The organism is Treponema primitia (genome assembly GCF_046533075.1).
Classification (GTDB): domain Bacteria; phylum Spirochaetota; class Spirochaetia; order Treponematales; family Breznakiellaceae; genus Termitinema; species Termitinema primitia_B.
The window spans coordinates 1-57,671 of sequence record NZ_JAJQRB010000019.1; the positions used below are offsets into that span (position 1 = coordinate 1).

Annotated in this window: 53 protein-coding genes and 1 other annotated feature (1 of these 54 running past the window's edge); of the genes, 26 read left to right on the plus strand and 27 right to left on the minus strand. The window is 50.0% G+C overall.

The window, feature by feature from the left end; all coding sequences use genetic code 11:
- Positions 1-78: 78 nt before the first annotated feature.
- A complete protein-coding gene (locus LQZ19_RS03500; protein WP_411046263.1) occupies positions 79-906 on the plus strand; it encodes an RpnC/YadD family protein in 828 nt (275 codons plus the stop codon).
- Between the two features lie 87 nt (positions 907-993).
- On the opposite strand, the gene tsaD is transcribed toward LQZ19_RS03500, so the two are convergent.
- The 8 genes from tsaD to LQZ19_RS03540 all read right to left on the minus strand — a co-directional run bounded on the left by tsaD (position 994) and on the right by LQZ19_RS03540 (position 10,436).
- Positions 994-2,031 carry a tRNA (adenosine(37)-N6)-threonylcarbamoyltransferase complex transferase subunit TsaD gene (tsaD, locus tag LQZ19_RS03505; RefSeq protein ID WP_411046264.1) on the minus strand — a complete coding sequence of 346 codons (1,038 nt, stop codon included), beginning with the start codon at positions 2,029-2,031 and terminating at the stop codon, positions 994-996.
- Between the two features lie 16 nt (positions 2,032-2,047).
- Entirely contained in the window at positions 2,048-2,872 is an 825-nt protein-coding gene (locus tag LQZ19_RS03510; protein ID WP_411046265.1) for a sigma-70 family RNA polymerase sigma factor, read from the minus strand.
- Between the two features lie 184 nt (positions 2,873-3,056).
- Complete coding sequence (locus LQZ19_RS03515; protein WP_411046266.1) at positions 3,057-4,400, minus strand: sigma-54-dependent transcriptional regulator; 1,344 nt, start codon at positions 4,398-4,400, stop codon at positions 3,057-3,059.
- Positions 4,397-5,719 (minus strand): ATP-binding protein, encoded by a 1,323-nt coding sequence (locus tag LQZ19_RS03520; protein ID WP_411046267.1) that lies wholly within the window; start codon positions 5,717-5,719, stop codon positions 4,397-4,399. Before LQZ19_RS03520 ends, LQZ19_RS03515 begins: the two co-directional genes overlap by 4 nt.
- Before the next feature lies 1 nt (position 5,720).
- Positions 5,721-7,058: a TolC family protein gene (locus LQZ19_RS03525; RefSeq protein ID WP_411046268.1), complete on the minus strand. Its 1,338-nt coding sequence runs from the start codon at positions 7,056-7,058 to the stop codon at positions 5,721-5,723.
- Between the two features lie 11 nt (positions 7,059-7,069).
- Positions 7,070-8,290, minus strand: a complete 1,221-nt coding sequence (locus tag LQZ19_RS03530; RefSeq protein WP_411046269.1) for an ABC transporter permease — start codon at positions 8,288-8,290, stop codon at positions 7,070-7,072.
- Positions 8,287-9,087 (minus strand): ABC transporter ATP-binding protein, encoded by an 801-nt coding sequence (locus LQZ19_RS03535; protein WP_411046270.1) that lies wholly within the window; start codon positions 9,085-9,087, stop codon positions 8,287-8,289. The genes LQZ19_RS03530 and LQZ19_RS03535 overlap by 4 nt, the downstream gene beginning before the upstream one ends.
- Entirely contained in the window at positions 9,084-10,436 is a 1,353-nt protein-coding gene (locus LQZ19_RS03540) for an efflux RND transporter periplasmic adaptor subunit (RefSeq protein WP_411046271.1), read from the minus strand. Before LQZ19_RS03540 ends, LQZ19_RS03535 begins: the two co-directional genes overlap by 4 nt.
- 184 nt (positions 10,437-10,620) lie before the next feature.
- Between LQZ19_RS03540 and LQZ19_RS03545 the strand changes: the two genes are divergently transcribed.
- From LQZ19_RS03545 to LQZ19_RS03555, 3 genes are read left to right on the plus strand one after another with little or no spacing between them, the layout of a single operon-like run.
- The gene (locus tag LQZ19_RS03545) at positions 10,621-11,169 is read left to right on the plus strand and encodes a helix-turn-helix domain-containing protein (protein ID WP_411046272.1); all 549 of its coding nucleotides are present in this window, start codon (positions 10,621-10,623) and stop codon (positions 11,167-11,169) included.
- Position 11,170: 1 nt separating this feature from the next.
- The gene (locus LQZ19_RS03550; protein ID WP_411046273.1) at positions 11,171-12,853 is read left to right on the plus strand and encodes an AMP-binding protein; all 1,683 of its coding nucleotides are present in this window, start codon (positions 11,171-11,173) and stop codon (positions 12,851-12,853) included.
- On the plus strand, positions 12,850-13,644 hold the full coding sequence (locus LQZ19_RS03555; protein WP_411046275.1) for a PHP-associated domain-containing protein: 795 nt from the start codon (positions 12,850-12,852) through the stop codon (positions 13,642-13,644). Before LQZ19_RS03550 ends, LQZ19_RS03555 begins: the two co-directional genes overlap by 4 nt.
- Positions 13,645-13,651: 7 nt before the next feature.
- Here LQZ19_RS03555 and proC read toward each other — a convergent pair whose 3' ends face one another.
- From proC to LQZ19_RS03615, 12 genes are all read right to left on the minus strand, one after another.
- On the minus strand, positions 13,652-14,530 hold the full coding sequence (proC, locus tag LQZ19_RS03560; protein ID WP_411046276.1) for a pyrroline-5-carboxylate reductase: 879 nt from the start codon (positions 14,528-14,530) through the stop codon (positions 13,652-13,654).
- A 66-nt stretch (positions 14,531-14,596) separates the two neighbouring features.
- On the minus strand, positions 14,597-14,809 hold the full coding sequence (locus LQZ19_RS03565; protein WP_411046277.1) for a SlyX family protein: 213 nt from the start codon (positions 14,807-14,809) through the stop codon (positions 14,597-14,599).
- A 226-nt stretch (positions 14,810-15,035) separates the two neighbouring features.
- A complete protein-coding gene (locus LQZ19_RS03570) occupies positions 15,036-15,863 on the minus strand; it encodes a hypothetical protein (RefSeq protein WP_411046278.1) in 828 nt (275 codons plus the stop codon).
- On the minus strand, positions 15,863-16,792 hold the full coding sequence (locus LQZ19_RS03575; protein WP_411046279.1) for a DUF488 family protein, N3 subclade: 930 nt from the start codon (positions 16,790-16,792) through the stop codon (positions 15,863-15,865). Before LQZ19_RS03575 ends, LQZ19_RS03570 begins: the two co-directional genes overlap by 1 nt.
- A 51-nt stretch (positions 16,793-16,843) precedes the next feature.
- The gene (locus LQZ19_RS03580; protein ID WP_411046378.1) at positions 16,844-17,383 is read right to left on the minus strand and encodes an ATP-binding protein; all 540 of its coding nucleotides are present in this window, start codon (positions 17,381-17,383) and stop codon (positions 16,844-16,846) included.
- A gap of 46 nt (positions 17,384-17,429) precedes the next feature.
- Entirely contained in the window at positions 17,430-18,218 is a 789-nt protein-coding gene (gene proB / locus LQZ19_RS03585) for a glutamate 5-kinase (protein ID WP_411046280.1), read from the minus strand.
- Positions 18,219-18,234: 16 nt separating this feature from the next.
- Positions 18,235-19,494 (minus strand): glutamate-5-semialdehyde dehydrogenase, encoded by a 1,260-nt coding sequence (locus LQZ19_RS03590; RefSeq protein WP_411046281.1) that lies wholly within the window; start codon positions 19,492-19,494, stop codon positions 18,235-18,237.
- 28 nt (positions 19,495-19,522) lie between these two features.
- Complete coding sequence (locus LQZ19_RS03595; protein WP_411046282.1) at positions 19,523-20,662, minus strand: acyltransferase family protein; 1,140 nt, start codon at positions 20,660-20,662, stop codon at positions 19,523-19,525.
- 145 nt (positions 20,663-20,807) lie between these two features.
- Complete coding sequence (locus tag LQZ19_RS03600) at positions 20,808-21,656, minus strand: HRDC domain-containing protein (RefSeq protein WP_411046283.1); 849 nt, start codon at positions 21,654-21,656, stop codon at positions 20,808-20,810.
- Between the two features lie 2 nt (positions 21,657-21,658).
- Positions 21,659-22,666, minus strand: coding sequence for a P1 family peptidase (locus tag LQZ19_RS03605; protein ID WP_411046284.1), 1,008 nt, complete (start codon positions 22,664-22,666; stop codon positions 21,659-21,661).
- 10 nt (positions 22,667-22,676) lie between these two features.
- A complete protein-coding gene (locus tag LQZ19_RS03610) occupies positions 22,677-23,222 on the minus strand; it encodes a flavoprotein (RefSeq protein WP_411046285.1) in 546 nt (181 codons plus the stop codon).
- The gene (locus tag LQZ19_RS03615) at positions 23,219-23,971 is read right to left on the minus strand and encodes a phosphopantothenoylcysteine decarboxylase domain-containing protein (RefSeq protein WP_411046379.1); all 753 of its coding nucleotides are present in this window, start codon (positions 23,969-23,971) and stop codon (positions 23,219-23,221) included. Before LQZ19_RS03615 ends, LQZ19_RS03610 begins: the two co-directional genes overlap by 4 nt.
- A gap of 71 nt (positions 23,972-24,042) precedes the next feature.
- On the opposite strand from LQZ19_RS03615, the gene LQZ19_RS03620 reads away from it, so the two are divergent.
- Positions 24,043-25,122 (plus strand): polysaccharide deacetylase family protein, encoded by a 1,080-nt coding sequence (locus LQZ19_RS03620; protein ID WP_411046286.1) that lies wholly within the window; start codon positions 24,043-24,045, stop codon positions 25,120-25,122.
- Here LQZ19_RS03620 and LQZ19_RS03625 read toward each other — a convergent pair.
- Together LQZ19_RS03625 and LQZ19_RS03630 are read right to left on the minus strand one after the other, a co-directional pair.
- On the minus strand, positions 25,109-26,137 hold the full coding sequence (locus tag LQZ19_RS03625; RefSeq protein ID WP_411046287.1) for a hypothetical protein: 1,029 nt from the start codon (positions 26,135-26,137) through the stop codon (positions 25,109-25,111). The genes LQZ19_RS03620 and LQZ19_RS03625 overlap by 14 nt on opposite strands.
- Positions 26,138-26,207: 70 nt before the next feature.
- Entirely contained in the window at positions 26,208-26,948 is a 741-nt protein-coding gene (locus LQZ19_RS03630; protein WP_411046288.1) for a hypothetical protein, read from the minus strand.
- A gap of 83 nt (positions 26,949-27,031) precedes the next feature.
- Positions 27,032-27,277 (plus strand) — a binding site (T-box leader).
- Positions 27,278-27,300: 23 nt separating this feature from the next.
- Between LQZ19_RS03630 and thrS the strand changes: the two genes are divergently transcribed.
- The 3 genes from thrS (at position 27,301) to LQZ19_RS03645 (ending at position 30,489) form a co-directional block, all read left to right on the plus strand.
- Positions 27,301-29,088, plus strand: coding sequence for a threonine--tRNA ligase (gene thrS, locus LQZ19_RS03635; protein WP_411046289.1), 1,788 nt, complete (start codon positions 27,301-27,303; stop codon positions 29,086-29,088).
- Between the two features lie 13 nt (positions 29,089-29,101).
- The gene (locus LQZ19_RS03640) at positions 29,102-29,635 is read left to right on the plus strand and encodes a nitroreductase family protein (protein WP_411046290.1); all 534 of its coding nucleotides are present in this window, start codon (positions 29,102-29,104) and stop codon (positions 29,633-29,635) included.
- An 86-nt stretch (positions 29,636-29,721) separates the two neighbouring features.
- Entirely contained in the window at positions 29,722-30,489 is a 768-nt protein-coding gene (locus LQZ19_RS03645; RefSeq protein WP_411046291.1) for an SDR family oxidoreductase, read from the plus strand.
- Positions 30,490-30,566: 77 nt separating this feature from the next.
- Here the strand turns inward: LQZ19_RS03645 and LQZ19_RS03650 are convergent, their stop codons facing one another.
- On the minus strand, positions 30,567-31,595 hold the full coding sequence (locus LQZ19_RS03650; protein ID WP_411046292.1) for a LacI family DNA-binding transcriptional regulator: 1,029 nt from the start codon (positions 31,593-31,595) through the stop codon (positions 30,567-30,569).
- A 144-nt stretch (positions 31,596-31,739) separates the two neighbouring features.
- On the opposite strand from LQZ19_RS03650, the gene LQZ19_RS03655 reads away from it, so the two are divergent.
- The 10 genes from LQZ19_RS03655 (at position 31,740) to LQZ19_RS03700 (ending at position 40,875) form a co-directional block, all read left to right on the plus strand.
- Entirely contained in the window at positions 31,740-33,281 is a 1,542-nt protein-coding gene (locus tag LQZ19_RS03655) for a sugar ABC transporter ATP-binding protein (RefSeq protein WP_411046293.1), read from the plus strand.
- A gap of 15 nt (positions 33,282-33,296) precedes the next feature.
- A complete protein-coding gene (locus LQZ19_RS03660; protein ID WP_411046294.1) occupies positions 33,297-34,280 on the plus strand; it encodes an ABC transporter permease in 984 nt (327 codons plus the stop codon).
- Between the two features lie 61 nt (positions 34,281-34,341).
- On the plus strand, positions 34,342-35,304 hold the full coding sequence (locus LQZ19_RS03665) for a sugar ABC transporter substrate-binding protein (protein ID WP_411046295.1): 963 nt from the start codon (positions 34,342-34,344) through the stop codon (positions 35,302-35,304).
- Positions 35,305-35,394: 90 nt separating this feature from the next.
- Positions 35,395-36,162: a GolD/DthD family dehydrogenase gene (locus tag LQZ19_RS03670; protein WP_411046296.1), complete on the plus strand. Its 768-nt coding sequence runs from the start codon at positions 35,395-35,397 to the stop codon at positions 36,160-36,162.
- 26 nt (positions 36,163-36,188) lie between these two features.
- Positions 36,189-37,184, plus strand: coding sequence for a dihydroxyacetone kinase subunit DhaK (locus LQZ19_RS03675; RefSeq protein WP_411046297.1), 996 nt, complete (start codon positions 36,189-36,191; stop codon positions 37,182-37,184).
- Between the two features lie 12 nt (positions 37,185-37,196).
- On the plus strand, positions 37,197-37,847 hold the full coding sequence (dhaL, locus tag LQZ19_RS03680) for a dihydroxyacetone kinase subunit DhaL (RefSeq protein ID WP_411046298.1): 651 nt from the start codon (positions 37,197-37,199) through the stop codon (positions 37,845-37,847).
- Complete coding sequence (gene rpiB / locus LQZ19_RS03685) at positions 37,847-38,305, plus strand: ribose 5-phosphate isomerase B (RefSeq protein WP_411046299.1); 459 nt, start codon at positions 37,847-37,849, stop codon at positions 38,303-38,305. Before dhaL ends, rpiB begins: the two co-directional genes overlap by 1 nt.
- A gap of 260 nt (positions 38,306-38,565) precedes the next feature.
- Positions 38,566-39,360 carry a DeoR family transcriptional regulator gene (locus tag LQZ19_RS03690; RefSeq protein WP_411046300.1) on the plus strand — a complete coding sequence of 265 codons (795 nt, stop codon included), beginning with the start codon at positions 38,566-38,568 and terminating at the stop codon, positions 39,358-39,360.
- A gap of 147 nt (positions 39,361-39,507) precedes the next feature.
- On the plus strand, positions 39,508-40,263 hold the full coding sequence (locus LQZ19_RS03695; RefSeq protein ID WP_411046301.1) for a DeoR/GlpR family DNA-binding transcription regulator: 756 nt from the start codon (positions 39,508-39,510) through the stop codon (positions 40,261-40,263).
- 51 nt (positions 40,264-40,314) lie between these two features.
- The gene (locus LQZ19_RS03700; protein WP_411046302.1) at positions 40,315-40,875 is read left to right on the plus strand and encodes a manganese efflux pump MntP; all 561 of its coding nucleotides are present in this window, start codon (positions 40,315-40,317) and stop codon (positions 40,873-40,875) included.
- A gap of 12 nt (positions 40,876-40,887) precedes the next feature.
- Here LQZ19_RS03700 and LQZ19_RS03705 read toward each other — a convergent pair whose 3' ends face one another.
- The gene (locus LQZ19_RS03705) at positions 40,888-41,766 is read right to left on the minus strand and encodes a DUF2156 domain-containing protein (protein ID WP_411046303.1); all 879 of its coding nucleotides are present in this window, start codon (positions 41,764-41,766) and stop codon (positions 40,888-40,890) included.
- A gap of 130 nt (positions 41,767-41,896) precedes the next feature.
- Between LQZ19_RS03705 and LQZ19_RS03710 the strand changes: the two genes are divergently transcribed.
- The 4 genes from LQZ19_RS03710 to LQZ19_RS03725 all read left to right on the plus strand — a co-directional run bounded on the left by LQZ19_RS03710 (position 41,897) and on the right by LQZ19_RS03725 (position 46,588).
- Positions 41,897-43,132 (plus strand): S1C family serine protease, encoded by a 1,236-nt coding sequence (locus LQZ19_RS03710; protein ID WP_411046304.1) that lies wholly within the window; start codon positions 41,897-41,899, stop codon positions 43,130-43,132.
- Positions 43,133-43,136: 4 nt separating this feature from the next.
- Entirely contained in the window at positions 43,137-44,075 is a 939-nt protein-coding gene (locus tag LQZ19_RS03715) for a cation diffusion facilitator family transporter (protein ID WP_411046305.1), read from the plus strand.
- A gap of 66 nt (positions 44,076-44,141) precedes the next feature.
- Positions 44,142-46,025: a hypothetical protein gene (locus LQZ19_RS03720; RefSeq protein WP_411046306.1), complete on the plus strand. Its 1,884-nt coding sequence runs from the start codon at positions 44,142-44,144 to the stop codon at positions 46,023-46,025.
- Positions 46,026-46,162: 137 nt separating this feature from the next.
- Complete coding sequence (locus LQZ19_RS03725) at positions 46,163-46,588, plus strand: single-stranded DNA-binding protein (protein ID WP_411046307.1); 426 nt, start codon at positions 46,163-46,165, stop codon at positions 46,586-46,588.
- 40 nt (positions 46,589-46,628) lie between these two features.
- Here the strand turns inward: LQZ19_RS03725 and LQZ19_RS03730 are convergent, their stop codons facing one another.
- From LQZ19_RS03730 to LQZ19_RS03740, 3 genes are read right to left on the minus strand one after another with little or no spacing between them, the layout of a single operon-like run.
- Positions 46,629-48,767, minus strand: coding sequence for a peptidase U32 family protein (locus tag LQZ19_RS03730; RefSeq protein ID WP_411046308.1), 2,139 nt, complete (start codon positions 48,765-48,767; stop codon positions 46,629-46,631).
- Positions 48,768-48,790: 23 nt separating this feature from the next.
- The gene (locus tag LQZ19_RS03735; RefSeq protein WP_411046309.1) at positions 48,791-50,701 is read right to left on the minus strand and encodes a VWA domain-containing protein; all 1,911 of its coding nucleotides are present in this window, start codon (positions 50,699-50,701) and stop codon (positions 48,791-48,793) included.
- A 51-nt stretch (positions 50,702-50,752) separates the two neighbouring features.
- On the minus strand, positions 50,753-51,583 hold the full coding sequence (locus LQZ19_RS03740; protein ID WP_411046310.1) for a formylglycine-generating enzyme family protein: 831 nt from the start codon (positions 51,581-51,583) through the stop codon (positions 50,753-50,755).
- A 116-nt stretch (positions 51,584-51,699) separates the two neighbouring features.
- On the opposite strand from LQZ19_RS03740, the gene metH reads away from it, so the two are divergent.
- The 4 genes from metH to LQZ19_RS03760 form a co-directional block, all read left to right on the plus strand.
- Positions 51,700-55,362, plus strand: coding sequence for a methionine synthase (gene metH / locus LQZ19_RS03745; RefSeq protein WP_411046311.1), 3,663 nt, complete (start codon positions 51,700-51,702; stop codon positions 55,360-55,362).
- Between the two features lie 93 nt (positions 55,363-55,455).
- Positions 55,456-56,682, plus strand: coding sequence for an MFS transporter (locus LQZ19_RS03750; RefSeq protein WP_411046312.1), 1,227 nt, complete (start codon positions 55,456-55,458; stop codon positions 56,680-56,682).
- A gap of 332 nt (positions 56,683-57,014) precedes the next feature.
- Positions 57,015-57,569, plus strand: a complete 555-nt coding sequence (locus tag LQZ19_RS03755; RefSeq protein ID WP_411046313.1) for a hypothetical protein — start codon at positions 57,015-57,017, stop codon at positions 57,567-57,569.
- A gap of 2 nt (positions 57,570-57,571) precedes the next feature.
- Positions 57,572-57,671 carry the 5' portion of an STAS-like domain-containing protein gene (locus tag LQZ19_RS03760; RefSeq protein ID WP_411046314.1) on the plus strand. The gene runs 173 nt beyond the window's last position, so the window shows 100 of its 273 coding nt (coding positions 1-100); its start codon is at positions 57,572-57,574; its stop codon lies beyond the right edge, outside the window.

The window sequence follows — 57,671 nt, forward strand, 5'->3', positions numbered from 1 at the left end:
AAGTATTTCTCCTCCCCATCCCGTAACAGGGGTAAATCGGGACAGATCAGTCCCCGCTATTTTGAGGAGGAAAACTGATTGATCGTAAATTCGAAGTACAAGGACAGCGTTTTTACCAAACTTTTTAACGATGAGGATAGGCTCCGGGAACTATATGCCGCCCTGGAAGGTATTGAGTATGATCCAACCATACCGATAACCATCAACACCCTGGAGGATGTACTCTACATGGACCGGATCAACGACCTATCCTTTACCGTGGGGGATAGACTGGTATTCGTAGTAGAACACCAGTCTACCCTCAATAAGAACATGCCCCTGCGGTTTTTGTCGTATATCCCCCGGGTTTATGAGAAAATAATCGCGCGCCGGGCTATATATAAAAGTGCCCTGGTGAAGATACCCAAGCCCGAATTCGTCGTTCTCTATAACGGGCCGGAAAAAATGCCGGAAAAGTGGGAACTGCGGCTTTCGGACGCCTTTATGGGGTTGGAAGATGGTGAAAAAATCTCCCTTGACCTGATTGTCACGGTGTATAATATTAATTATGGGCAGAACACGGAACTGTTCCGGAGAAGTGAAAACCTTGCCGGGTACGCGCAGTTTGTTGCGAAGGTGCGGGAAAATGAGGCGGCTATGCCCTTGGAACAGGCGGTAACTGAGGCGGTCCGGTATTGCATAAAGAACCGGATACTGGCGCGTTTTTTAGAGAAATATGGATCGGAGGTGAGAAATATGGTATTTGGTGAATGGGACTGGGACGAGGCAAAGGAAGCTTGGCAGGAGGAGGCCCGGGAGGAGGCCCGGGAGGAAGATCAAAAACAAGTCCTGGAGCTCATAGATCAGGGCTATACTCTGGAACAGCTCAAGGAAAAGCTGACCAAAAATCTCCAGAAGGGGAGGTAAGAAACATGGTTTTTGGGGAATGGGACGAGGCACTGGAAGCCGGGATAGATAGCTAAAACTACCAAAATTGTGGGTCAAGCTTACGTATTAAGGATACTTCTTCTTAAACCCCTGTACCCGCGCCGAAGCAACCACACTGAGTGGTGAACGATCCCCCCGGGCGAGATATTGATACCCGATGCCGGCAATCATGGCCCCGTTGTCCCCGCAGAATTCCAGGGGCGGGAACACGCAGCGGAGATCCGCCCTTTCGGCGAGGCGGGAACGGAGGTACGAGTTGGCCGCCACTCCGCCGCCCGCAACGATGGTGTTGAGCTCCGTATCTTCAGCGGCACGGAAAAGAGCGCGCAGCAGTATCTCTACCGCAGTTTTCTGGAATGAGGCGGCAATATCCGCAGGTCCTGCGGCGGTGTCCCGGGGATTGCGGAATTGTTCCAACTGGTTGATCACCGCAGTCTTAAGCCCCGAGTAGGACAAATCGTAGGGGTGATCCCCCTTGTGGAGGCTGGGCATGGGGAAGCGGAAAGCGGTGGGGTCCCCGTCTTTTGCCAGCTTGTCGATATAGGCCCCGCCGGGGTAGCCGAAGCCGTAGTACTTGGATACCTTGTCGAAGGCCTCCCCCACTGCGTCGTCAATGGTGGTTCCCAGGACGGTGATATCGTCAAAATTGTCCACCCGGCAAATGATACTGTGGCCTCCGGAAACCAGGAGCCCCAGGAAGGGGTACTCCGGAGGGGATACCGGTGATACATTGCCCGAAGAGAGCCGGGGGGCGTAGAGATGGGCCAGCATGTGGTTTACGGCGATAAAAGGCTGTTTCCCGGCCCAGGCAAAGGCCTTAGCAAAACTGAGACCCACTAAAAGAGATCCCAGAAGTCCCGGGTGGGCTGTGGCGGCAACGCCGTCAATTTCAGCAGGGGTCAGGCCGGCCTTTTCCAGGGCTTCCCTGACCACCCCGTAGATCCACTCGGTGTGCATACGGCTCGCCAATTCGGGCACCACCCCATCGTATTTTGCGTGAAGGGGTATTTGGGTTGCCACCACATTGGAGAGGACCCGCTTTCCGTCTTCCACTACTGCTGCGGCACACTCATCGCAGGAAGACTCAATTCCAAGGATCTTCATTATCAATACTTTACTATCACATTGCCTCTACGTACAGGCACTTTCGGAATTCGTCTGCGGAACCCTGCATTTTTTTCAAAGCCTTGATTTCAATCTGACGGACCGTCTCCGCAGAGAGCCCCATTTTATCCCCGATTTTTTTAAGGGTATGCTCGTTGCCGTTAAATTGGTAACGGTACATGAGGATACGCTTTTCCCGATCCTTCAGGCGATCCAGGAAGTGGATTGCCACGGCGTGGGAGGATTTTTTGAAAAAGTCCCGTTCGGGGCTGTAGGTATAATCTTCATGGAGATCCGCCATAGAAATTGATTCATCCTTTCCGGTATCCATATCCAGGGAGATAAAACCATTGGTTATCTGCAGGATAAAATTGACTTCCTTCTCGGATACTCCGATATCGGCGGCGATCTCCTTATTACTTGGTTTATGCATCAGGGTCTGGCTGAGGGTATGGTAGGATCGCTGTATCATTCGGAGTGTCTGTTCTTTCCGGAGGGGCAGACGGATGTCCCGGCGCTTGGTGGATAAGGAACGGACAATGTATTGACGGATCCACCAACTGGCGTAGGTTGAAAAACGAACCCGTTTCCGGTAATCGTATTTTTCAGCGGCATGCATCAGACCAAGGTTCCCCTCCTGAATAATATCCATAAAGGGCATATCCGCCGTCATATAGGAGTGGGCAATCTTAATAACCAGCCGCAAATTTGCCTCAATTAAAGACTTGCGGGCCGTTGCATCCCCCTGCTGTATCCGTTCGGATAATGCCAGCTCTTCCTCAAAGTTTAAAAGGGGAATTTTTTTGATCTGGTCATAGTAATTCTGTAGATTCTTATCCATAAGATGTCCTCCGCATGTAATATACTAGCAATTTTCATGCCAAGTTATCTTATATGTCAGGACGATTTTTTTAATTCTTTTTATAGTAAAGAAATAATTTTTTAAAAGATAATGAAAAAAATAAATAATTTAGACAATCGTATGAATTATCATATCTTTTTCATTATTAGGTGTATAAAAAATACTACAGTTCAAGCTTATATGCTTTTATTTTATTGATGATAGTCTTCCGGCTGACCCCCAGTTCCGCCGCTGCCTTGGTTCGGTTACCCTGGGTCCTGGTCAGGGCTTTCCGTATAGCTTCCCGTTCAATGTTCTCCAGGGAGGGAACGCCCGGTACAGATTCACCTTCCGGGCCCGGTATTCCCCCCGTATTCAAGCGGTGCAGCTCAATATCCTTGGGCGTTAGATGGCCATTTTCCCGATAAATCAGGGCTCTTTCCAGGATATTTTCCAGTTCCCGGACATTGCCCGGGAAGGGGTATTCCAGGAGTTTTTCCGCCGCCGCCGGGGTAAGGACCGGAAGGGAACGGCCCATACGGAAGCTGATTTTTTTCAAGAGATATTCCGCCAGCAGGGGAATATCCTCCCGGCGTTGGCGCAGGGGCGGAATGGTCATGCGGAATACGTTGAGCCGGTAATAAAGGTCCTCCCGAAAACTGCCTTCCCGAACCAGGGTTTCTATATCCCGGTTGGTGGCGGAGACGATCCGGGCGTTGACGGGGATGTCGTCATTTCCCCCCAGGCGGCGTATCTTCCGTTCCTGGAGTACCCGCAGCAGTTTTACCTGGAGGGTCATGGGCATTTCGCCAATCTCGTCCAGGAAGAGGGTACCCCGGCCGGCAAGTTCAAAGAGGCCCTGCTTGCGGGCGAGCGCCCCGGTATAGGACCCCTTTTCGTGGCCGAAAAGTTCGCTCTCCATAAGCCCCTCGTGGATGCCCCCGATGTTCACCGCTGCGAAGGGTTCCGCCGCATATTTACCCCGGCGGTGGATTTCCCGGGCAACAATCTCCTTTCCGGTACCGCTTTCTCCGGTTATCAGTACCGTAACGTCGGAACCGGCGATGCGATCGATCTGATCGGAAAGTTCCCGCATCACCTCCGTATCGCCGATGAGGAGGTTTCCCCCGCCAGTCATCCGCTTCTCCGCCTCAAGGCTGTTCTCCCGGCGTTTGTCCTCCACCAGATGACGGAGTTTGATCACCAGTTCTGCGGGGTCAAAGGGCTTTACCAGATAGTCCTTGGCCCCGGCTTTCAGGGCCGCCACTGCGTCGGCGATTTGCCCGTGGGCGGATATCATGATCACCGGGGATATGATTCCCCGGTTGTTGATCCAGGCGAGCACATCCTGGCCGCTCATACCGGGCAGCCTGAGGTCCAGGATAACCGCATCGAAGGCCTCCCGCTCAAGAGAACGGATTGCCGATTCTCCGGTTTCCGCAGCCGCCGAATCGATCTGCTCCAGGCCCAAATATTTTTTCAGGGACTCCCGGATATTTCGTTCATCATCAACTATTAACACTCTCATACATACTCCCCCAGGGTGATAAAGACCGCAGTCCCTCCCCCGTCCCGATTTTCAATGCTGATGGCGCCTCCGGCTGCTTCCACAAAGCGTTTGCTGATGGAAAGGCCTATGCCGGTCCCGGTACTTTTACTGGTAAAGAAGGGATCGAAGACCCGTTTCAGATCTCCTTCCGCAATGCCTCTGCCCCGATCATAGATGCTGATAACAATGATACTGCGCGGTTGATTTCGCTGCAAGTCGCTGTCCATGCTGTTTCCGCTATGCCGTAGTATCACTGCGCCAATGGCGTTTTCCGCACTGCCGCTTTCCAGGGCATTGCGGATAAGGTTTTCAATGACCGACCGGGCCCGTTCGGTGTCCATAAGGACCAGGGCATCCTGGGCCGAATCTTCTTCAACAATATTTCTGCCGCAGAGCCGCAGGGATGTTTCGGAAAGCACATTCGAGATATTCAGCGGTACGGGCTGTCCCGCCGCATCCCGGAGATAATCGTTTATCCGGTAACTCAGGGCGGAAAGGCGGTCTACCTCTTCGTTGATGATCCCCAACTCCTCCCGGCCTTTTTCGGGGAAGAGTTTCCCCAGGATGCCGGTTTGGAGCCGTATGGAGAGGAGGGGGTTTTTAATTTCGTGGGCCAGGGTACTGGCGGCGGTTCCCAGGACCACCAGATTTTTTTGGCCCTCTATCCGCTCCCGGTATTCCCGGTTCCGCAGGTATAGTCCCCGCACAAAAAATACCAGCGCCAGAAGGGCAAGCTCACAGAGCGGAAAGGCAATGGCGGTCAGGGTCTGGCTGCGCCAGTAGGCGGTATGGGATATATCGATGTAGATGTACTTGCCCCTGGCGAAGGTGGTGAAGAAACCCGGCGTTTTGTCTTCGCGGTTTTTGTTTTCCTGGTTATGCCGCTGTGGAGGAGGGGACATCATCCCCTCTGTGCTGAGAATGAATTTAATTCTGTTTCCCCGTCTATCAGGAATAGTGTACCGGCCGTTCTTGGCGGCTTTGTAATCTTTCAGGATATCCTCATCAAAAACCTGGGGAACCGAGCCCCATTGGTAGGACGGGGTGAGGTCCTCTCCGTAAATCCCAAACCCGATGATCCGTTCCCGCAGAAGCCCCGAAGATTCAATGGCGGACCCGAAGTTGTCATAGTTTCTCAGGCTGGTAAAGAGGAGGCTGAAGAGCCGTTCGTTGTCATTGTCCCGAATCAGCCGCGCCCGGTCCCGCAGGCCCAGGATGATAAAAACCGTGAGGGCCGAAAAGAGGGCCCAGCTCAGTATCGCTGTGAATAAGGATGATGTCCGCGGGGAAATTTTCATATCACAATCCCTTCTGCTTTTGTAAGAGCAGGTTTATTACTTCATCCAGGGAATCAAATGCCCCCAGGCTCCGCAGCTTTGAAAGGCCGCTGAGAAAACTATATTCCGCGGTGATGCGCTGGGTATGGCTGTCTCCGGCCAGGGCTGCGGCGTCGGAAAGGGCAAAAACCGAGGCCTGGGAAAGTTTGTATAGTTCAAGGTTATATTCGTAGTTCCGTTGGGCGTATTCATCGGCACGGCGTGCGGATTGTACCGTAAGGGTACTGGCGATAAGGTCCAGCAGAGCGGTTTGGATATCCATGGCCAGGGTATTTTCGGCGTCACGGTAGTTCAGGGCGGCTTCGGTTTGGGCGATACGTTTTTTTTCCACCGCAGTACCTATTACCCAATAATCCAGGGGTATGCTCCCGTTGATACTGATGCTGCCGCCGGAATTGGACAGTCCCCCCGGGGTGGAATAATTTACCCCCGTGGAGATTCCCGCGCTAAGGCTTGGGAGATAATCCTTTTTTGCAAGCCCCACGTTCCGTTCCGCTATTTGCAGCTGAAGGCCTGTTTTTAAAAGGCCGGGGTTATTTCTCTTTACTGCATTTGAAAAATCGTCTGCCAGTAATACTATTTTTTCCTCAGCAAGCGTTGAAAGGAAGCGGATTGTGTCCTCATAAACGTTGAAATCAATACCTGCCAGCTCCGGTATTTCCCAAAGGCCGGTAATGTTTTTCAGATTCGCCCTATTGACGGTCAAATCCCTAAGGGCGCGGTTCCGGGCGGTTTCTTTCTGGCCCTGATCCGCCAGGGCTTTGAGGTAATCTCCCTGGCTTATCATGCCGCTTTCAAGGCGCAGCTCCGCCATGGAAAGGGCTAAAGCCGCAGTTTCCATGGATGCCGCCGCAGTTTCCAGAGCCGCCGCCGCTTTTAGTGTTTCGTAATACATACTATCCGCCGTATCCAGGACGGTAAAGTAGGCCGCCAAAGCTTCCTGCCTGGTAAGTTCCGTATTGATAGCGTTTATAGCCTTTAGGTAGATACTCTTTCCCCCGTCAAACAGCTTTTGTGATACACTGAAACTCGCCCCGGTTCTCATACTGTCCCGGAGGCTTGTTTCCCCCCAGACTTGTCCCGAGGCCGATGCCCCCAGGGATAAGGATGGCAGATTGGAATAGACACGGGTTTTTTCGTCCAGCCGTGCGCTTTCCACCGCCAGCTGAAACTTCGCCAGGCTCGGCGAATTGGCCAACGCCAAAGCGCGTACGTCTTCAATATCTATTTGTTCAGCAGTAATACTGTTATTAATGGTAAAAGCGAGTAGTAATATTGTTAATGTAAATCTATATTTCATCCATATTCCTTTTATTCATACCGCAGCGCATCTATTGGATAGAGCCCCGCAGCCTTCCTTGCCGGGTAGTACCCGAAGGAAACCCCGACCAGTGCGGCAAAGAGGGCCGCAGCGGCAACGATTACCGGATTAATAGCCGTGGAAATTCCCAGGGCTTCCAGGATACGGCAGACCAGGAAGGCCAGGGCTATACCGATAAATCCCCCCAGGAGGCTCAGGATGATGGACTCAGAGAGGAACTGGAAGAGCACATCCCGTTTCCGGGCGCCCACGGCCATCCTGATACCGATTTCCCGGGTACGTTCGGTGACCGATACCAGCATGATGTTCATGATTCCGATGCCCCCCACCAGGAGGGACACCCCGGCTATGGCCGCCAGGAGAGTGGTGAGGCTCCGGGATGTTTCGGAAGCCATGTCGATAAGATCTGCGCTATTCATGATCTCAAAGTCCGTCGTGGTCCCCTCGCTAAGCTTGTGAGCCTCCCGGAGTATCAGTTCCGCTTCCCCCTGCGCGGCCTCCATATATCCTTTGCTGACCACGCTCATAGCAATACTGTTGATATTCTGAGAATTGCTCAGCCGGTACAATGCAGTATCCAGGGGTACCATGATCACATCATCCTGATCGTTGCCAAAGGCCCCGGCGCCCTTTTTCGCCAGTATGCCGGTGACGGTAAAATGATTGGTCCCGATCCGTATCTGCTGCCCCAGGGCTTCAGCGCTGTTGCCAAAAAGACTGTTCACCGTGGTAAGCCCCAGCACCGCTATCCTGTTTCGCTGCTGCAGATCCTCATCGCCGAAAAAGCCGCCCTGGGCAATATCCCAGCTCCGTATGGTGAGGTACCCCGGCTCCACCCCCATCACCTGTACCGAAGCGCTTCCCTGGGGGCCGATGACCGTATAGTTCCGCTGGCTCAGTCCGGAAATCGCCGTGCTGTAGGAAGCCTCCGCTGCAAGCTTAGCCGCGTCGGATTTGGTCAGCCGGCTAGGTCTGGTCGCCGTATTGGTCTGTCCGGGCCGCATCATCATCCGCCGGGGCATGATCTGGATCAGGTTGGTCCCCATGGAGGCGATCCGGTTCTCAATATCCTTCTGGGCGCCCTCCCCTATGGCTACCATGATGATCACCGACCCAACACCGATGATGATCCCCAGGGAGGTAAGGAGGCTCCTCATGCGGTTACGGAAAATATTTCTAAAGCAGGAATACAAAAGCTGTGTAATATTCATGATACCTCCCCGGCAAGGAGGCTATGCTCTTTTTTCCACCGGGCAAGGTCCTCCGGGGCGCTGCGCCTTTCGCGTATCGGTACATCAGAGACCAGCTCCCCATCCCTCAGGGTGATGATCCGTTTGGTATAGGCTGCAAGTTCCGGTTCGTGGGTTACCATGACTATTGTTTTCCCCTGATCATTGAGGCTCTGGAAGAGGCTCATGATCTCCAAGGTCATCTCCGTATCCAGGTTCCCCGTGGGCTCGTCCGCCAGGATGAAGGCGGGGTCGTTCACCATGGCCCGGGCTATGGCTACCCGCTGCTGCTGCCCGCCGGAAAGCTGGGAGGGCATATGGTTAAGCCGTTCCCCCAGTCCCACCTCCCGTAGTACTTCTGCGGCTCGTTCTTTCCGCTGATAGGCCCGCCTGAAACGCAGGTCCCTGTCCGGCCCGTTCTTGCGGTTGTAGAAAAGGGGGAGTTCTACATTTTCCAAAGCCGTGGTTCGGGGCAGAAGATTAAAGGCCTGGAACACAAAACCTATCTTTCTATTGCGTATCAGAGCGAAGGAATCTTCGCCCTTGGCGGAGGCTCCGGCTGCGGAGGTCTCTATGCCGTCCAGGGCGTAGCTCCCTTCGCTGGGCTTGTCCAGGCAGCCCAGGATATTCATCAGGGTGGATTTTCCCGATCCCGATGGTCCCATGACGGAAACAAACTCCCCCGCCTGGGCGGAAAAGTCTATCCCCCGGAGCGCCCGGACGGTTATTTCTTCAAGCCGGTAGATCCGTTTGATCCCCCGCATCTCGATTACCGTCATGGCTGCACCCTTTCCCGCAGTATGATTTGGCGGCCTTCTATGTCATTGTTTCCGGATCGGATCTCCGTAAAGGATCCGTTGCTGATACCGGTTTGTACCAGGATGCAGTCCGGCTTACCGGTTTCATCAATGAACCATAGCGGTTTAGGCGGGGACATGGTTTCCCGGCCCGGAAACCCGCTGCTCCCCCGCTGTCCGCCTGCAGGATTCGCTGCTGCCGCAGTATTTCTGTTCTGTCTCATACCGGGTCCCTGGGGCATCACCATGCCGCTTAGGCCGCTGTTCTGCGCCGGTCTTTGCGCGGCGGCTTGCGCGGCCGCCCCCGCTGCCCGCATCTTCTCCCGGGCTTCCAGAGCCGCCGCCTGCTGAGCCGCATCCATACCGCCAAGCCCCGCCTGGAAGACACGGTCGGCTATTTCATCGGCGTTCATGCCGCTGGGCCGGTACCGCAGGGCTGCGTTAGGAATCAGGAGGGTGTTTTCTTTCCGTTCTTCGATAAACTCCACCGAGCAGGTCATCCCCGGCAGGAGTGATCCTTCCGAATTGTCTACGTTTATAATTACCGTGTAGGACACCACGTTATCCTGAATGGTAGGCATGAGGTGCATGGCCTCCACAATCCCCGAGAAGTTCCGGCCCGGCAGGCTTTCCAGGGTAAACCGGACCCCCTGGCCCTTGTGTATGGCGGGGATATCCAGTTCCCCCACTCCGGCTTCAATCTGCATCTCCTCAAGGTTTTCCGCCAGGGTAAACAGGCTGGTAGAATTACTGCTGGACCCCTCCACCACGGTCTGCCCCTCGCTGATATTCCGCTCCAAAACAATCCCGTCGATGGGGGAGGTGATAAGGGCGTACTGGTTGATTTCGGTTTCAATCACCCGAAGGGATGATTCGGAGGCGGAAAGTTCCGCCGCCTGAATATCCAGGGTGGTCTTGCCGGTCCGGAGCTCGTATTCGGAGATGAGGTTCTTCTCCGCCAGCTTCTGTTGGTTCTGGTAGTTGATCTGCTGCAGCTCGTAATTCGCCCGGGCCTTAATCACCGACGCGGCCTGCTGTTCCCGCTGGAGCCTGAGCATATCCGTATTAAGTTCCGCCAGGATATCACCCTTATGGATGATATCGTTGTAATCCACGTGTATCTTTTCCACTTTGCCGCTCATCCGGGCCAACACATTCACCGTTGATACGGGCTTGAGGGACCCGGTAGAAGATACGGTCTTTTCCAGGGTCCCCCGGCTGATGGTGGTGTACTCGTAGGTACTGGTTCCGCCTGACTTTGGAGAACATGCCCCGGCGCTAAGTATGAGGACCGCGACGATGGGGTATGACAAAAAGTTGATGATTTTCATACAGCACTAATCTCCATAACGATATATTAGCAATAACCATGCCAAGCATGAAAATAGGGAAATAAGGATAGGATACCTCTTATAAGTGTATAAAATTTACCCAGTCTTTTCCAGTGATGCGTAAAAAATACACACTAGATATTCGGTAGAAAAAAAGTTTCCGACATTGTATAATTATATTATTATGCAGGATCATCTTGCCCAGATACCGAGTCGAATTAAGGAACTACGGGAAATAATGGAAATCAGCGCCATTGATATGGCGACGGATATCGATATTCCCTTTGAAACCTATTCCCGGTACGAATCAGGGGAACTGGACATCCCCATCAGTGTTCTCTACAAAATATCTCATCGGCTTGGGACGGATACCACGGTACTCCTTACCGGGGAAGACCCCAGGATGGATACCGCCAGTGTTTGCAGGGGGGGTAAGGGGGTAGAGGTTGAGCGGTACCCGGGTTATGAGTATTCAAGCCTGGCCTATAACTTCAAAAACCGGACCATGGAACCCCTTCTGGTATACCTTGACCCCAACAAGGCGGCTGCGGCGCCGGTGACCCATTCCGGCCAGGAGTTCAACTTTGTGGTTGAGGGAGTGGTGAAGGTTACGGTGAATAAACGGGAGTATATCCTTGAAGCCGGGGACAGTATCTACTTCAGTGCCCTGCTTCCCCATGCCCAGAGCGCAGTAAAGGCGCCGTCAAAATTTATTACTATTATACAGGAATAATATGAACGAAATACTGTCTAAATATTGCCCCCGGATAGACTTTGACAGCTACGAAGATTTCTACCGGAATTATAAGTGCATTGTCCCGGAAAATTTTAACTTTGCCTACGATGTGCTCGATGAGTGGGCGCGGATCAAGCCGGACAAGCTCGCCCTGGTCTGGACCAACGACGAAGCGGAAATGAAGACCTACACCTTTGGTGATATGAAACGCCTGAGTGACAAGGCCGCCAACGTCCTCCTTTCCCTGGGCATCAAGAAGGGTGATGTGGTGATGCTCATCCTAAAGCAGCGCCCCGAGGTCTGGGTGATGATAAACGCCCTGATGAAGATCGGAGCGATCTGTATCCCCGGTACCTACCAGCTTACCCGGAAGGACATTGAATACCGCTGTAATATCGCTGAGGTTAAACTCCTGGTCAGCGTGGATGATCCGGAGCTTGTCGGCAATATTCGCAGCGCCCTTCCCCAATGTACACAGCTTAAGAAGATCGCCTTTGTGGGGAAGCAGATACCTGAGGGCTTTATCGACATGGGGGCGGAGATTGAAAAGGCCTCGTCTGTCTTTGTTCGGCCCACGGGATCCGCGGGGACAGAGACCAAAGACCACATGCTGATATACTTTTCCTCCGGTACCACGGGGATGCCCAAGATGGTGCTCCACAACCACACCCTCCCTCTGGGACACATCGTTACTGCCAAATACTGGCAGTGCGTAGAAGATAACGGGATCCACATGACCCAAACCGATTCAGGCTGGGCCAAATTTGCCTGGGGCAAGATATACGGACAGTGGATCTGCGGGGCGGCCATCGGCGCCTACGATACGGAGAAGTTTACCCCCCAGGGTATACTCGATGCCCTGGATCGTCTCCATCCGACTACCTTTTGCGCCCCGGCTACGATCTTCCGGTTTCTCATCAAGGAGGATCTTTCGGGATACGATTTCAGCTATATCAAACACGCCTCCGTGGCGGGGGAACCCCTGAGTCCCGAGGTATACCACAAGATTAAACAACTTACGGGGCTTGAGATACGGGAGGGCTTTGGCCAGTCGGAAACTTCGGTAATGGCCGCTACCTTCAAATGGCTGCCGATAAAACCCGGTTCCATGGGGAAACCTTCGCCCCTCTTCGGCCTCAACCTGTTGGATGAAAACGATCAGCCCTGTGACGACGGTATTGTAGGCAATATCAGTATTACTAACGGAGGTGATAATCCACCGCCGGGATTATTTACCGGTTACTGGAAGGATGAGGAAATTACCCGCAACTGCTGGTATGATGGTACCTACCATACCGGCGATATGGCCTGGCATGACGGCGACGGCTACTACTGGTTTGTAGGCAGGAACGATGATGTGATCAAATGTTCCGGTTACCGCATCGGCCCCTTTGAGGTGGAAAGCGCCCTTATGGAACATCCCTCGGTGCTTGAGTGCGCGGTTACCGCCGCTCCGGACCTTAACCGCGGCCAGGTGGTTAAAGCCACCATCGTATTAGCCCGGGGTTTTACCCCGTCGGAAGAGCTGAAACATGAACTGCAGAACCATGTAAAGCGTGTTACCGCCCCCTACAAATATCCCCGGATCGTGGAATTTGTAGAGGAGCTGCCTAAAACTGTGAGCGGCAAGATCCAACGGAACATGATACGGAAAAGAGACGCATCGGAATCTCCGCAATGAAGTACCTATACGAAACACATCTGCACACGGTTCAGTCCAGTAGCTGTGGTGAGTCCGAAGGCCATTCCTATATCCGTAAATATAAGGAAATGGGATTTGCCGGTATCATCGTGACGGATCATTTTTATAACGGAAACAGCGCAGTCAGCCGGCATCTTTCCTGGCGGGAGTGGGTCAACGGTTTCTGCCGTGGTTATGAGGATGCCCGGCGGGAGGGGGAAAAGCAGGGATTTGATGTGTTTTTCGGCTGGGAGGAGACCTTTGATGCCGATGACTATCTTATCTACGGCCTGGATAAGGAATGGCTCCTGGCCCATCCCGAGGCGGCCCACTGGACCCGGCTGGAACAATTCAACGAAGTACACCGTTACGGCGGCTGCGTTGTTCAGGCTCACCCATTTAGGCACCAATACTATATCAGTACGATTCATCTTTCCACCGGATGCGTTGACGCCGTAGAGGCGGGGAACGCCTGTAATACCTCGGCCTCCCATGATGCTCTGGCTTTGCGCTACGCCGAAAAGCTGGGCCTCCCGGTTACTGCGGGATCGGATATTCACAATGTTGCTCAGGTTGCAACCGGCCGTATCTTTGGGACGTATCTGGATAAAAAAATGGAAACCATTCAGGATTATGTAAAGGCCATAAGGGAGAATACCCTTGCGGGCATAAAAATATCCCCGGGGCGCTGCGACTTTCACGGCAATGAAACAGTTTCGCTGCCCGTGGATATACGCGACGCCGGAGACCGGAGTACCGGCGGGGACCTGTGGGAATTTCTGAAACAGTAATACTGTCTTAGCCTAGTTTTTTTGACCGGTTGTACGCTGCATCCACAGCATTTATCACGGTTCCCCGGAAAGCGCCGTTCTCCAAAGCGGCCACCCCCGCTATGGTGGTTCCTCCGGGGGAGGTGACCATGTCTTTAAGTTCCCCGGGGTGCTTCCCGGTTTCCTTCACCATCGCTGCGGCGCCTAAGACTGTCTGGGTGGCATAACGCAGGGCCTTGTCCCGGGGCAGCCCCGCCTGAACTCCGCCGTCCGCCAGGGCTTCGATGAAGAGGTACACAAAGGCCGGCCCGGAACCGGAAAGGCCGGTAACCGCATCCATATAATTCTCGTCCAGGCGATCAACTATCCCCGCCGCGCTCAGGATCTTCTCCAACATCGCCAGGGTTTCTTCCGGAACTTCGGAGGAGGCGGACATGGCAATAACCCCCTGGGAAATCAAAGCCGGGGTATTCGGCATGATCCGCACCACCGGTACGGGTTTGGTCAGAGTCGGGTTAACTTCGGACCAATCGGGGCCGATGAGTTTAGCCACGCTGCCCACATCCAGGAGGATCTGGATCTTCTTGATGGTCCAGCCCGCAGCCATGGAGACCAGGATTGCCGGGGATTTGCTTTCCACGCGCATGCGCAGGGCCGGGGCAATTTCTTCCAATACCGTTCCCAGTACCTGGGGTTTTACGGCGAGGAAAACGAAATCCGCCTCTTTAACCGCATCATAGTTGGAGGAATATACCTTGGCGCCCAGCTCCTTAGCCAGGACCTCGGCCTTTGCTGTATCGGCATCGGAAAAGCCGATATTTCCCGCCGGGATTATATTGGCGGCCCCCTTCATCAGGGCCCGTCCCATATTTCCGCTGCCTATGCAGGCAATGTTTTTTGTGTTCATGGCGCTATTCCTTACGCTTTAAGATGAGGATAGTATACACCCGACGAGGGGGGTTAGAGAAGGGTTTTAATAATGGGGCGGCCTCTGGTTCGGCATTTCCTCCAGGTTCCGTGAGATAAGCAGGAGCCGTTCTTTCATTGCAGTGTTTTCGGTGATAAGCCGGTCCAGGGTAGCGTTCCGGCCGACGACCTCATCCTGGAGGCGGGTTAGGAAATCTTCCAGATAGGCGAGTCGTGTTTCAATTTTTTCCAGCCGGGGGGCTAGGTCTTGAGGGTCCATTGGTTTCTCCTTCGTACACTTAACTCTTTTTTCAGCTTTATAACCAACTCATCACTTTTGCGAAATGATTTATGGAGCATGGTGAGCAGTTCCCCGCTGGAATATTGTTGCTTTTCTTTCGGAATATGCGGATTTTTGATATCCAGATTAAAGCCATTTTCCTCAGTTTGAATTATTTGAGGTTTTCGAATAGTTGCCCGATCTTCGGGTATAATCAGGCTGGCACTCAAAATAAAGCCCTCTGTTTGTCAATTGGCGGATGAAATATCCCTACTATGATAAACGGATTGGGCGCCATCCAATGAAATTCCAGGGTTGTTCCAAGAAAAAAGTATAAATCTGTTTTTATAAATTCGTTATAATATTTACTTTTGACCTTTTCCAATGCTTGCATTTCATTACCATTAGTGCTTTCCAAACAGTGAAGATAAAGCATCCCGATTTCCCAATCTTCTATCATCAATGTTGATTCTTTACCTGTATCATCTAGAAAAACGTAAGAAAATTTGTAAGGTATTTTCTGTACTACTTCAAATTGTTTTACTATTTCATCCTCAGTCTCAAAAAGAGATAATTGCTTCTTTTTATAAGCAAGCTGTTCAATCTTTTCTTTGGGCCAGTCCCTATCTGTTCCTTCATGAATAATTTTAATAATTCGACTTGGTTTAAAAATTCCGAAAGATACATTTTTTTCTTTTGCCAATGCAATCAATTTAGATAAATTGGTAAATATTTTTTTATTCTTGAATATTATCTGTTTTCGTTCTTCCCAGGGAGTTTTCTTTGTATTGAATAGAGGAATAGCCTGTATTGTGTCCCGGTTGACCACTCTATAACTTTCCAACCTTTTATCTTTTTCGTTTTTTTCAACGTCAGCTTCTATCCATTGGTATTTACTGTATTTTTGGTCATTGCTTAGTTTCCTAAAGGGAAGCGGATATAGACGTATCCATGAGCCATCTTCAAGTATACCTGCAGTACAAACCAATTCATCATATTTACTTGATATTGTGGGATATGTTTTTACCGTTATATAAATCCGCTTTCGTTCCACTATAAATCCTTGGTGGTAATAGTATAGTCTTTCGATATTTGCTCGCTTATAATATGGCGATGGCAATGTTGGGGATCATGCTCAAAGCAGGTAAGGGCAATACGTTTTTTTGAAATTAATAATTGATATACTTTTTCAAGATATGTCTGTTTTGTTGTTAGTGATTTTTCATAATTGTTAAATAAATTAGTATAATCATCCTCGGTTTCCAGGGATTGCCTCTTTTCAGAAACAATACCGAGTTCAGGGATATGGACGTATTCTATATTGATATTTTTCAGATAGTACTGCAGATTAGTCTTTGAAAATCCGAATTTTCGACTAAGGGGGTTATTGCGTACATCACATAATATACGGATATCGTTCTTGATTAGGGTATTGAGATACTTTTCAATAGATATACCTTCATAGCCGATGGTAAATAATATTTGCTCATTCTTTTTTAAACTTTTTCTGATTGCATCAATGCGGATCAGCCCCGGTCTGTCCATAATTCCATGGGCAATTTTACTATTAATGGCATAATAAGGATATTGATCGTAGACAAATTTAACTAAAGCAGAGCCCCGCTCTTGGGGAAGTACATAATTGTCATTAAAGGGTAATTCTGATTCATTTCTGGAATCAGGGAAACCAAATTTAATATTATTCTTGTCCTTTTTTATCCAACCGTTCCGTTCAAGGGTGTTTAAGTCTTCCGCAGCTTGCAGGGAATAACAGCCATAAAAATAGGGTATAAATTCATAAAAATCACTTTTTTGTTTTTCAGAATAGAGGAATAATAATTTCTGCAAATCCATAAGCGTGAGGGGTTCTTTGATGGACTTAATAAATGAGAGGAGAAAACGTTGTCGTTTATAAACCGGGTTTGCCGGGATATTTGACCGAGGAGGAAGATTAGGGTCTCTGTCCGAATAGTTATTAGTCATTCAAATCCTTTACCAAACAATATACTATACAATTATTAAGTATGTCAACTTTCATTCCCCGCCCTTTGCCACATACTTCTGGTTGGGGCTATTGGGTTTATCAGGAATAGTAGGCAGCAGCAAGCCTTGCCTCAGCAAAGGCTGCAATATCTCCAGCCGGAAATGTTCCCGGTCTTTCAATTGTAAATGAACCTGCATTTCTTCCCTACTCCGTGGAACCGCACAAAAATCAAGGAGTTTCTGCAACTTGTCGTCATCAGCTTGCGGGGTAGCTTGCGGGGTAGCTTGCGGGGTAGCTTGCGGGGTAGCCGGGAACCGGTTAAATATTGCACGGACAAAATTGAGACTACCCGGCGGCTGATCTCCTCCAATAAATTCATATTTTAGCGGAGGCAAACCGGCTTCGGCAAGCATCTTTTGCATCCGCAAAATACCGGTCCCCATTTTTTCGATATATTCGAGCCGTTGCATTAAGTTGGCAATGTTTGGGTTACGCAAAACGCTCTCTTTGCCAAAGTTCTCAATTTTTAGTCCCCTGGGTAGACCACCGGGATTAACAATTTCTACCCGGTCATCAAAAATTTCCACCATCACGTTGGCGCCTTTTTCAAAATAATCGCGATGGATCACCACCCTGTTACGCCAAAAACGCCGTCCCGCTCTGGGTTCCCGCTGCCAGAGCTTCCAGCACCCTAGGCCTGCCGCCGTTGGCGATAATCGTTGAGATGCCGTAGGGGATTACCCGTTTGGCCGCTTCCAGCTTTGTAACAATGCCTCCGGTACCAAAACTGTTGGTGTTACCGATGGTGATGTTTTTTTTCACCGCTTCGATGTCCCGGACTTCGCAGATCAGTTCTGCGTCGGGGTGTTCCTTAGGATTTTTGTTGTAGAGTCCGTCGATGTCGCTGAAAAGGACGAGCAGGTCTGCACTCCACAGTATTGCGGACTGGGCCGCCAGGGTATCGTTATCGCCTATTTTTATTTCTTCCACCGACACCGTATCGTTCTCGTTGATGATGGGGATGATCCCCTCGTCCACCAGGGTAAAGAGGGTGTTCCGCATATTGAGGGTCCGGATAGAATCGTTGAAATCATCTCCCGTCAGGAGGATTTGGGCGATGTGGATGCCGTACTTTTCAAAGGCCCGTTTCCAGGCTCCCATAAGTTCCACTTGTCCAACGGCGCAGAGGGCCTGCCGGTAGTGGAGGTCCCGCTTCCTGGCCCATTTGTCCATGGTTGAAAGTCCTGCTACCTGGGCGCCGGAGGAAACAATGACGATCTGCTTCCCCGTTTTGATAAACGCCGCAGCTTGGTCGGCGAATTCCTCAAGAAAGACGGGGTTGATCCGCCCGTCTTTATCCGCCAGGGTATTGGAACCGAATTTGAAAACTATCTTTCGCGCATCCGCGATTAACTTGGGGATCATACCTATCCTTGTTTAATTATGGCCGTATCTGACCTGTTCCGTGTATACGATACTTTATCGTGGTCAGCGCTTCAAGCCCCATTGGACCCCGTGCGTGGAACTTCTGGGTACTGATCCCCAGCTCCGCCCCGAAGCCGAACTGGCCGCCGTCGGTAAACCTGGTGGAGGCGTTGGTGTATACACAGGCGGCGTCTACCCGGCGTTCAAATTCTTCCGCAGCCCGGTGGTCGTTGGTGAGGATCGCCTCGGAATGTTTTGTTCCGTACCGGTTGATGTGGGTCACCGCTTCCTCCAGGGTATCCACAGTTTTTATCGCCAGGATGTAATCGAGGAATTCCGTTTCCCAGTCTTCTTCCGCCGCATCCTTCAGGAGCAGCGATTGGGGCGGGGCGCCTACAGCTGCCTTAGCAAAGTTATCGCAGCGGAGTTCCACCTTACCCGCAAGCCGTTTCGCCAAGAGGGGCAAAAGAACCGCGGCAATATCACGGTGAACCAGGACGGTTTCCACGGCGTTGCAGGCTCCGGGCTTCTGGAGCTTGGCATTCTCGATAATATCCACCGCATTGATGATGTCGGCGCTGCTGTCAACATAGATGTGGCAGTTTCCTTCCCCGGTCTCGATCACCGGAATCTTGGCGTTTTCCACTACGCGGCGGATCAGGTCCTTCCCGCCCCGGGGTAGAACTACGTCGATCTTTCCCCGGGCGCTCAGAATTTCGTCCACCTCGTCCCGGCTGCCGGATTCCGCCAGGGCAAGCGCATCGCTTATGCCCCCGCCGGCGTTAAGTCCTTCCTTGATGGCCTTAACCAGGGATCGGTTTGATTCCAGCGCTGCCGAGGAGCCCCGGAGCAGGATGCCGCACCCGGCCTTGTAGGCCAGGCTGAAAGCATCGGCGGTAACATTGGGCCGGGACTCGTAGATGATCGCCGCAACCCCCAGGGGGACCGTGGTCCGCTCTACCTGCAGGCCGTTGGGCAGAACCCATCCTGCCTGTACCTTTCCTATGGGGTCCTCCTGGCGGACCACCGTGTCTATTCCCTCTATAATATCGTTGATGCGTTTATCGTTTAGGAGCAGCCGGTCCACCAGGGCTTCCTTCATACCCCCGGCCCGGGCTTTTTCTACATCCGCGGCATTGGCCTTGAGGATAGCTCCCCGGCCCTTCTCAATGGCGTCCATAACCGCCTTCAGGGCGGCGTCCTTTTGGCCGCGGTTCTGCAGGGCCAATTCGGCCTGGGCCTTCTTAAGAGAACTAAAAATGTTGTCCAGTGCCATGGTATAACTCCTTCCGGGGTACCCGTTTTTATTTTAATAATATTCTGACGGGTTTAATTTTATGGATTGCTATTGAAAATATGAGACATATAATAAATGTCATAGATGCCGCAGCAAGAGATTTGATCAATGGCCCTATGGTCCATTTTTTCAATAGGAGGGATATTGTTATTAAAAAAGGTGCATGAAAAACATATATGCTAAACGCTTTTTCTGCAAGCAATTTGGTAAATTCATTATCCGCATATATATATTTTTTGAAGAATGATATAATTCCTATTGAAAACCCGATGGCAACAAAAGACTCCCATATCGCATAAGCAAAACTTTGCCAATATAATCCGCCATAAATAAGCATTTCTCCCTTTAGAGCTCCGCCCAGTATCATAATTATTAACCACAGTGGTATTCCGAGAAATAATACAATTTTAAACCATTTAATATTCTTTTCGTCGGAAATATACTCAAATAGATTTTTCTCCCCGGTGATTATCCCAAGGATAAACAACATTATATATGATGAAAAGAATGAAAATTGTAAGTTCAGTATTTTAGATCCTATGGGGAACCATAATCTAATTATGAATGCAATAACGCCGGTTAACAGAATAATATATACTATGCTCTTTGTTTTCAGCCAATTTAAACGGGCTTTTCCGGTTTTAAAAAACAAAGGACGCGCAAGCGCATATATAATGCAAAATAGTAGAAGTACTTCAACAAACCATAGCGGCCCGGTTGAACCCACCCATGTAAAAGATGAAAGGTAATCCTTATAATTATTTAGTAAATATGACCATGTAATATTTTCCTTTTTCAGGAGAATAAAATAAATAAACGGGGCAATAACCAACATATAAAATAATAACGGAATACCGAGACGAAACAGTCTTTCCTTTATAAATGTAATTGTCCCCCGCTTATTAAGCGATCTTGAAGCTAAAAAGGCTGAAACAAAGAAAAGAATACCCATAAACCAGGCCTGTGTAAATGACTGCAAAATACCAAAAATGGCCATTTCAATAATATTTAAATTTTCTTGCAGGCCTTCCTTATAATACCACCCTCCAATACCGCTATAAGTTACAGATGAGTGCATAAAAATAACCAAAATGATTACAAAAGAGCGGATATTGTCTAAATATCTAAAACGCATATTTTCAGCCATAGCTTCTCTCATTAATATTGTTAAAAGTAGAACAAAATTATTCTTTTGTCAACTGCGCTTAATGATCCACTTAAAAACGAAGTTTGTACAATGTAAAAATCAATGCCCGAAAGAGCTGAAAAGTCATCATTCAGGTCCAATCATTTTACGTTAACAAGCCCTTTAATCTCTCAATAATTTCATTTTTTGTTTTTTCCGTTATTTTTTTATCCAGCCGTACTCTTTCCGGGGATTCCCTTCCGTTTACTAAATTAAACATTGTATCGTTACTTAATAAATTGTTCGGGGGCAAATTATATTCCCTTGCAATTTCATCACGTAAAGTATGAATTTTGGTAAATATATCTTTTTTTCCTTTAGACAAATTTTTGAATTCAAATTTTTTAAATACTCCGGGAATCCTTTCTTTTTCAAACTCAAAATCTCTTTTAATTATTGATAGTAATAGATCATTATACTTGTTTTCATCCATTATTCTCTGCATTAGAATAGCATTTACTTGGAATAGATAGGCAACATCATTTAAAGCATATTCCAGGGCTTCCTTGTCAATCGGACGTCTTAACCAATTGAACATCTGAAATCTTTTTTTATTTTTTATCTCTACATTTAAAGTATTTTTTAAAATTGCATCCAATCCTTTCTGTTCTATCTCCAGTACATCTACTAATATCTTTTGATCAAACACATTGTTTAATTTTATGCCGTATTGTTTATAGATAAGGCTAATGTCTGATTCAGTCCCATACATGTATTTTACTATTTTTTTGTTTTCAAAAAAAATTATTAGTTCTTCATTTCGTATCTTTAAGGGATCTATTATAAAATATTTTTTACCGTCAAATATTTGTATTAAGCATAATTTTTCCCCATATGCGTGAAGATTATAGTCTCCCTCAAAATCCATGGATATTTTATCTATATTTTCCTGATACAAATATTTTCTAAAGGCGATCAGATCGGATTCATTCTCTATAAACGTAAAATTATCCATATTTATTTTTTTCCTTTTAAATCTGTCTGTGCGAGATAGTCTCCCAAAGACCGGGCGTTTCTTATGGCATTGAGGATCGCCGTTTCCATTGCCGCAGCGCAGAGTATGGCCGCCGCATCCGCCGTTGTTTTCACCTTACCGGTACAGAGGGCGAAGACCGTATCGCCGTCGAATATTGAGTGGGAGGGCCGGATAACACGGGCTATGCCGTTCTGTCCCTGGGCGGCAAGCCTGCCGGCCCCGGCTTTGTCCATTGCGGCGTTAGTAATGATACAGCCTAGGACTGTGTTCCCATCCGCCATGCCGTCGGCGGAATCGCCGCTGAAAAAGTCATTCCCCTCCCGGTACTTCTCCAGGATGATCCTTTCGCTGTCCGCGAAACTACGGCGATCATCGGTAAGGGCGCCGGCGATAATGGTATCCCTATAGGTGACGTCCCCTACGCAGTTTACCGCCGCTATCGCCCCGGTCTCCAGGTCTCCGTAACGGAAAGCTGCGGCGCCTATGCCGCCCTTCATGGCAAAGCGCCTTCCCCGGGTCTTCCCCACGGTGGCGCCAGTTCCTGCGCCGAAGTTGCCGCTATGGAAGACTTCGCCGCGGAAGGCGTTTTCGCAGGCAGCGTAACCCATGGCAGCGTCGGGACGGATACGGGAATCGCCGCACTTTAGGTCGAACAGGATGGCTGCGCATACGTTGGGAATTTTCGTGACCTCCACATCCCGGCCTATGCCCCGCTCTTCCAGGAAGCGCATCACACCGCCTGCGGCATCCAGGCCGAAGGAACTGCCCCCTGACAGAAGTACTGCGTGGACGTACTTGCGGTTATTGATGGGGTTAAGAGCGTCGGTGTCCCGGGTACCCGGGGAACCGCCCCGGACATCTACGCCGCAGACTGCCCCTTCCTCGCAGATAATAACGGTACAGCCCGTGGCGGCATCCGGGTTTTGTTCCTGGCCTATGCGGACACCTGCAATGTCTTGGATGTCAATCTTTTCCATGTTCTTAATCACAGGGTCCATCCTATTGTCCCTGTTCAAGAAGCCGGTGCACCGCAGCAATAATGGTATCCAAATCCGCTAAGGCGCCCCTACCCAGATCGCCGCAGGCAAGCCTGGCTTCACGGGGTTCCACAAATTGATAGCCGTACCCGGTAAGTTTTTTAATATTATCCCGGGTTATAGGGTTTTCGTACATGGCGGTATTCATGGCGGGACATATCACTATGGGCTTCTTCTGTATGGCCATGATCACCGTGGTGAGCATATCATCGGCGATACCTGCGGCGAGTTTCCCGATGATGTTAGCCGTAGCCGGGGCGATCAGGGCGATGTCCGCCTTTTGGGCCAATGATATGTGGCGCACATCCTCGTAGACGATTTCTTCGAACATCTCTGTGTATACCTTATTTTTAGTGAGTTTCTGAAAGGTGATGGGGGTGATGAACTGCTGTGCCGAGGCGGTCATGATCACATGGACCGTATGACCTTCCTTGGTGAAGGTATTGGCGAGATCCGCAGCCTTGTAGGCGGCTATACTGCCGCTTATCCCCAGGATAATATTTTTCATGTGTCCCTCCGGGGCGTTTTATTTCCCCCCCTGAATTTTTTAATTACATTTTCTGTAATACCCCGGGCAATGCCGATCTTATCCTCAAAATGCTGAACCCGGCGTTCTGCATCCACAAGGTATCCGATATGGACATCCCCGTGAATATCAGCGGCGTCATTGGCAAGTACATAGGCGCAGTGATTCTTTTCCAGGAGCCGGTATGCGGTGTCGATCAGCGTCTCCTGGGGCACATGGTCCAGGAGCTTAAACCCCACAATCAGCGCATGAGGGGCCAGGGCCCGGAACAGGGATATGATTTTAACCGTGGGTTCCAGGATGATGACCAGCCGCTTTTCATCAGAACTGATCTTGGCGCCCTGTTCCAAGGAAGGGGCGTTTTCCAGGGCATTGGTCAGAGCGGACTGGTTCGGTCCCGGCCCGGCGGCCTGGGCGATAAGAACCGGGGTGGTGACTGCCCTGACCCGGTAATCGCTCACCGCCATGCTATGGATGATCGCGTCCACCCGGCGGCTTTGCAAAATATCCCGTACCGTCCGCTCCAGGCCGGCGGTATCCTCAATTATCGTGATTTCCGCCTTGGGGGATTCGGGCAGGGGCGCGTTTTTCCCACAGATGTAAAAGATACGCTCCGTTTCCGGCTCTTCGTCAAAACAGCGGGCGATGAGGCTGCCTAGTCTGCCGGTAGCGTGGTTGGTAATGCTCCTGACGGAATCGATCCGTTCCATGGTTCCGCCGGCGGTAATCATAATATTCACCTAGTATGCCTCTTTGCTATAATATGATATCATATATCCGGTTTTTGAGGAATTATGCCCCAATGAAAAAGCGGGATTTTCTTTTCGTTTCAGTTCTCACGGCGCTCAGCGTCATTTCCTGCGCGAGTAGACCGTCTTCCGTTCCCGTCGGGGTTCCGGAATCCCCCAGCGGCTTGGATACAGCCCCGGAACATCCGGAGAAGCTTCCGGCGGAAACAGAAGTGCCCGGTGAGGTCGAGCCGCCCCTTTTGTCTATGGAAGCGCTTATACGGAAAATAAAAGCCAATGATCCGGACCTTCCCCGGCGCTATTCCATTGAGCCCGATGGCCGCATTGTTGTTAGCGGAGATCCTCCGGGTTACGGGATTCGCTGGGATCCGGAAAATGCCCGGCAGCAGGAATCCGGAGTTCCCGGCAAAACCGTGTTTGAGATGGACTTTTCGGTTACCGAAGAAGACAGCGGGGATGAACGGACCGGCTCTTTCCTCTGGACAATTATGGAAGATGATTCGGGGATACTGCTGGCCTTTGACGATGATTACCAGGATGTCTGGGAACAGCACTTTGATCTTCTGGATCGTTATGGCGCCCATGTTACCTTTTTTATTCAGGGAGACTATTCTTCCTTTTGCGTCGCCGCATTAAGCCGGGGGCATGAGATCGGGTTCCACACAAAAAACCACCTGAATTTAGTTAAGGTTTCCCGTGAGGTCTTTTTTGAAGAAACCCTTGGAGCTCTGGAAACCTTCCGGCAGTTGGGGTTTCCCCTTACGTCCTTCGCCTTTCCCTTCGGCCTTTCCGAGCCCTGGATGCACGAAGCCCTGAGGGCGGCTTTTCCCATACTCAGGGGATTCGGCGTTACCTATCGTTTATATACCCCGGATGCCATACGGGCCGGCTATATTTCCTCAAAGTCCATTGATAATACCCTATATAAAAACGACGAAGCCTTCCAGGCCGATATCAGGGCCATGCTAAGGATTGTAAAGTTTTCAGGCGGTGTTCTGCCCCTCACAACCCACACTATTGCTGCGAATGCTGTCTGGGGTATCAGCCCGGAACGCCTGGAGTACCTGCTTAAAACGGCGGCGGAACTGAAGTTGAAATTTTATCGGTACGGGGATTTTTTTACTGATACATGATCAGATAAGGCCGGGGGTTCAAGCCGTAGACTTGGCTTGGGGATAAGAGGGGCGCATCGTACCCCGCTCCGGGTATTTCGAAGTTGTAAAACAGTTTAAATGACTTGAGGGGTATGTTACGCGCTAAAGCATTGGCGGCATAGGAATCCCGCTTCTGGCCGGGGTTGCCAAAGCCATCGGCGCAGTGGATCAGCCGGACCTTGTCCCTGCCGGTTCGCACGTTTCCCCGGTCCTGTATCATCCACGGTTTAAACTGGTGGATCACCAGCATCCGTTCCCCGGGTATATTGTTTTCTATCATGTACTCTTCCATCACCTGCTGGGCGGTGTTGATCTCCGCAGCGGTCACGGAACCGATTTCCTTCATGGGTTTCGCGGTCCGCCATTCCGGGTCCAGGGCTAGGTGTACATTGGGGTAGCGCAGATAGGGGAGCAGCCGTTTGAGGGATGATATGGGATCGTAGCGCCCAATTTGGTGATCGATGAATACCAGGATATCATGATCCATACCGTACTGTATGTATTCCATAAGAACCGATTCCCGAATGATGCCTATTTCACCTTCCGGCCAGACGGTCCCGAAGATAATATAAAAGGCTTTACGTACATCCCGGCCTCCGCTTACGGCTTTATACTCATTGGCAAGGTTGGTGAGCCGGGTATCCAGTTCCGTAATGGGGTATCTGCCCAGGATTCCCATGTTTCTGGAGAGGGGGTGTCCGTAAAAGGCGAGGATATCGTTGTTGAGGAGGATGGAGGTGTTTTCTTTCTGAACCCTGGCCCAGGCGGCGATCTCCGTTTCTGATGCTGCCCAATAGGGCCGCCCTGCTTCCTGGGCTTTGTAGGTGTTATAACTTTCCGTAAATAAAATAGACGGAAACAGCGGTTTGATACCTTCCCGGATCTGCTCTGATCCGGTTATCTGCGGGATAACCGCAACACTTTGGGCTTCCGCCCGAATGGGGAAGATCAATAACAGGGAAATCAGAATAGGGTAGAGCCGCCTAGCAGACATGGTCTAAACAGTATCGGCAAAACAAGGTGAATTTATAAGGAGCAAGATTTATTTTTATGTAATCCTTCTTTTAATTTTCCAAATTCTGAGAATTGGCCACCACAAACTCCTGAATAAAGAGATAACAGGCATTGGCAATGGTGGATCTGAATAAATCCAACAGTTCCTGCTCATTAAAAGTCCTATGGAAAACCCGGATTCTATTGTCACTGGTTACAACGCGATTTTTTTTATAGAGGATTCTGCCCGTTTCATCAACTACGATTACCTGCATGTATACCTGGGCTTGGAAATAGCCGGTTTTACCTATTCCGGAAGACATGCTTTTAGAAAAATCAAAGATAACATAAACCCCCGCCTTTACCCCGGTTTCCTTCGCAAGGGCAAGGGCAAAATTCTTATCCCGGAAATTAATAGGATCGTAGCCATTAGCGATGGTGAATCCTTTTTTGTTCCAGCGTGAGTGTCTTTTTGCCTTTGCATAGGCCTGGGACCCGGTTATTTGCTCCTTCGGTACGATTGTGGTTACTCCCACATCATCAAAACTCTGCATGAGAATAGCCTCTGCATCGGTGATAAGGACATCTGCCCTGGAAACCTTTGTTTTTTCGGGATTCTCGTTCTTTTTGGGGTGGTTCGAAGAACCGGGATCCTCGTCATCCCAATAAATATTGTAGTTGGATAATACCGTAATAACACCCAGAGGCAAATTGGAGGAAAGATTTATTTCTTTTTGGTATCTAAGACCGGCGCATCCCATACAGAGTCCGGCTGTGATGACTACTCCTAGGATTATTACTGGACTTTTCAAAAAAAACCTCTTTTGTTATTGTAACCCAGTATGTCAACAAACGCAATGTCTTGACGTAGAAGTGACAAAAGGATATCCTTGTTACAATAGCTTTGACGGAGACGAGTAAGCTTTTATTCCAGGATTCAGAGAGACCGCGCCATGGGCTGTAAGCGTGGTTATCCGGAGATTGCAGAAAACCCCTCCCGAGCTGTTTTCCGGAACAGGGAATTCAGTTTCCTTAATATGGAAAGCCGGTTGTCTCCGTTAACGGCGAAGAGAGCGCCCCCCGTCATGGGGTGGTGAAACAGGGTGGTACCGCGGGTTCCGGTTGGAAGTCCGTCCCTGTAAGTCCTTTACAGGTGGGTACGTTATGTCTGATGAAAAAAAGAATCAAGAGCGGCTTGCATTTATCCGTCATTCGGTTAGTCATGTCATGGCCCAGGCGGTAACCCGGCTTTTTCCGGGGACCAAGGTAGCCATAGGTCCTTCCATAGAGAATGGCTTCTATTACGATTTTCAGTTTCCCCCATCAGCCGACGGAAAAGCGCCTCTGGTGGAGGAGGATCTTCCCGCCATTGAAGCGGAAATGAAGCGGATCATTGATTCCAAACAGGATTTTGTCCAAATCGAGCTAAGCCGGGATGAGACGTTGAAGCGTTTTGCCGATGAGCCCTTCAAGACCGAGCTGATCAATGAGCTTCCGGCGGATACGCCAATAATCATCTACGAGAACCGGGATGCCGGGGGTGCGATCCAATGGGCGGACCTCTGCCGGGGTCCCCATGTAGCCAATACCCGGGAGATCAACTCTGCAGCCTTTAAGCTGATGAGTATAGCCGGGGCCTACTGGCGGGGTGACGAGAACCGGCCCATGCTCACCCGTATCTACGGGACTGCCTGGGAAACTCCCAAGGACCTTAAGGCATACCTCTCCTTCCTGGAGGAAGTGGAAAAGCGGGACCACCGTCGGCTGGGAAAAGAGCTGGATCTCTACTCTATCCATGAGGAAGCCGGGGCAGGGCTTATCTACTGGCATCCCAATGGGGGCCGTATGCGGGTGGCCATCGAAAATTTCTGGCGTACCCTCCATTACAGGAATGGTTACGAGATCCTCTACACCCCCCATATCGGGAAGTCCTGGCTCTGGGAGACTTCGGGCCACTTGGGCTATTATAAGGGAAACATGTATTCCCCCATGGAGATTGACAACCAGGACTATATTATCAAACCCATGAACTGTCCCTTTCATATAATGATCTACAAGAACAAGGGGCGGAGTTACCGGGATCTGCCCCTGCGCTGGGCAGAACTGGGTACGGTCTACCGCTACGAGCGTTCCGGGGTGCTCCACGGCCTGCTAAGAGTCCGGGGCTTTACCCAGGACGATGCCCATATCTTCTGTACCCCCGACCAAATTGAAGGTGAAATCCGGGAAGTACTGCGGTTCAGCCTCCATCTCTGGAAGGTCTTTGGTTTTAAGGATATCAAGGCATATCTGGCCACTAAGCCTGCGGATTCCGTTGGGGAACAGAGCCGCTGGGATACCGCCCTGGAATCCCTGCGCAAGGCAATTACCGCCGAAGGTCTGGACTACGAGATGGACGAGGGGGGCGGCGCCTTCTACGGCCCCAAGATTGATCTGAAGATAAAAGACGCCCTGGGCCGGGAGTGGCAGATGACAACCATCCAATTCGACTTTAACGAGCCCGAGCGTTTCGACATGACCTTTGTGGACGCCGACGGCCAGCATAAGCGGCCCTACATGGTCCACCGGGCCCTGCTGGGTTCCTTGGAACGGTTCTTCGGGGTACTCATCGAACACTTCGGCGGCGCCTTCCCGGCGTGGATCGCCCCGGAACAGGTGGCGGTGATCCCCGTGGCGGAGGGCTTTAACGAATATGCCAAAAAGATCACCGCAGAACTCAAGGCCCGTGATCTCCGGGTTACGGCGGAACTGGACGATGGCAGGCTCAACGCGAAGATCCGGGAATGCCAGAACCGGAAGATCCCCTACATGCTGGTGGTAGGCCAGCGGGAGGCGGATGAAGGCACGGTTTCAATACGCCTCAGGGACGGGAGACAGCTCCCGGCAATGAAGATAGCGGAATTTGCCGATTACGCAATAAACAAGGTCAATACCCAGGACCTGGAATTATAGAAGGAGGCGTACCATGAGTAAGAGTACCCTGAAGGATCTCAAAACACGGCGGAGTATCCGTTCCTATAAACCGGAGCAGATAACTGATGAAGAACTGGACTCGATCCTCGAGGCCGGTACTTGGGCTCCCACGGGAGGCGGATCACAGTCGCCGGTGATTGTGGCGGTGCAGAACAAGACGGTGCTTAATAAGCTGCAAAAGCTCAACGCGGAGGTGCTTAAGGATCCCAAGGCTAAGCCCTTCTATGGAGCCCCCACGGTGCTGGCGGTGCTGGTGGACAAGACCAAGAACACCCCCCTGGAGGATGGCGCCCTGGTATTGGGCAATTTGCAAAACGCCGCCTGGGCCGTTGGGGTGGATTCCTGCTGGATACACCGGGCCAAACAGGTGTTTGAAAGCGAAGAGGGCAAGGAACTCCTCAAAAAGTGGAAACTGGACAGCGATACATACTTTGGGGTTGGTTTCTGCATCCTCGGGTATGCCAAAGAGGGGCCCAGGCCCAAACCCGCCGCCAGGAAAACAGGATATATCATCAAGGTAAAGTAAAATTTCGGTCTTATTATTTTGTAATGGTTATTCCCCCGCCAATAGTGGTAGGGGGATTTATTCTTTTAATGCTAGTGAGGATATTTATGAGCTATTTAGATACATTGTTCGGCCTAAAGGGCAAGGTGGCGGTGGTGACTGGCGGCGGCCGTGGTATAGGCCAGGTGGTCGCGGTGGGGCTCGCCAAGGCGGGGGCGGAAATCGCTATCATTTCCCGTACCGGGGCTGATGAAACGGTTCGCCTTATTGAGAAGGCAGGCGGGAAAGCCTACAGCCTACTGGCGGATGTTACCAAAGAAAGCGAGGTGGATACCGCTCTTAAAACGGTGGTTTCCCGATCCGGTTCCCTGGATATCGTCTTTAATAATGCCGGGGTTTGTATCCACAAGGATACTCTGGAGGCCAGCATCGCCGAATGGCGGGAAGTGCTGGATATCAATCTGACCGGCGAATATATAATGGCCCGGTCGGCGGGAAGGATCATGATTGAACGGCATATTAAGGGAAGTATTATCAACATGGCTTCCATGTCCGGTTCTATCGTGAATATACCCCAATGGCAGGCTTCCTATAATGCTTCTAAAGCCGGGGTTATCCATATGACCCGTTCCTTGGCGGTGGAATGGTCCCAGTACGGTATCCGGGTGAACAGCCTGAGTCCGGGATATATCGGTACTCCCATGAGCGTCGATACCCCCCAGGAACTGAAGGACGCCTGGATGCCCCTGATCCCCGCCCACCGCATGGGTGATCCCGAAGAATTGGTGGGGGCAGTGATCTATCTGGCCGCAGCAAGTTCAGGTTACACCAACGGGAGCGACCTGATTGTAGACGGAGCGTATGTTTGTATGTAAGGTTTGTTAGGTACTTAGTCCACAGGGATAGTATATATTATCGGTGTGCTTATGGTGGGCACCCTGACCACGGGAAACTATGTCGGAAGTACGGTGAGAGGGTTGGCAATACGGTCTATGATGGTGGTATCGAAAAGCAATTCCCGTTTTATATCGCGGGTATAATTAGACTGCTCAATCAACTGGAGAAGGTTTTCCACTGCGGCGTTGCCTATTTCCGCTACGGGCTGGGAAATAACCGATACGGGATATTTTAAGTAGTTAAGCCATCGGTTATCGTCGTAACTGAGAAGGTTTATCTTTTTTTGCATTTCAGCATCAAGGGGATCCAAAACCTCTATGGTCTCGGCGCAGAGGGAGGATGTTGCGCAAATAATACCGTCCAATCCTTCTTCGATAATGAATTGTTTAATCAGAGGGAAGGAATCGCCTCCGTTGTACTTCAAATAAAGCACCTTGGGGATGGCGGCGGAATCGAATTCGTTCAAAGCGGCCTTATACCCCAGAATACGCTTCCGGATGGTATCAACCGGATCCGCATATCCTATAAATCCGATATTTTTACACCCCATCTTAATCATATACCCGGCTCCCTGGTAACAGCTTTGAAAATTATTTATCCCCACGGATAAAAAGTTATGGGATTCATACTGCCGGTCTATAAGAACCACAGGGATAGAGATGTTTTTCAAGATTTTTGGCATACGATCCGCATCTGCAGGGGCTAAAAGCAGGCCGTTTACGTTCCTGCCCAGCAAAAGGCCGATGTTTTTCTCCTCTTTTTCAAAATCCGCCTCGGAATCACAGAAAATAATGGATACCCCATAGTCAGCAGCCACGGATTCAATCGCCTTAATCATATCATTATAGTAATCTTCCCGGGCGTCCGCCAGAATAACCCCAATACAGATTTCATTGCTCCTGGTAGATTTGGACATTTTGGCGGATCGGTAGTTCAGTTCTTTAATAACCCTTAGAACGGCGTTCTTTGTCTCCTGGTTTACATGCCTGGTCTTATTAATCACATGGGAAACGGTGGTGATAGAAACCCCCGCCTTCAGGGCAACCATTTCCATGGTGAGATTTTTGGGATTAGACGACTTCATTGGTTTATCATAAAGAGTTTGTTTTAAAAAAGCAATTATCCTTATTTTTAGAAATATTTGCCAAATTTGCGCAAAATTTTTCTTGACATGCGCAAATAGTCATGGGAGAATGAAAAGGTAAAATCCCTTAGGAGATCCAGCGTTATGACTGAAAATATTTATTTGGAATTGAAAAACATTACCAAGGTGTTCCCCGGGGTCCTGGCCCTGGACAATGTCAGTTTTACCACGAAACGGGGAGAGGTCCACGCGCTCTGCGGAGAAAACGGGGCTGGGAAATCAACCCTCATGAAGATCCTCAACGGGATACATAAAGCCGATTCAGGGGATATATATATTGAAGGGAAACCTGTTCAGATTCAGAACCCTCTGGATGCCAGAAAACGGGGAATCGCCATGATTTTTCAGGAATGTACCTTTGTTCCCGAGATGTCTGTGGCAGAAAGCCTGTTCTTTGGGGATTTGCCGGTTAACACAATGAACCGGGTTGACTGGAAGTATATTTATAAAACCACCGAGGATCTGCTTCGTTCCGAGGGGCTGCTTGATAACCCCCGGCTGATCGAAGGCATTCATACCAGGCTTAAATACCTGTCGATTGCGGATATTCAGATGCTGGAGATTGTCAAGGCAATCCATAAGGATTCTCAAGTTATCATCATGGATGAGCCAACCTCTTCCATCGCCCAAAGGGAAGCGGACAATCTTTTACAAAAAATTATTGAGTTGCGGAATCGAGGGAAAAGTATCATCTATATATCCCACAAGATGGATGAGCTGTTTAAGATTGCCGACCGCATAACGGTATTCCGCGATGGCAAGGTTGTCTTCGGAGATGATGCAAAAAATCTTACCATTGATAAAGTAATAACCATGATGGTCGGACGGGAATTGAGTAATGACTATCCAAAAGTTGAAGCAGAAAAAGGCGCGGAACTGTTGAGGGTTGAAAACCTCCGGCGCAGCGGCGTGTTTCACGATATTTCTTTTAAGCTCCATGCGGGGGAGATTGTTGGTTTTGCAGGACTTGTCGGGGCGGGGCGTACAGAAGTTGCCCGTGCGCTGAGCGGCCTTGATCCGATAGACGGGGGTTCGGTATTTGTCAAGGATAAAGAAGTAAAGATCCGGAATGTTACTGACAGTATCAACAACGGTATTGCCATGTGTTCCGAAGACAGGCGGCGTAACGGCTTGGTACTGATACGCAGCATACGGGAGAATGTCGGGCTGCCGAATCTTCGCCGGTATATTTATCGGGGGCATCTCCACCGGAAAAAAGAAGTCGCAGAGATAAACACCCAGAAAGCCAATCTTAATATCAGGACGCCTTCAATTGAATTCAACGCCGGGAACCTTTCCGGGGGTAATCAGCAGAAGGTTGTTCTCGCAAAATGGCTTATCAAAAATCCTGCGGTACTTATTCTGGATGAACCTACCCGCGGGATAGATGTGGGTGCGAAGTATGAGATTTATAAACTGATGAGTGACATCGTTAAAGACGGTGGCAAAGGGATTGTGATGATCTCCTCGGAAATGCCCGAACTTTTGGGTATGTGTGATCGTATCTACGTAATGTCCAAAGGCCGCATTACCGCAGAATTGTCCCGTTCTGAATTTTCACAGGAACGGATAATGCAATTTGCTACCGGAAGCGTTAAAGGTGCCATTAAGTCCAGCGTCAAATAAACAAGGAGAAGAAAAATGTCGAAAAATGATACTTTACTGACACGGATTTCAGCTTTTGTAAGCAAGTATAGTATTCTGGTTGTTCTTGCGGCTGTATTCATTATCAGTTGTATATTGAATTCCCATTTCTTGTCACTGGTAAATCTTACCAATATTCTGCGCCAAAACGCGGTTGTTGTTATTCTGGCATTTGGTGAGACTGCGTTAATCATTTCCGGTATGATAGACCTTTCGTCCGGCGCGGTCATTGCCTTTACGGGCTGTTTTTCCATATGGGTATTCAAGTTTACCGGGAACATCGCACTTGCATTCACCGCCGGCCTTGCCCTTGCAATTGCCTTTAATGCAATAAGCGGACTGCTTGTCAGTGTCTACAAAACGCCGGCCTTCATTGCTACCCTGGCTATAACAACCATAGCCCGCGGCAGCGTTTTGCTTTTTACCCGCGGCCAGGACATATACCAGATTGGTAAATTTGTTGTCTTTGGGCAGGGTAATCTTTCATTTATTCCGGTTCCTGTTATCTTTATGTTTGCCATGCTCATTTTTACCTGGTATATACTGAATCATACCCGCTTCGGCAGATCCCTCTATGCCATCGGAGGGAATGAAGAGGCGGCGATTGCTTCGGGAATAAATGTAAGCAGGGTAAAATTTTTCTGCTATATCCTTAATGGTTTTCTTGTTGGTCTTGCGGGGATCATATTCATGTCCCGTATCAATGCGGGTATACCCGGTTCGGGTTCCGGTTATGAAATGGAAGCCCTTACGGCGGCTATTATCGGCGGGACGAGCTTTTCCGGCGGCGTTGGTAGTGCGGTTGGAACTCTTGCGGGGGCGTTCATCGTCGGCATTATCAACAACATAATGAACCTTATCGGGATAAACCCCTATATCCAGCAGATTGTAAAGGGGATCATCATCGTGTTGGCAGTGATCCTTGATCTCCGCGCAAAGAATCGGAGGCTTGCAGTTAAGGAAGTGCCGGCAGAGGGTTGAGCCGGATCAAAGTGAATTAAACGCCTTGCGTTTAAGAATAAAGCTATTCTTGGAGGAAGACATGAAGAAGTTCTTAGTGGCAGTATTAGCATTGACTATGGTTTGTTCAACCATGGCCTTCGCCGCCGGTGGAAAGGATACCGGCAAGAAACGGGTTCTGTTTGTAGCTCGGACGCTGGGAGATACATTCCCTGCATGGTTGCGGAGTGCCTTGGAAGAGGAAGTAAAAAAATACCCCGATATTGTTCTTACCAGTCAGGATGGCCAGGGAAGCGATCAGCAGATTGCGGATTTTGTTGATAACGGCATAACCAACAAGTTTGACGTTATCCTGTTACAGCCTCAGAATACTGAAGCCCAGCGGCCTCCTGCGGAAAGGGCTGTTAAAGCGGGTATCCCCCTGGTAACAGTAAATCTCCGTATTCCCGGCATGGAAAATGTAAGTAACAGCGTAGACGCAAGTCCCTTTGATCAGGGCGGCGGTTGTGCGAAGCTTGCGTTAACCCAGATCCCCCAGGGCGCCCGGGTTGTCGTACTGAATGGCCCCGCCGCACATCCCCACTCAAATGAACGCCGCCGGGCATGGCAGGAGATTTTCTTTAATGCCAGGCCTGATATTGTAAAGCTGGCTGAGGATTATGCAAACTGGAACAAAGACGAAGCGATGAAGCTGATGGAAGACTGGGTACAGGCTCACGGAAAAATCGACGCCGTTATCTCAATGAACGATAATATGGCCACCGGCGCCATTGAGGTCATTAAGGATAACCCCGCCTATGCGAACCTGTTGGTTTATGGCGTAGACGGTACTGCCGAGGCTGCTCTGCTTATCCAGCAAGGCAAGATGACCGCCACTTCTTTCCAGAATGCCTATGCCCTCGCGGAAAATAGCCTGAACATTATTAATGCTATCCTGAGCGGAACCCAGCAGGGCTTTTCCAATATTGATATTGAATGCCCCGTTATTACCAAGGATAATGTCCAGTCCCTTATTGATACACATAAAAGAGCCGGTGCACTTTAAGGGGCATCCCTAATGGATAAAAGAAGGGTTTCATTCCTTTGGGGTTGGAATTCTTCTTTTTATTGGATATTATTCGAAAAGGGGTAAATTATGCTATCATACCATGGAGCGGATGTAAATTTTTCTCTGGAAGGGAAAACCGCTATTATCACCGGAGGCGCTGCCGGGATCGGCAATGCTACTGCACAGTTTTTTGCCAAGAAAGGCGTGAATCTAATCCTGGCGGATCTGAATCCGGAAACGGATATCATAGCCAAGAAAATTGGTCCTAAGAATATCGGTGTTGTGGGGAATATAACCGAAGGCGCTTATCGTAAAAGTATTATTGAAGCGGGCGTGAAGGCCTTTGGAAAAATTGATATATTGGTAAACAGCGCCGGTATTGCAGTCCTGGAAAAGGCGGAGATCATTTCCGAAGATTTTTGGGATCGTACCATTAACATTAACCTCAAAGCCAGTTTTATGATGGCCCAGGTTTTCGGTTCCTATTTAATTGAAAAAAAGCTTCCCGGCTCTATTGTCAGTTTGGCTTCCCAGGCGGGTGTTATCGCCCTGGATAAGCATGTGGCGTACTGCGCCAGTAAGGGGGGGATCATTTCCATGACCCAGGTTCTGGCCCTTGAGTGGGGTAAGTACGATATACGGGTAAACTGCGTGTCCCCCACGGTGGTCTTAACCGAACTGGGTCATAAAGCCTGGGACGGGCCGGTGGGAGATGCCTTTAAGAAGGAGATCCCCGCCGAACGGTTTGCCGAACCCGATGAAATCGCCGGGGTTATTGCCTTCCTCTGCAGTAACACCGCAGCCATGATAACCGGACATAATTTGCTGGTTGACGGCGGATATACAAGTAAATAGAATAGCGCCTGGAAGGAGAAAATAAGATGCAGCGTATTTTAAACAATCCGGATGATATCGTTGATGAAATGCTCAAGGGCTTCGTAAAAGTGCATAGTGATATTGTGACTGCTACTAAAAATCCAAGGGTTCTTAAGCGTGTTGATATTCCCGCCGATAAAGTCGGGGTGGTAACCGGCGGCGGCAGCGGGCATAAACCTGCCTTTATCGGTTATATCGGGGAAAATCTTTGCGATGCGGTTGCGGTAGGTGAGATTTGTTCATCCCCAACGGCGGCGGCTTTTCTGGACGCATTTAAGGCGGCGGACCGGGGCAAGGGCGTGGCCTGTCTCTACGGAAACTACTCCGGGGACAACATGAACGTAAAGATGGCGGTCAAAATGGCCAAGAAAGAAGGCCTTGAAGTAAAGACCGTGGTAGCCAATGATGATGTCGCTTCGGCGCCCAAGGACGAGCGGGAAAAGCGGCGGGGTGTGGCCGGGGAAGTGTTGATGTGGAAGGTCGGCGGTGCAAAAGCCGCAGCCGGCGGGAACCTGGACGAGGTTATCGCGGCAGCCCAAAAAGCCATTGATAATACCCGCAGCATTGGTATCGGCCTAACCCCCTGTACCCTGCCTGCGGTGGGACACCCTAATTTTGAAATTAAACCGGGAACCATGGAAGTGGGGATCGGCCATCATGGGGAGCCGGGGATTGAGGTCTGTCCCCTGGAAACTGCGGCCCAGATGGCCAAACGGATGGTGGATGTGGTTCTGCCCGACTATCCTTTCGTTTCGGGGGATGAGGTGGTGGTACTGGTCTCCGGGCTGGGCGCTACGCCGATTATGGAGATCTACGTACTCTATGACGAAATAGAAAAACTCATCGCCGGAAAGGGTATCAAGATTCACCGGGCTTATGCGGGAAATTACTTCACTTCTTTGGAAATGATGGGTGCAACTCTGACAGTCATGAAGCTGGACGATGAGCTTAAAAAATTGGTGGATATGCCCTGTTACAGTATGGGCATAAAACAAAAATAGGGAGAAACTATTTTGGGTGGATTTAAAGTCAAGGACGGTAAGCCGGTTCTTTTAAAGATGGTTACGGGGATTCAGCAGAACAAGGACTACCTTGGAGAGGTTGATGGCCTTATCGGAGACGGCGATCATGGTATGAATATGAACAAGGGCTTCACCATGTTTGCTGAGCAGATAGCGGCTAAGGATATAGGTTTTACCGAGGGGCTGGATGAACTGGGGAACCTCCTGTTTTCCAAGATTGGGGGCTCCATGGGGCCAATCTATGGGTCAATTTTTATGAGCATGGCGGAATCAATAGAGGATCTTGAAGAGATCGATACCGCCGATGTTTCAAAAATGGTAAACGCCGGGCTTGACGGCCTGCATGAAGTGGTAAAGGGCGAAGTTGGGGATAAGACCCTGGTGGATACCCTGGCGCCGGCTAATGAGGCCCTTAAACAGGCCGCAAAGGCGGGAAAATCCCTTCCCGAAGCGTTAGGGGAAATGAAAGCCGCCGCCGCAAAGGGCCGGGATTCAACCAAGGACCTGGTGGCCAAGTTCGGCCGTTCAAGCCGCCTGGGGGAGCGTTCCCGGGGAGTCCTGGACGCCGGAGCCGTATCCTGCTGCATCATCCTCACCGCCATAGCGGATGGCATTGTTGAACAGCTAAAGGCGGGCGCCTGATGCATACTATTGTTATCGGCTGCGATAATGCCGCGGTCCCCATGAAGAACATGCTGATAAAGTTTCTGGAGAGTAAGGGTGTTGCCGTGGAGAACAAGGGCTGCGACAGTGCCGATGACCCAACCAATTATCCTTCGGTAGCAAAAAAGGTTTGCCAAGCTATCATCGAAAGCGGATACACTAAGCGGGGCATCCTGGTTTGTGGTACCGGTATCGGCATGGCCATGTCGGCAAATAAGTTTAAGGGTATCCGCGCGGCCTGCTGTCACGATAATTTTTCTGCGGAACGTTCTATACTCAGCAATAACGCTAATGTGCTTACCATGGGAGAGCGGGTTATTGGTCATGAGCTGGCGAAGAAAATTGTAGGGGAATGGATCACCCTGGAATTTAAAGAAGGCCCCTCATCACCCAAGGTTCAGGAAATCATCGCCATTGAAAATGCGAATATGAAATAACTAACGCCCTATACGGTTCAAGGTCCTCCGAAAGGAGGGCTTTTTTTCTGTCGGCGCATAATTCCACCAATTTACTCCCTATATAATACGAAAAGCAATTATATTGCCAGAGTAAACATTTTAATTACGTACGAAACCTTTTTATTGACTTTTTGGTTTATTTTAGTATCTTATAAGCAAGGGAAAGCAAATAAAACCCCTTAAAATCGGTAGCGCTACGGATTAAAACGAAACGAACAAACATGAAAGGAAGGTAAACGATGACGGAAAGACACAACCGAATTTTAGAACTCCTGGCTCAGAATCATCGGATCGAGGTTGCGATTTTGGCTGAACTCTTGGATGTTTCCCAGGTAACGATACGAAAAGACCTGGATCAGCTTGAAGAACGGGGGCTTATACGCCGGGAACATGGATTTGCCCTTTTTGGCTCCTTTGATGATGTGGGGAGACGTATGGCTTTTCACTACGATATCAAACGAAGGATAGCAAAGGCCGCCGCGGAACTGGTGGAGGATGACGAGACGGTGATGATAGAATCCGGTTCCTGCTGCGCCCTTTTTGCGGAGGAACTGGCTAACAGTAAACGGGATGTTACGATTGTCACTAATTCCGCCTTTATCGCCAACCATATACGGCACGCGCCCTACGGAAGGGTAATCCTCCTGGGAGGAGAATACCAGAAAAATTCCCAGGTTCTGGTTGGGCCTATAATGCGGAAGTACACCGAGTTTTTTATGTCCGATAAATTTTTTATCGGGACCGATGGTTTTACCACGAAATTTGGATTTACCGGAAGGGATCATTGTCGGGCCCAGGCGGTACGGGATATGGCGGAACAGGCAAAGCGGATCATCGTTTTAACGGAATCTGAAAAATTCTTCCACCAGGGTGTTGAGGGATTGGTTCGGGTTGAAGATGTAGCTGCGGTGTTCACGGACGATAAAATCCCCTACGATATTGATAAATTCTTAGCTGAAAGAAAGGTCATCGTTAATAAAGTACCCGCCGTTGTCCGGTCCACTGCCATCGTGTCGGGAAATGTTGCCCGGTAAAGTTTCATTCCCCCTAAGCCTCCTGAGGCTGCCATCCCTCAGGGGGTTTTTTTGTATACGAAAAGCTAGATTTTTGATTTCGTAAGAAGGTATTTATATTGACATAAGAAGAATTCTGAGATATCCTATGCTATAAGGGGTATTGGATTGATAAAGAGACACGTAAAGATTCTCGATATAGTCACAGAGCGCCAAAGGCTTGAGGTAAGCGCTTTGGCGGAACTCCTGGGCGTATCCAAGGTAACGGTACGCAAAGATTTGGCGGAACTTGAGGAGATGGGAGTTCTCCGGCGTGAACATGGTTATGCGGTTATCGGCGCCGTGGACGATGTGGGACGCCGTCTGGCCTACCATTACGACATAAAAAAGCAGATAGCCCAGGCTGCGGCCCTGGCGGTGAATAATGGGGAAACGGTAATTATCGAATCCGGTTCCTGCTGTGCCCTTCTGGCGGAAGAACTGGCCGCAACTAAGCGGGATGTTACGATAATCACCAACTCTTCCTTTATAGCTAACCATGTACGCCATGCTTTTCATATCAAGATTATTCTCCTGGGGGGTGACTACCAGAGCGAATCCCAGGTGGCGGTGGGCCCCATCACCATAAAATGTGCGGGGGATTTTTTTACGGATAAACTTTTCATCGGAACCGATGGGTTTACCGAGAAATTTGGGTTTACCGGCAGGGACCACCTGCGGGCCGAGACCGTTCAGGGTATCGCGAAACAGGCCCGGCAGGTGATGGTATTAACGGAATCGGAAAAGTTTTCCCACCAGGGTGTGGTTGGGCTGGTACGTACTACGGATGTTTCAACGGTTTATACCGATGACCGGATACCCCCGGAGACGGAGGCTTTTTTATCCAAGAATCATGTTATGGTCCATAAAGTGCCGATGGAATAGGTAGAAAGCAGGGCACTTGTAACGGCCCTTGAAAACGGATAGGGTGTCTAAATGCTTTCCATTATACTGATTGGTTTTAGTCTTGCCTTTGATGCCCTTGCGGTTTCAATCAGTTCGGGCATATGTAATAGGAACTTAAAAACATTCTATGTTGTCAGGGGCTCTTTCTTTTTTGGCGCCTTCCAATTTATCATGCCCGTAATTGGATGGTTTTTGGGGAAAACCTTTGTTGTCTATATAGAGGCATTCGATCATTGGATAGCCTTTGCTTTGTTGTCTTTTATTGGCGGTAAAATGCTTATTGGCGCAATTAGCAAGAATAAGGAAAAAACAACCGGAAAAAATATTGACATTCAGAATATTGGAAATCTTTTTATACTTGCAATAGCAACAAGCATTGATGCGTTGGCGGTTGGTCTGTCTTTTAGTATGGTGAATCAGGACATATGGATTCCCGCATTAATTATCGGGAGCATGACCTTTGTATTATGTTTTTTTGGTTTTGAATTCGGAAAAAAAATCGGTTTGGCCTTTGAAAATGGGTCGCAGATTATTGGCGGATTGATTCTGATTGGAATAGGTATAAAAATCCTTCTGGAACATATTCTGTAGCCCGGTTCTCCTTTAGGTCTTTCCCGGGCTAGCGGTATATTTTTTGACAAAACCCGAAGGCCGGTAGGTCATCTTGGCCTGTCGCAGCCCCTCGTCTCCCAGATCCTGCTCCCGGTTGATATGGATAAACGATTCCGGCAGGGAGGCGGCAAAGCTTTGGTTCATGTACTGAAAAATTCCCTTGTATTCATCAATGGCTTTTTCAAAATGAATGGCGAACATGCGGCCATCCGCAAGACTTTCTCCCAGGCACCAACCGGCGGGCTCGCCGTTTATGTAATATATGGCGCCCCTCATTTCCAGTTTGTTAAACAATTCCAGGCTTTCCCGGGCGGCGATATAATCCCCGTCGGCGCCCTTGTCTTCCCGCCAGCGGTCCAGGACCCACAGGGCCTGGGGAATGAGCTCCGCGCTTAGAGGCCGCTGCTCGTGGGAATAGTAATTTACAAATTGGTTAACCAGGTTCCGTTTCTTATGGTATTTCTTACCCGGCAGTTCCGCCAGATCGCTCCGCCGGTAGAGATAGTCAAAGTTGTCCCGATCTTCCGTAATTTCGATGCCCCATTCTTCCAGATGTTTCCGGCTGGGGATAAGCACTGAATCGGAGATGCCCTTCCAATATTCATGGGTCGTAAAAAGCTTTTCCAGAATGTCCCGATCCGGAGCCGCAGAGGGGGTCATAAAGAATTTTTTCCCCTCCCTTTCCCCGGAGAGTATAAAGGTCTTATTCGGTACCCGGGAAACCCGGTAATTGTACCGTTTCCGGAATAAAAAAAGACCGCCAAAGGTGTATTCAGACACGCCATCGGGGGTTTGGGAAAGATGGGGATGCATTTCATCTTTTAATCCCAGAGTTAGGGGTACAAAGTCGGGGTAACAGGGGATCTGCATACTTTATTTAATATAATCGATATACCCCCTTCTGGGCAATTATAAAACGCGGGGTCTAAATTTTGTACCCCCTTTAATTTTCTGCCTGTTTCTACTATACTAATAGCATACTAAAACCCTGGGGGAGCCCATGAAATTGTATAGCCGCGGGCAGGTAATCTTTTTTTCCGTGCTGAGCGTCCTCATTGTAGTTATGTTTGCCGTGGGGATAGGTGTTTTACGGATACCCCTGAAAGGCGGAACTAAGGCCCAGGCTGAGGCAGTCAAAAACACCGAAGCGGATCCCCTGGAAGCACTGCAGCTGCGGCAGTCTCCCTATACTAATCCCCTGCTGACAAAAACTGCGGAGCTCCAAGCCTATACGGAGGATGAGCGGGAGAATATCGGGGTTTACGAGCAGCTTAACGAGGCGGTGGTGAACATCACCACCGAAACCGTGGCGATCAACTGGTTCCTGGAACCGGTGCCCCAGGAGGGCGGTTCCGGGTCGGGGTCCATCATCGATACCCGGGGCTATGTGTTAACCAACAATCACGTTATCGAAAATGCATATAAGGTGTTTATCAACCTGGCCGATGGTACCCAGCTAGAGGGTTCGCTTATCGGTACGGACCCGGAAAATGATCTGGCGGTGCTGAAGTTTGATCCCCCCCGTGGGGCGGAACTGAAGACCGTGCCCTTTGGGGATTCGGAGAACCTTAAGGTGGGCCAGAAGGTGATGGCCATCGGCAACCCCTTTGCCCTGGAGCGGACCCTGACCGTGGGTATCGTTTCCGGACTGGGGCGGCCTATCCAGACTTCCCGGCAGAATATTATCCGGGACATGATCCAGACCGATGCTTCTATTAACCCCGGCAATTCCGGAGGGCCCCTCCTGGATTCCATGGGTAGGATGATCGGCATTAATACTATGATCTATTCCCCCTCCGGCGGTTCCGTGGGTATCGGGTTCGCGGTACCGGTTAATACCGCTAAGCGGGTGGTGGCTGAGCTTATCGCCTATGGGAAGGTCCGGCGCGGCTGGATCGACGCATCGGTTGTGCAGATTTTCCCCGCCCTGGTACGTTACGCTAAGCTGCCGGTAGAGTCGGGGCTCCTGGTATCCCGGACTAACCGGAATGGTTTTGCGGAACAGGCGGGGATACGCCAGGGGAGTGAGCCCGTGCGCTACGGGTCTAACGTGATCTACCTTGGCGGGGATATTATCAGCTCCGTGGACGGGATGAAAACCGAAACCCTGGCGGATCTCTACTCGGCCTTGGAGGATAATAAGCCCGGGGAACGGGTTGCGGTGGAGCTGATCCGCGGCGGAAGGACGATCCGGCTGGAGCTAATTCTGGCGGACCGGGAAGAGTCCAGGCAGTAATATATTGGAGACCGGAACCAGAAAAACCAGACTTATAAAGACGGCGGCCTGGGTTGCCCTGCTGGGGAACGCCGTTCTGGCGGTGCTTAAGATTAGCGCCGGTATCTATGCCGAAAGTCTCGCGGTTATAGGGGATGGTATCGATACTTCGGTGGATGTTCTCATCGCGGTGATGACCCTGGTGGTAGCCAGGGTTATTGCCCAGCCTGCGGATGCCTCCCACCCCTGGGGCCATGGCCGGGCCGAAACGGTGGCCACCGCCATCCTTTCCTTTGCCCTCTTTTTTGCCGGCGCCCAGCTCATGCTTAATTCGGCTTCCAATATCATTTTTGGAAAGCGCCGTGAAGTACCGGGGTCACTTGCCCTTATCGTAACCATTATTTCCATAATTGGTAAAATCATCCTTGCCTGGAGCCAATACCTTTTTGGGAAAAGAGCGGATTCCCCTATGCTCAAGGCCAACGCGAAAAACATGACCGGCGACGTGGTGATATCCGCAGGAGTTTTGATCGGCCTCTTTTTTTCCATCCTTACCGGTATAGGACTCATCGATTCGGTAGCAGCCCTCCTGGTAGGTATTTGGGTGATCAAAGCCGGGGTAGAGATTTTCGTCGAGGCTAACGCAGAACTTATGGACGGCGGTTCGGGGAAGGAATTTTACCGGGCCGTGTTTGAGGCAGTCCACAGTGTTCCTGGGGCAGGGAACCCCCACCGTACCCGTATGCGCCGCATAGCCGGGTTTTGGGATATCGACATCGACATTGAAGTGGACCCATCCCTGACCATCCGGGAGGCTCACGCTATTGCCTCAGGGGTAGAAAAGGCGATCAAGGGGCGGGTAGAGGGGGTCTACGATATCATGGTTCATGTGGAGCCCGCAGGGAACCGCGAAAAGGAAAGCTATGGACTCCAGGAAGACCAGATATCAAAACTGGGATCATAACATTGCGGTTTTAGAAAATTCCTGGTACAATATTGGTATATGACTCTAAGACCGGTTTTATATAGTATGCTGATATCCTATGGAAATAAAGAACATACCCCTTATATAGACAGCGAAGCTTTTATTAGTTTTGTGGAAAAATACGCCCGGCATTATGCTAATGAACAGCCGGAATGGGCCATATGGGCCAAGGATACCAGCAGAAAAATTTGGGAGGAAATGACGCCTCTCCTGGATTCTGAAAAGTGCATGATCCTTACCGAAAAAACCGGAACCCGGATTTATATGCGCAATTTCTACATAGACCTGTTGGAAAATGCCTATGCATCGCCGGACGATTCCGCCGGGCTGCCCTTTCCCTCCGAAAATTCTCTCAAGATTAAAGTACCCCCGGAACATTTAAAATCTCTGAATGTAAAAACGGATTTGGTTACCTACCTTGAGCATCCCCAGACTGAACGTATGCCGCTTATTATGCTTGTTTTCCCTCCGGGGATCCCCAATGCCCTTAGCTTATCAACCATGATACCCCGGCGCCTTATGGAATCGGCAATGCTTAAGGTACGGCATTTCCTTCGTACCCAGGATAATAAGGATTACCTGCAGAATAAGCTTATCCCCCATTATCAGGGCAGGGAAAATCAGCTGAGGGATATATTTAACCGGATGATGGTACGGCCCCTGGATTGTCTTACCAGCTTAGAGGACGGGGAAGATTTTCCTTATCTATTCTGGGCCAGCTTTTGCGGCTTGGTTAGAAGCGATATCACCAAGAGACAGGAGTTGCTTAATGAGGATATCGCCGTATTACAGTCCTTACATATAATCGAGATTATAAATAATTACTACCGGGCTTTGTCTTTTAAGAAAAAAGAAAGGGATATGGCCTTAAATGATCTGGCTCTGCAATTTGATCAGCCGCCTTACGCTTATTCCATGGATACCATCTTAAAATTTATCAACAGCAAGGGGGTACCGCTCCTTGGACTGTACTCCGAAAAGGACCTGGAAGACTGGCTTACGGTGAAGCTGAAAAGTTCCAATGCTGAGGAACTGCCGGAGATACTCCTCATTACCGGCCCTACGGACGCAAAACGGTATATTAAAAAGATACATTACTACGATTTCAGTGTAAATTTTCTTACCGAAGCTCGGCCGCTTATAAAAAGAGCCGTTTCGGATCGTTGGCTCACAATAATCAAGGCTTATCGCCGCGAGTCGGCTATGGAGAAGGATGAGGATTTTGAGAAGCTGTTGAAGCGTTTTGTAGGTGAGTTAGCCCCGGAGCTGATGGCGGTTATAACAGATAAAAAGCTATACCTGGTCTGTGATGAAATAGAACAGATCCAGGGCTTTATTCCCGAGGGGGCGCGTTTTTTTGTTCACGGGGGCGCCCTTTTACCCTTGGCAACTATTCTTCTCATTAAACGGAAGGAAATCTTAGCCGATACCCGTGCCCTTCTGCCCTTTTGGTATTCCATTCCCTTATTTATAGCCCTTATAGCCTTTTTTCAAAAATTGAAAAATATAAAATTAAAAATCGGAAAGAAAAAAAATGTCGAAAATGACATTCCGGAGAAGGGTCGTTCTGCGAATAAAAACCAGGATAAGGAGATCAAAGAGGCCGGGCGGAAGCTGGAATCCGAATTGGTCCCCTATGGCGATGATATTGATACGTATCTGGAGAATTTGGCAAACCGGTGGAATACCCTGCTCAAACAGCAGGCCCGGGAAGATCTGTTAACCGATGTTAAAACCCTGATACGGGACCGGCTGCGGCAGGTCCTGCACGGCCAGAGGCATATGATGCTAACCAGGGATTCCCTGGAAAAGCTTGCCCGCCGTATTGCGGATGAAAATAGTACCCTGCGGGATTTAAAAAATCAGGATAATCTGCGCCAATATATAGTCCTCTATATGGTAAAACTTTTAATTCATTCGAATTTTTAACGTTTTTTTAATTTTTTTTCGTTTTAACTAAAGCAATTTTTATTTTCCTCCCCTAATCCTGGTATCATGGCCAAAATTCATTGACCATGACCGGTGATTCTGATTATTGCCGGATCAAACATTTTTTGGAGGTAGTTATGAATAACCTCAATTCCATCATTATCGAAGGTAATCTGGTTCGGGACCCTCTGTTCCGCTCCACCGCAAAGGGGACGCCCCTTTGTACCTTTAGTATCGCTTCTAACCGTTTCTACAAACAGGATACGGGTATAGAGAACGAGGTTAGTTTCTTCGATGTGGAATCATGGTCGAAGCTTGCTGAAAGTTGCTACAACTTGGGACATAAGGGCAGGGGTGTCAAAGTTGTGGGGCGATTAAAGCAGGACCGGTGGGCCGGCCCCGATGGGAAGCAGCGTTCACGGGTTTCGATTGTGGCGGAACACATAGAATTCCGCCCTGAATTTAAACGGGAAGAATCCGATCAGGATGATCCCTCAGAAGCAGGGGCTTCTGAAAATGCGGTTACCGAGGATATTGCCGAAATGGCCTCGGTGGCGTTTTAAGGAGGTTCTTATAGAGTAGACACCATAGGATTTATCTCTTTTAGGGAGCCGGGGTGTTACTCCGGCTCCCGCTTTTTCCCTCTTCCTGGGTAAAAAATCCATCCTTCCAGTTAAACCGCACAGCGTTTGGCAACGGAGCGCCATTTTTTACGGCGTCCATTATGTCCTTGTAATCCTTCTTTTTTAAGGGCGGGCCGGAAAAGTCCAGGATAAAACGGCGGAACCCTGCCTCCTGCAGGAAGGGGATCTTATCAATAATGGCGAAGGGTTTTTCCGGGTAGACCCGGGAGCCGTCCCGTTCGGTAACAAGCCGGAAAGATTCGTCCCTGCTGTCCTGGAAATTACCAAAATTGTAAGTCTGCCCCAGGTCCGCCCTAATGCGGAATAGCGCGGGGTAAGCAAAGACGGTGACAAAGCCCTGGGCGCGCCGGTTTTGCTCGATGGTTTTTTCCCAGTTCTGCCGGTTATTTTCCAGGGGGGATATCAGAGCGTCTGTCCCCATATCGGCGATAAAAGAGGCGGACCAACGGTTAAAGGCGTAGAGGTAGGGCCCGGCAATAAGATGCGCCCCGGGCATATCCCGGAACAGCGATATATGCCCGGGATTGTTCACCACAAATTCCCGGCAGCCTTTTTCGAAGAGCCGGGGGATCTCCTCCGTAAGGAGGCTGTCCATGGCCTGGGGGAAATAGGGGTCCAGAACCAGGATAGTCTCTCCGGGTTTAAACGGAAGGAGGGGCTTATCTTCCCGCAAAAGATAGGCCGCAGTTTTACGGTTATACTCCACCATGGCCCGTATGGGTCTGACCGACTGGACCACAAACAGATCCTCCGGCCGGGAAACCATGACATAGATTCCTTCGGGGAACAGCTTGCCGTCCTTCTTTTTAACCGCCCCTAAACTTAGTTCCGGGGCTTTGTCATGGCCGGGCAGGCGGCGGCAGGTATCCAGGTTATTTGGTATAACCGGAGTATAACGCCGGGACATGGCCTTGGTTTGGATCAGGTAGACCGAGTCTCCTTCGCCAAAACCTTCGGGGATGGAAATCCACCGCTTGGCGTCACCACCGTTCTGTTCGTCTTCGGCGAAGTTCAGCTTATGGGACTGCCGGTCTGAATCGTCCCGGCGGTGGAGCCGTACCGAATCGCCAATGCCGGGCATAACCGGTCCCCGGGCAATCAGCCCACGGCTTTCACCTTCGCCCCCCTTTACCCGGAGTATGGTTCCCAGCGCTATACCCGTACCGCCGTCCTGTTCCGGGTTTAACCAGGTTTTGGGACCGGTGTCGGCATCGGGGCCGTTGGCAAAATAGAAGGAGGTTTTGGCCCGGGCAAAGTCGTTGCGGAGTATGCCCAGCCCTTCGGCCATGCTTTTTTCCCGGTCCCCCTCCAGGCCGTCTATGACTCGTCGGTAGGCGGATACTACGGTACCCACATACTCGGCGCTTTTCATCCGCCCTTCGATTTTGAAGGAGCTTACTCCGGCATCCGCCAAAGCCGGAACCTGTTCCAGAAGCTGGAGATCCCCGGGACTAAAATAGTAGCCCCCATTATCGGCCGTCCGATCATCGCCGGATCGCCGGTAGAGCCGTCGGCAAGCCTGGGTACACATACCACGGTTGGCGGACTTGCCACCCAGGTAGCTGGAAAAAAGACAGAGCCCGGATGCGCTGACACAGAGGGCGCCGTGGACAAAGACCTCCAGCGCCATATTGGTGTTATCCCGGATATCCCGTATTTCCTCCAGATTAAGCTCCCTTGCAAGGACCACCCGGGAGAAGCCGTTTTTGGAAAGAAGATTCGCCCCCCGGGCTGAGGCGATATTCATCTGGGTGGAGGCGTGGAGGCGGAGCGCCGGAAAATGATCCCGAACCATCTTTGCCACCCCGAAATCCTGGACAATGATGCCATCCGGACCCAGATTAGCCAGATATTTCAGGAGCTGATACATCCGGTCTGCTTCCCGCTGTTCAAAAACCGTATTCACCGTAACATAGATTTTGACCTTCATCCGGCGGGTAACGCGGAGCAGGCCCTCAAACTGGGAATAGGCAAAGTTGGCGCTCCGGATTCGGGCGTTGAAGTTTTTCAGCCCCAGGTAAACCGCATCAGCCCCCTCGCCAATGGCGGCGTCAAGGGCTTCCGGGGATCCTGCGGGGGCAAGGAGTTCGATATTCATTAGAGTAGTATATCAGAAAAGAGCTACCGGGTCATCCGCGAAAAGGACCCCTCCCGGTCAGAGAGCATCCGTGAGCGGGATTCATTCACAAAGGAACGTTGGTTTTCCGCAATCTTCTCGTTCAGTATTTCTATATATCTGGCAATAACAGACAGTTCCTGGTTAAAGGCATTGGCGTTTTTCCAACTCCGTTTTACGGTTTCCAAGGTCCGGCTGGTTTCCCGGGAGAGCTGCAGGGCCGATTCCAGACGGGTCAGATCATTTTCGCGGTTAAAATAGTGGTTGCCGATTTCCCTGACCGCCGAGGCGAAATCCAGTACAGCGCCGGAATGGCGGAGCATCTCCGCTGCAAAATCATTGACCGGCTCCGTGAGGACAATTACCCGCTCAAAGGCGTCGGGCATTCCGGGGGTAGTGTTACCATCGGTATACAGGCCAAGCTCCGGAGTGGACGAACCCTGGGGGGTTTTAACGTGTAAAGTCGCAACCTGCAAGCCCCGGTTTTGGGGGGGGATACGGTAGCGTACAAACAGGGTCTTATAATCTCCCTGATGCAGGCTGTCAATGAGGCATATAACCCGGTTGTTTTCGATCCTGTGCCGATATCCCAAAACTTCCAGTACCTCGATACCCGGGGTAAATTCCAGTTCCAGACTCAGGTTTTCCGCTGCGGTAACCGCTATCCGCTCAAATTCTCTGTCGGTATTCAGCAAACCATCTACCATATCCCGGCTGCGCAGACTGCGGGAAGCGCCTTGTCCATATTCCGCCAGGGTCCGCAGGAGCTCAGCGTCGAAGTTTCTTCCCAGGCCTATGGTTGATAGGGAGACTCCCTGCTGTTTCCAAAGTTCCACCAGTTGGTGGAGGCGGTCCAGGGTATCATTGCCGGTATATTCAAAAGAACAGATCTCAGTAATACTGGTGCGGCCGGATCCGGGGATGGACCCTTCAAAGTAAAGATATTCCTTTCCATTTTTTATCTCAATCCGGAAGGGGGTCGGATGGGGATCCTTTTCATAGCTTATATAATTCTGTATATACACCCGGTAGTTTCCCCGGGGGGCCATATTATCGGGCCAGAAAATATTTTCCACCGGCTTCAGGGTTTCTCCATATAAATTCCGATCCACGTCCAACCAGCCGCCATGGGAATCCCTGGGGTTGTTGAAATTTATTTCTTCCCCCGTGGGGCCTACCACATGGAGATCAAGATCGTTCCGGTTGTTCCACATGAGAGAAATTCTGAGATCACCGGTGTGGGCATTGGACTGGGCGAGCCGTGCTGAAAATTCATCTCCGTCTGAAAAAAGGAGGACCTGATTTATCGAATCTTCCCGGTAGTAGGGCGTGATCTGCTCATAGCCCAAACTGATACCCGCTTCGAGGTTGGTGAGTCCCTGGGGGTAGAGTTTATCCACCGCTTCCAGAAACAATCGGCGTTTCAAGGTTGAATTCATCAGGGTAGGTTCAAAAACCACCTGGGCGGAATTGTTGAAGCTTACCAGTGATAGTGCGTCCACACTCCGGATTTTCTTTATGAATTCCGCCATGGACGCCTTAAACCAGAAGAGTTTGTTGTCATCGTTCATAGAAAGGGATGTATCCACCACCAGAACCAGATTCAGGGGCGGAAGTTCCGCGAACCCCCAGGTTTTCCCCTGGATTCCGACCTGGATAATACCTTCCGGCCCCAGGTGATTGCGTCCCAGGGGGATGGTCTGGTTTAACTCATTATAGATGTTAACCCCTATATCGGTTTCCGGCTCGGGATACCCGTAGTTATAGGAAGCAAGATAGGAATCGGTATAGATATCTTCGGGAGCCAGGATAATTCCATTGTTTGCAATATATCTGCTCCTGGCCCGCTGAGAAGCGCTTTCTGCGAACCCCTCGGCAAACATAAGCGCTGGGATGCAGCAAAATAACAAACCCATGACCAAGCTCTTCAAACTTCGTTGCAAATTGGGGAACATTGTTTTCTCCCTTTATAAAGCGGAACGGACAACCCGGAAACCGATGTAATCAGTTTTTTCGGTATGGTCTTCTAATATCCGGTTTGCGGAACGCAGAAACCGTGCTTCGCTGTACCAGCTTCCGCCGCGCATTACTGCGGGGTTCCATAGGGAACCGTCCAGGGCGCCGGTATTACTGTACTCCTTGTACTGATCCCAACACCACTCATACACATTGCCATGCATATCGTATAAACCCCAGGCATTGGGGGCAAAGCTTCTTACCGTGGTGGTCTGTCTCCGGTACCGGCTTTTGGCGTGCCGGTTATACGGGTAGTTTCCGTCAAAATTCGCCTGGTTTGCGGTTATGTTGCTTCCGGTGTGGAAAGCCGTTGTGGTACCCGCCCGGCAGGCATATTCCCATTCCGCTTCCGTGGGGAGCCGGTATCCATCGGCGTTATGGTCCCAGAGTATTTCTGTTTCCCGCATTACATAGGCGGGGATGAGCCCTTCTATAATGCTCCGGGCATTGCAGTAGGCCACGGCGTCATACCAGCTGACCCGTTCCACCGGAAGGCTGGCTCCAATAAATCTGCTGGGGTTTGTCCTCATCACCTGTTCATATTCCCGCTGGGTTACTTCGTTTTTCGCCATATAAAAGGCGCCGACCATTACTTGATGCTGGGTTTCATCCTTCTGCCGGGAAACTTCCGACAGAGGACTCCCCATGATAAAAAAACCGCCTTCAATTTTTACAAAATCAAGGAGTATATCCGGTAAAAAACTCTGTGCATGTACCCTTCCGGGGATCAACAAGACACCGATAAGTATGGAAAAGGCTAAAAACCTCTGGGGTAATTTCATGTTCGCTTTCCTTTTTAAGAGACGGTACCCTAAAAGTATATTTTCTGACACCCTCATTGTCAAGTTTCGGCAGAAAACCACTGCCCAGTAAAGCATTTTTTTGGTATAATCCGGGAATGAATATTCGGGAACAGCTTACAGAATTGGCCTCGCGGCGAATCCTCATCCTGGACGGGGCAATGGGGACCATGGTCCAGCGTTTTAAGCCCATAGAGGCGGATTTCCGGGGCCAACGGTTTAAGGATCACCCCACGGAACTCCTGGGGTGCAACGATCTGCTCTGTCTGACCAAGCCGGAGATAATTTCATCTATACATGAAGCATATCTCAAAGCCGGGGCGGACATTATCGAGACCTGCAGTCTCAATTCCACGGCAGTATCCCTGGCGGATTACGGCTTGGCGGATCTGGCCTATGAAATCAGCGTTGCAGCAGCCGCAGTGGCCCGTAAGGCTGCGGACAAATTTTCCACGACCGATAAGCCCCGGTTTGTGGCGGGGAGCATCGGGCCGACTACCCGGAGCGGCAGCATGTCTCCGGACATGGACGACCCCGGTAAACGGGGCGTTACCTGGGATGAACTTGAATCGGCCTATTACGACAATGCCCGGGGATTGCTGGACGGCGGTGCGGATATCCTTCTGGCCGAAACCCTCTACGATACCCTCAATGCAAAGGCTGCCGTTTTCGCCATTAACCGGCTGCTGGAGGAACGGCATCTCGATGTGCCCCTGATACTTTCTGCAACGGTTTCCGATGCTGCGGGCCGGCTCCTTTCTGGACAGACCGTGGAGGCCTTCGCTTTTTCGGTAGCCCATGCAAAACTCTGGGCCATCGGCCTTAACTGTTCCTTCGGCGCCGAAAAGCTTAAGTCCCATGTCGCTGCCCTTGCGGACATTGCTCCCTGCCTGATAAGCGCCTACCCCAACGCCGGGCTGCCCAACCGTTTCGGCGAATACGATGAAACCCCGGAAACCATGGCCGCAACGGTTGAAGAATATATGAAGGAAGGGCTGGTGAACATTATCGGGGGTTGCTGCGGCTCCACCCCGGATCACATCGCCGCCATTGCAGCTAAAGCCGAAAACTACACGCCCCGGATAATCACGGAAAAGCGGCGGCGAACGATGTTGGTGGGACTGGAGCCCCTTACGGTTAACCGGGAGCAGGGGCTGACAAAGATTGGGGAGCGGACCAATGTGGCGGGAAGCCGAAAATTTCTGCGGCTCATAAAAGAAGAAAATTATACTGAGGCCCTGACCATGGTTCGGGACATGATAGACCAAGGGGCGGCGCTTATCAACGTGGGCATGGACGATCCTTTCCTGGACGCCCCTGCCGCCATGACGCAATTCCTCAATCTTGCACTTTCGGATCCCGACATAGCCCGGGTCCCGGTGATGGTAGACAGTTCCCGCTGGGAGCTTATCGAGACGGGCCTTAAGCTCCTCCAGGGAAAGGGGCTGGTGAATTCCATCAGCCTGAAGGAGGGGGAGGCGGAGTTCCTCAAAAAGGCCCGGATTGCCCGGCGTTACGGCGCAGCGGTGGTGGTGATGCTCTTCGACGAGCGGGGCCAGGGCGCGGAGTATGAACGGAAAATCGAAATCGCCAAACGCAGCTACGAACTCCTGGTACGGGACGGATTCCCACCGGAGGATATCGTGTTTGATCCCAACGTACTATCGGTTGCCACGGGAATTCCCGAACACGATCGGTACGGGCTGGATTTTATCCGCGCCTGCCAATGGATACGCGAACATTGTCCCGAATCACAGATTTCCGGCGGCATTACCAACCTTTCCTTTAGTTTCCGGGGCAACGATAAGGTGCGGGAGGCCATGCACGCAGTTTTTCTGAAACACGCTTTTGAAGCGGGCCTTTCCATGGCGATAGTAAACCCCGGCGCCCTTGTCCCCTACAGTGATGTTGAGCCCGGCCTGCGGGACGTTATAGAGGATCTGCTTCTCTGTAAAAGCCCCGACGCTGCGGAACGGCTATTAACCCTGGCCATAGCGATAAAGGACGCCGGGGATGAGTCCGGCGCGGAAAATACCGTTAAGACGAATGCCGCTTCTTGGCGGTCCCTGGACGTAGAAGAACGGGTGGTTCACGCCCTGGTTAAGGGCATCGACGACCATATTGAAGGGGACGTACTGGAACTGCGCGGCAAGCTGCGGACCCGGGCGCTGGAACTGGTAGAGGGTCCCTTGATGCGGGGTATGCGGGAAGTGAGCAGGCTTTTCGGAGAAGGGAAGATGTTCCTCCCCCAGGTGATACGCAGCGCCCGGGTGATGAAGAAGGCGGTGTCCGTTCTGGAACCTTTTATTGAGCAGGAAAAAACAGCCGGCACAAGCAGCGGCGGAACGATACTCCTGGCCACGGTTAAGGGGGACGTCCACGATATCGGTAAGAATATTGTTGGTGTTGTTTTGGGCTGTAATGGATACACCGTAAAGGATCTGGGGATCATGGTTTCTACAGAGGATATTTTGGATGCCGCGGAAAAAGAGGGCGCCGGTGTTATTGGTCTTTCGGGGCTTATCACCCCGTCCCTGGAAGAAATGGTTCGTACCGCCCGGGAAATGGAGAAGCGGCGGATGACTATCCCGCTGCTCATAGGCGGCGCTACGACGAGCCTGGCCCATACCAGCCTGCGGATTGCCCCGGAATATTCCGGCCCCGTGGTGTATGTGAACGATGCGGGACAATCCGCCGGGGTTGTCCGCTCCCTGCTGTCGGCAAACGAGCGGCCGCGGTTTATGGAGGAACTGGAGGAACGTTATCGTCAGGCGGTGGAACAGCACGAACAAATAGCCGCAAAGATCGAACTTATCCCCCTGGAAGCGGCCCGGAAAAACAGTGTTCCTAAGAGCGCCGCTCCAAACCGGGAGCCGAAAACAAAGGGTCTCATAGACGTAAACGGGTATCCCCTTGAACGGATTATTCCCTATATTGATTGGGATGGATTTCTGCGCATCTGGAGTGTGGATGGCCATGGCAGTCTTAGTGTGGAAAAGAATATTGCCAGGGAAAAACTGCTGGAAGACGCCGGGAAGCTGCTCGCCAAGGTAAGCGCCGAAAAGCTCCTTGAACTGCGTGGGGTCCTGGGTATTTTTCCTGCCGGTTCCCAAGGGGATGATGTCCTGGTATACGGCCCGGATCGGGAACCCGCCCGCTTCGCCTTTTTGCGTAACCAAGAGAAAAAGCGGGCCGGGGTACCAAATCCCTGTCTGGCGGATTTCCTGCCGGAAGCGAAGACCGGCAGCAGTAACAGTGGCGGCTGGCTGGGCCTTTTTGCCCTCAGCGCCGGCTTCGGTCTGGAAGAAGCCGCCGCATCGTACCGGGCTCGTCACGATGACTACGGGGCCCTGCTCCTGGGCACCCTGGCGGACAGCCTTGCCGAAGCCTTTGCGGAAGAAATCCACCTCCGCATACGCCGGGAATGGTGGGGTTATGCGGGGGAAGAAAACCTGCCGATAGCGGATGTACTTGCAGGAAAATATACTGGCATACGCCCTGCCTTTGGGTATCCCCCCTGTCCGGACCATCAGGACAAACGGATCGCCTTTAATTTGCTGGAAGCGCAGAAACGCTGCGGTCTTACCCTCACCGAATCTGCCATGATAGTACCCGCAGCATCGGTGTGCGGCATGGTTTTTTCAAACACCGGCGCCCGGTATTTTAGCGCTACCCCGGCTGGGGAGGATCAGCTTGAGGAATGGGCGGTGCGGAAAAGCATAAGTACGGACGAGGCTAGGCGGCGGCTGGGGCGGATTTAGGATGGCCGCGTAACTCCCGAAAATGATATTTCATTTGCCTTGACGGAATTCAAAAAAATAGAGCATCATAATAAAATTAAAGGAGAAATGCGCTTGAATAATAAAGATAACGGTTTCTTAAAACCAACAATTTTTGCGACTGCGACTCTTTTAGTTTCAACAGGTATTCGTAATACAATAGGTCTTTTTGTAAGTCCTATTGTAGAAAATACAATTATGAGCCTTACTGATGTAAGTATGGCTATGGCAATTGGGCAATTTACTTTTGGTTTATTTCAGCCGTTAGGCGGGATATTAACAACAAAATACAGAACATTTACCATCTTGTTTAGCGGTGCGGTATGCCTTATTATAGGTTTATTAGGTATAAAAATTGCAAACACAACATTGTTGCTTATTATTTGTTTTGGATTACTTACACCTGCTGGCGCCGCGGCCAGCAGTTTTCCAATTTTAATAGGACATATTTCAAAGGCTGTTCCCAATGGAAAAAGGACAATCGTCAGCGGTTTAATAAATGCTGGAGGATCAGCCGGACAATTTATTTTAGCTCCGTTGATACAGATTTGTATAAATAATTACGGTTATTATGGGGCTTGTATTTTTTTAGCCTGCGCGGTTGTGTTATCTATTATACCATCGTGGTTTTTATGTCGTACAAAAATTACGGTCACCAGTGAAGAAGTTACCACTTCTAATATAAGCGACACAATACTTGACAACGACGGAATTAGAAAAGAATTAATATCTGTTTTTAAAATCCCTAGTTATTTATTCTTGCATTTTGGCTTTTTTGCGTGTGGATTTCATGTTGCTTTTCTCGCGACGCATTTGCCGGGTGAAATAGGCTTTTATAAATATAGTGGCTCAGTTATTGCGCTTTGTTTTTCAATTCTAGGAATATGTAATATTGCAGGTTGTGTTTTAGTTGGTATATTGGGGAAATATATTAAATTAAAAAATATACTCACTGGATTATATACGATACGACTATTCTTGATAGGAATATATTTAATAGTTCCTAAGACAATAATCGTATTTATCATTTTTTCAATAGTTGCAGGATTTACTTTTGGCGCCACAGTACCGCCGACAGGTGATATTACAGCTCGTTTTGTACGGGAAAAATATTTTAGCACTTTATTTGGAATGATATTTGTAACACATCAAATAGGGTCATTTTTTGGCGCTTGGGTAGGTGGGATGGTTATGGATGTTACTGGTAGTTTCTTTTTTATGTGGGTAATTGATGCCTCCCTTTCTTTGTTAGCGGCTATTATTAGTTTTAAAATAAAAGAAAATGGCCAAAACAGAGTATAGACTATTGATAAACTGCCCTATCACCTCCTTGAGGGTTATTCAAAGTCGCCTTCCGGTAGGTTTTCATGGTTTGGGGGTAGGTTAATATCCTTTGAAAATAAGGCAATAGTTTCAATTCCCAGGACTTCAGCAATTCGTTCAAGCATTTCCGTGGAGGGAAACTTGATGAGGGGATATGTTGACAAATGGATAGACAGATGAAATAATACCGTTATGAGCAATATCAAGGATATTTTTTGCACGATAAAGATACATTTAACTCAAAAACGATATTTCAAATATTATCATTTACCGGTAGTGGTAAATTGATTGATATATGAGGATAAAATATCATGATAGAGCATGAAATCACAGAAGCAGTTGTTTCTGAAATGAAAAACTGCTTCGGAAAAAACGATGAACATTTTTCGAAAACTCGTGATATTTTTACCGCACGAATACAGAGTTATACTTTGGAAACGGGGAAATATTTAGAGGCAGCTGTAATTGGTGAAATTGGGAATAACACATTTGATCATAATTTTATATTTGAGAATAATTTTCCTCGGGGTGTATATTGTAATTTATTTTATCGACAAGACTATATTGTATTGGCAGATTATGGAAAAGGTGTAAAGCAATCCTTGCTGCCTGTTTTGCCTTCAATTAAATCAGACGTAGAAGCTGTAGAGATAGCCTTTACAAAAAGGGTTTCAGGGAGATCCCCTGAAAATAGGGGTAATGGATTAAAGTTTGTTTCTGAAAGCATTCAGCAAAATAACTGGCATTTATATTTTCAATCCGGTTCAGGCTGTTGTTCAATAGACAGTGCCGGACTAAATGTTTATGAAAATGATATTTCATTATTAGGTTGTTTGGCAATTATTAGATTTGGTGGAGGAAAATAATTATGGTTTTAAAAATAAATAACTTTGGTGATATTCTCATTTCTCGTCCGGCAGGAAAGGAAGCATTTTTAATGGCAAAAGCATATGTGTTTAAGGAACTTG

Excerpts from the sequence above, each read along its gene's own strand:
- tsaD (WP_411046264.1), bottom strand. The coding sequence starts at position 2,031 with ATGAAGATCCTTGGAATTGAGTCTTCCTGCGATGAGTGTGCCGCAGCA.
- LQZ19_RS03510 (WP_411046265.1), bottom strand. The coding sequence starts at position 2,872 with ATGGATAAGAATCTACAGAATTACTATGACCAGATCAAAAAAATTCCC.
- LQZ19_RS03515 (WP_411046266.1), bottom strand. The coding sequence starts at position 4,400 with ATGAGAGTGTTAATAGTTGATGATGAACGAAATATCCGGGAGTCCCTG.
- LQZ19_RS03520 (WP_411046267.1), bottom strand. The coding sequence starts at position 5,719 with ATGAAAATTTCCCCGCGGACATCATCCTTATTCACAGCGATACTGAGC.
- LQZ19_RS03525 (WP_411046268.1), bottom strand. The coding sequence starts at position 7,058 with ATGAAATATAGATTTACATTAACAATATTACTACTCGCTTTTACCATT.
- LQZ19_RS03530 (WP_411046269.1), bottom strand. The coding sequence starts at position 8,290 with ATGAATATTACACAGCTTTTGTATTCCTGCTTTAGAAATATTTTCCGT.
- LQZ19_RS03535 (WP_411046270.1), bottom strand. The coding sequence starts at position 9,087 with ATGACGGTAATCGAGATGCGGGGGATCAAACGGATCTACCGGCTTGAA.
- LQZ19_RS03540 (WP_411046271.1), bottom strand. The coding sequence starts at position 10,436 with ATGAAAATCATCAACTTTTTGTCATACCCCATCGTCGCGGTCCTCATA.
- LQZ19_RS03545 (WP_411046272.1), top strand. The coding sequence starts at position 10,621 with ATGCAGGATCATCTTGCCCAGATACCGAGTCGAATTAAGGAACTACGG.
- LQZ19_RS03550 (WP_411046273.1), top strand. The coding sequence starts at position 11,171 with ATGAACGAAATACTGTCTAAATATTGCCCCCGGATAGACTTTGACAGC.
- LQZ19_RS03555 (WP_411046275.1), top strand. The coding sequence starts at position 12,850 with ATGAAGTACCTATACGAAACACATCTGCACACGGTTCAGTCCAGTAGC.
- proC (WP_411046276.1), bottom strand. The coding sequence starts at position 14,530 with ATGAACACAAAAAACATTGCCTGCATAGGCAGCGGAAATATGGGACGG.
- LQZ19_RS03565 (WP_411046277.1), bottom strand. The coding sequence starts at position 14,809 with ATGGACCCTCAAGACCTAGCCCCCCGGCTGGAAAAAATTGAAACACGA.
- LQZ19_RS03575 (WP_411046279.1), bottom strand. The coding sequence starts at position 16,792 with ATGACTAATAACTATTCGGACAGAGACCCTAATCTTCCTCCTCGGTCA.
- LQZ19_RS03580 (WP_411046378.1), bottom strand. The coding sequence starts at position 17,383 with ATGGTGGAAATTTTTGATGACCGGGTAGAAATTGTTAATCCCGGTGGT.
- proB (WP_411046280.1), bottom strand. The coding sequence starts at position 18,218 with ATGATCCCCAAGTTAATCGCGGATGCGCGAAAGATAGTTTTCAAATTC.
- LQZ19_RS03590 (WP_411046281.1), bottom strand. The coding sequence starts at position 19,494 with ATGGCACTGGACAACATTTTTAGTTCTCTTAAGAAGGCCCAGGCCGAA.
- LQZ19_RS03595 (WP_411046282.1), bottom strand. The coding sequence starts at position 20,662 with ATGGCTGAAAATATGCGTTTTAGATATTTAGACAATATCCGCTCTTTT.
- LQZ19_RS03600 (WP_411046283.1), bottom strand. The coding sequence starts at position 21,656 with ATGGATAATTTTACGTTTATAGAGAATGAATCCGATCTGATCGCCTTT.
- LQZ19_RS03610 (WP_411046285.1), bottom strand. The coding sequence starts at position 23,222 with ATGAAAAATATTATCCTGGGGATAAGCGGCAGTATAGCCGCCTACAAG.
- LQZ19_RS03615 (WP_411046379.1), bottom strand. The coding sequence starts at position 23,971 with ATGATTACCGCCGGCGGAACCATGGAACGGATCGATTCCGTCAGGAGC.
- LQZ19_RS03620 (WP_411046286.1), top strand. The coding sequence starts at position 24,043 with ATGAAAAAGCGGGATTTTCTTTTCGTTTCAGTTCTCACGGCGCTCAGC.
- LQZ19_RS03625 (WP_411046287.1), bottom strand. The coding sequence starts at position 26,137 with ATGTCTGCTAGGCGGCTCTACCCTATTCTGATTTCCCTGTTATTGATC.
- thrS (WP_411046289.1), top strand. The coding sequence starts at position 27,301 with ATGTCTGATGAAAAAAAGAATCAAGAGCGGCTTGCATTTATCCGTCAT.
- LQZ19_RS03640 (WP_411046290.1), top strand. The coding sequence starts at position 29,102 with ATGAGTAAGAGTACCCTGAAGGATCTCAAAACACGGCGGAGTATCCGT.
- LQZ19_RS03645 (WP_411046291.1), top strand. The coding sequence starts at position 29,722 with ATGAGCTATTTAGATACATTGTTCGGCCTAAAGGGCAAGGTGGCGGTG.
- LQZ19_RS03650 (WP_411046292.1), bottom strand. The coding sequence starts at position 31,595 with ATGAAGTCGTCTAATCCCAAAAATCTCACCATGGAAATGGTTGCCCTG.
- LQZ19_RS03655 (WP_411046293.1), top strand. The coding sequence starts at position 31,740 with ATGACTGAAAATATTTATTTGGAATTGAAAAACATTACCAAGGTGTTC.
- LQZ19_RS03660 (WP_411046294.1), top strand. The coding sequence starts at position 33,297 with ATGTCGAAAAATGATACTTTACTGACACGGATTTCAGCTTTTGTAAGC.
- LQZ19_RS03665 (WP_411046295.1), top strand. The coding sequence starts at position 34,342 with ATGAAGAAGTTCTTAGTGGCAGTATTAGCATTGACTATGGTTTGTTCA.
- LQZ19_RS03670 (WP_411046296.1), top strand. The coding sequence starts at position 35,395 with ATGCTATCATACCATGGAGCGGATGTAAATTTTTCTCTGGAAGGGAAA.
- LQZ19_RS03675 (WP_411046297.1), top strand. The coding sequence starts at position 36,189 with ATGCAGCGTATTTTAAACAATCCGGATGATATCGTTGATGAAATGCTC.
- rpiB (WP_411046299.1), top strand. The coding sequence starts at position 37,847 with ATGCATACTATTGTTATCGGCTGCGATAATGCCGCGGTCCCCATGAAG.
- LQZ19_RS03690 (WP_411046300.1), top strand. The coding sequence starts at position 38,566 with ATGACGGAAAGACACAACCGAATTTTAGAACTCCTGGCTCAGAATCAT.
- LQZ19_RS03700 (WP_411046302.1), top strand. The coding sequence starts at position 40,315 with ATGCTTTCCATTATACTGATTGGTTTTAGTCTTGCCTTTGATGCCCTT.
- LQZ19_RS03705 (WP_411046303.1), bottom strand. The coding sequence starts at position 41,766 with ATGCAGATCCCCTGTTACCCCGACTTTGTACCCCTAACTCTGGGATTA.
- LQZ19_RS03710 (WP_411046304.1), top strand. The coding sequence starts at position 41,897 with ATGAAATTGTATAGCCGCGGGCAGGTAATCTTTTTTTCCGTGCTGAGC.
- LQZ19_RS03720 (WP_411046306.1), top strand. The coding sequence starts at position 44,142 with ATGCTGATATCCTATGGAAATAAAGAACATACCCCTTATATAGACAGC.
- LQZ19_RS03725 (WP_411046307.1), top strand. The coding sequence starts at position 46,163 with ATGAATAACCTCAATTCCATCATTATCGAAGGTAATCTGGTTCGGGAC.
- LQZ19_RS03730 (WP_411046308.1), bottom strand. The coding sequence starts at position 48,767 with ATGAATATCGAACTCCTTGCCCCCGCAGGATCCCCGGAAGCCCTTGAC.
- LQZ19_RS03735 (WP_411046309.1), bottom strand. The coding sequence starts at position 50,701 with ATGGGTTTGTTATTTTGCTGCATCCCAGCGCTTATGTTTGCCGAGGGG.
- LQZ19_RS03740 (WP_411046310.1), bottom strand. The coding sequence starts at position 51,583 with ATGAAATTACCCCAGAGGTTTTTAGCCTTTTCCATACTTATCGGTGTC.
- metH (WP_411046311.1), top strand. The coding sequence starts at position 51,700 with ATGAATATTCGGGAACAGCTTACAGAATTGGCCTCGCGGCGAATCCTC.
- LQZ19_RS03755 (WP_411046313.1), top strand. The coding sequence starts at position 57,015 with ATGATAGAGCATGAAATCACAGAAGCAGTTGTTTCTGAAATGAAAAAC.